This is a genomic window from Geodermatophilus sp. SYSU D01105, assembly GCF_054050095.1.
This window is the reverse complement of sequence record NZ_JBJGYR010000005.1, coordinates 170182-227852: the sequence shown is the minus strand read 5'-3', so window position 1 is coordinate 227852 and position 57671 is coordinate 170182. Positions and strand designations below refer to the sequence as shown.

Sequence of the window (57671 nt, the reverse complement as noted above, 5' to 3'; positions counted from 1 at the left end):
GAGTCGTCGGTGATGAGCAGGTCGTCGGGGTGGAGGGCGCGGTCGGCGCCGTCGAGGGTGGTGAGCCGCTCCCCCTCGCGAGCCCGCCGGACGACGATCGGGCCCTGCACCCGGTCGCGGTCGAAGGCGTGCATCGGCTGGCCGAGCTCGAGCATCACGTAGTTGGTGACGTCGACGGCGAGCGAGATGCTGCGGACGCCGGACTGCGCCAGCCGCCGGCGCAGCCACCAGGGGCTGGGCGCGCTGGGGTCCAGGCCCTCCAGTGCGATCATCGAGAACCGGTCGCAGCGGTCGGCGTCCGCGACGGAGACCTGCCAGGCCGGCTCGCCCGACCAGGCCGGCGCGGTGGCCGCGCCCGGGTCGCGCCAGTCGACCCCCAGACCGGTGCCCATCTCGCGGGCGATGCCGCGCATGGACAGGCAGTAGCCGCGGTCGGGGGTGACGGCCAGCTCGATGACGACGTCGTCGAGGCCGACCACCGGGCCCGCCGGGGTGCCCGGGGCCGGCGCGTCGTCGCCCAGCACCAGGATCCCGGTGTGGTCCTCGCCGACCCCGAGCTCCCGGGCCGAGGAGATCATCCCGTCGGAGATCCGGTCGTAGGTCTTCCGCGAGGCGATCGCGAAGCCGCCGGGCAGCACGGCCCCGGGCAGCGCGACGACCACCGCGTCACCGGCGGCGAAGTTGCGGGCGCCGCAGACGATGCCCCGGGGCTCGGGCTCCCCCACGTCGACCTGGCAGAAGCGGATCGGCTTCTTGAAGCCGGTCAGCTCCTCGATCTCCAGCACCCGGCCGACGACGAGCGGCCCGGTGACCTCCTCCAGGCGGTGGATCTCCTCGACCTCCAGGCCCAGCCGCACGAAGGCGGTGTCGAGGTCCTCGACGGCGATGCCCCCGGGCAGGTCGACGTACTCGGCCAGCCAGCCGATGGGGACCCTCACTGCTGCTCCGTCCTGGGGGTGGTGTCGGTGGTCGCGGGCACGGCGGTCACTGCTCCGCGGCGAACGCCGTGGTGAACCGGACGTCGCCCTCGATCATGTCGCGCATGTCGCCCACGCCCGAGCGGAACTGCAGGGCGCGCTCGATGCCCAGGCCGAAGGCGAAGCCGCTGTACTCCTCGGGGTCGACGCCGCAGGCGACCAGCACCCGGGGGTTGACCATCCCGCAGCCGCCCCACTCGACCCAGCGCGGGCCGTCGCGGTGCTCGGGGAACCAGACGTCGAACTCCGCCGACGGTTCGGTGAAGGGGAAGTACGACGGCCGCCAGCGGGTCACCGCGTCGGCGCCGAACAGCGTGCGGGCGAGCTGGTCGAGCGTGCCGCGCAGGTGGGCCATGGTCAGCCCGCGGTCGACGGCCAGGCCCTCGATCTGGTGGAAGACCGGGGTGTGCGTCGCGTCGAGCTCGTCGGTGCGGTACACGCGACCGGGCGCGACGACGTAGATCGGCGGGGTGCGCGACAGCATCGTGCGGGCCTGCACCGGGCTGGTGTGCGTGCGCAGCACCAGGCCGGAGTCCTCGGGGGCGACGAAGAAGGTGTCCATCATCGTGCGCGCCGGGTGGTCACGGCCGATGTTGAGCGCGTCGAAGTTCAGCCACTCGGCCTCGACCTCCGGGCCGTCGGCGACCTCGTAGCCCATGCCCACGAAGACGTCGGCGATCCGCTCGGTCAGCGTGGTGAGCGGGTGCCGCGCGCCGCGCGGGGTGCGGTCCCAGGGCAGGGTGACGTCGACCCGCTCCTCGGCCAGCACCCGGGCGTCGCGCTCGGCCTCCAGCTGGGCGCGGCGGGCGGCGTAGGCGTCGGTCACGGCGACCCGGGCCGCGTTCACCCTCTTGCCGGCGTCCGACCGCGCCGCCGGCGGCAGCGCGCCCAGCTCGCGGCGGGCCAGCAGCACCGGCGCCCGGTCGCCGAGGTGGGCCGGCCGGACGGCGGCGAGCGCCTCCAGGTCACCGGCCTCCGCGAAGGCCTCCAGGGCCTCGGCGACCGCGGCGTCGAGGGCCTCGGCGGAGAGCGCGGCGACCTGCTTGGGGTCGTAGGGGTCGTTGGCGCCAGACACGGGAGGCCATTCTGCCCGTCGGCCCCGCTGCCCCGCGCACGGGTTTGCCGAGGGGGTGCACCGTGCCCGCCCGACCGCCGAGTCCTGCGAACTCGTGGCCGTCAGCGGCTGATGGCCACGAGTTCGCAGGACCGGGGTGGACGGCGACCGCGCGGCCCCGGCCAACGAGGCGAGGACTCCTGCCGACCTGCCGCGGGAGCGCGGGCCGGCCGCGCGGGGGGTGCTAGAACCGGGGCGGGGTGCGCGCCGGGCGTGCCGGGGCGGAGGTCCGCAGTGGCGGTGCTGCTGGCGCTGGCCAGCGCGGTGGTCTACGGGATGGCCGACTTCTGCGGTGGCCTGGCCTCCCGTCGGGCGACCGCGTTCGCCGTCGTCGCTCTCTCGCAGGCCGCCGGGCTGACCGCGCTGCTGTTCCTGCTGCCCTGGCTCGGCGGCGACCCGACCCCCGCCGACCTGCTGTGGGGCGCCACCGCCGGCGTCGCCGGTGCCGCCGGGCTGGTCCTCTTCTACCGCGCGCTGGCCGGGGGCGTGATGAGCGTCGTGGCCCCGGTGACGGCGGTGTCGGCCGCGGCTCTGCCGGTGGTGGTCGGCCTCGGCTTCGGCGAGCGCCTGGCGTGGTGGGCGGTGGTCGGCATCGGGCTGGCGCTGGTCGCCGTCGTCCTGGTGGCCGCCGAGGAGGGCCTGGGCTCGCTGCGCCGGGCCCGCCCGTCCAGCCTGGTGCCCGCACTGGCCGCCGGCGCCGGCTTCGGCCTGTTCTTCGTGCTGCTCGACGGCACGCGCGAGGCCGCCGAGCTCAGCCCGCTGGTCGCCGCCCGGGTGGTCTCGGTGGCGCTGGTCGTGGTCCTGGCGCTGTCGACGCGCCAGTCGCTGCGGGTGCCCCGGGCCGCCCTGCCGATCGTGCTGGTGGCCGGCCTCGGCGACATGACGGCCAACGCGCTGTTCCTCCTCGCCACCCAGCAGGGGCAGCTGGCCATCACCGGCGTGCTCGCCTCGCTGTACCCGGTGAGCACCGTCGTCCTGGCCCAGGTGGTGCTCCGCGAGCGGCTGGCCGGCACGCAGGTCGCCGGGCTGGCCGCCGCCGGCGCCGCCGTCGTCCTCATCGCGCTGCCCGCCTGACCTCCTCCGATGGGATGAGGGGACGCCGTCCCGGCTCATCGACGGGGCGGCCCTGTCCGATGACGCAGGCGTGGGACCCTCTACGGCCGTGACCCGGACCACGATCGACGACGTGCTCGGGCACGGCGCCGTCCGCAGCGTCTTCCAGCCCATCGTCGACCTCGACTCCGGGTCCGTCGTCGCCTACGAGGCCCTGGCGCGGGGACCGGAGGGCCCGCTGGAGCGGCCCGACGCCCTGTTCGCCGCCGCCCGGGAGGCCGGCCGGCTGGCCGAGCTCGACGCCGCCTGCCGCGCCGCGGCGCTGACCGGCGCGCTCGCGCAGGGGCTGACCGCACCGCTGACCCTGTTCGTCAACGTCGAGCCCGAGGTGCTCGACCGGGCGCCGATGGAGGAGCTGCTCGGCATCGCGTCGGCGGCACCGGGCGGGCTGCGGGTGGTCCTGGAGATCACCGAGCGCGCGCTGGCCGCCCGGCCGGCGGAGCTGCTGCGCACCGTCGAGCGGGTGCGGTCGGTCGGCTGGGGCGTCGCCGTGGACGACGTCGGCGCCGAGCCGCTGTCGCTGGCCTTCATGCCGCTGCTGCGCCCCGACGTGGTCAAGCTCGACCTGCGGCTGGTGCAGGAGCGGCCCAGCCCCCAGATCGCCGAGATCATGAACGCGGTCAACGCGCACGCCGAGCGCACCGGCGCGGTGGTGCTCGCCGAGGGCATCGAGGACGCCGACCAGCTGGCCATGGCCCGCGCGCTGGGAGCCACCCTCGGCCAGGGCTGGCTGTTCGGCCGCCCGGTCCCCGGCGCACCGACGCGCGCGCTGTCCCTGCCCTCGCAGCGGCCGGACTCCGTCACCGAGGACGCCGCCGTCTCCCCCTTCGCCTGCCTGCCCGACGGCGTCCCCCTGCGGCAGGCCCCCAAGGCGCTGCTCATCGAGCTGTCCAAGCAGCTCGAGCGCGAGGCGCTGCGCCTGGGTCCGGCGTCGGTCGTGGCCGCCACCTTCCAGGAGGCCCGCCACTTCACCCCCGCGCCCGGGCTCGGCACCGCGTAGTTGGTGGGCCGCACGGGTTTCGTCGCCGCGGGGGGCGCGCACGGGCGGGGGGCGCCCCCCCCGGGCCGGGGCGCCCCCCCCCTCGACCCGGCCGACCCCGTCCGCGGCGAGTGGGACGTCGCCGTCCTGGGCCCGCACTTCGCCGCGGCGTTGCTCGCCCGCGACCTCGGGGACGACGGCCCCGACGAGGAGCGGCGGTTCGCCTACGCCCTGACCTACGACCGCGACACCGTCACCCGGGCCGGCGCGGCGCTGCTGGCCCGGGTGGCGCCGCGGCCCGGCGCCCCGGCCTGGTCGGCCGCCGCCGTCGCGGTCCCTCCGCCGAGCGCCGTCCCCGCCGGCCTGCCGGCGGCCGACGCCCTGCTCCACCGCGCCCTGGAGGCGCTGCCCAGCGGGATCTCGGTCGTCGACGTCCGGCTCCCCGACCAGCCGCTGGTCTACGTCAACCCGGCCTTCGAGCGGCTCGCCGGTCTCCCGCGCGAGCAGGTGCTCGGCCGCAACTGCCGCTTCCTGCAGGGCACCGACACCGACCCGGCCGCCGTGGCCGAGGTCCGCCGGGCGGTCGCCGCGGGCGAGGAGTGCCGGGTCACCGTGCTCAACCACCGCGGGCCGGACCGGACGCCGTGGTGGAACGAGCTGCACCTGACCCCGGTCCCCGGTCCGGACGGCGAGGTCGCGCAGTACATCGGCGTCCAGGTCGACGTGACCGCGCGGGTGGAGGCCGAGCGCGCGCTGGCCCGGGAACGCGACCGCGCCTCGGGCTACCGGGTCCGCCTGCAGGAGCTGGCCGGCACCGACCCCCTGACCGGGCTGCCCGACCGCCGGCGACTGGCCGAGGAGGTCGAGACGGCGATCTGGAGCGCCCGGGCCGGCGACGACGCGCTCGCCCTGCTCCTCGTGGACGTCGACGGCGTCATCGCGGCGAACGGCATGTGGGGCCACGGCGCCGGTGACGACCTGCTGTGCGCCGTCGCCGAGCGGGTGCGGGCGGTCCTGCGCCGGCGCGACCTGGTGGCCCGGCTCGGCGGCCACGAGCTCGTGGTCGCGCTGCGCGAGCTGGACCCGCGGACCGCCGGGGAGGAGGCGCGCCGGATCGCCGGCGCGCTGCTGGAGGCCGTGCGCGGGCCGGTGCGGGTCGCCGGCGGTGAGCTGCCGGCCGGGGTGCGGGTGGGCGTCAGCGTCTTCCCCGAGGACGGCGCGGACTTCGCCGACCTGCTCCGGACCGCCGCCCTGCGCCGGTACGAGCGACCGGGGACCCCGACCGCCGACCGCTGACACCGCGGCGCCGCTGATCGGCCCCGAGGCAGGGCCCCGCCGCGAGCCTGCGAGGGGCGGGGGGCGGCGGGTCCTCCTACTGGGCCAGCTGGGTCGTGTAGAGGCAGATCGCCGCGGCCGCGGCCAGGTTGAGGCTCTCCGCCCGGCCGCGCATCGGGATGCGCACCCGCGCGTCGGCGAGCGCGGCGAGCTCGGCCGGGACGCCGCGGGCCTCGTTGCCGAACAGCCAGACGACGGGGCCGGCCAGCCGGCCGGCGGCGGCGACCTCGTCCAGGGCGGCCTCACCCCCGCCGTCCGCGGCGAGCACGGTGACGCCGGCGGCCTGCAGCCGGGGCAGCACCTCCGGCAGCGACGCCCGGCGGACGACGTCGACGTGGAAGAGGCTGCCCGCGCTGGAGCGCACCGCCTTCCCGCCGTAGGGGTCGGCCGACCCCGCGCCGAAGAGCACCGCACCGGCGCCGCACGCGTCGGCGGTGCGCAGCACGGTGCCGGCGTTGCCCGGGTCGGCCAGTTCGGCGAGGGCGACGGCCAGGGCCGGCGGAGCGGCCACCACCGCGTCGGCCGGCACGTCCCGGAGCTCGCAGACGGCCACCAGCCCCTGCGGGGTGACCGTCTCCGACAGCGACGCGGCGGCCCTCCCGGTCACCGGCCGCACGGGCACCGGCGTCCCGGCCAGCAGGTCGGCGTGCGCGGCCGCGGCCGCCTCGGTGACGAACACCTCGCGGACACCGGCGGGCGTGGCGAGCGCCTCGGCGACGGCCTGCCGCCCCTCGGCGAGGAACAGCCCAGCCGCGTCCCGCCCGGCGCGGCGGGTGAGCTTGCGCGCGGCCGCGACCCGCGCGGACCGCTCGGTCAGCGGCTCGGTCATCGCCCCTCCTCCAGTGTCGGGCCCGGACACACCGACGCCGCCGGTGCCGGTCGCAGAGGACCGGGCACCGACGGCGTCGGCGAGGTGCGTGCGCGCCTCAGGCGGCCTGGTCGCCGGCCGGGGCGGCGGCGACGGCGGCGCGGGCCGTCTCCACGAGGGCGGCGAAGGCGGCGGGCTCGTTGACGGCGAGCTCGGCGAGCACGCGGCGGTCGAGCTCGATGCCGGCCAGCTTCAGGCCCTGCATGAACCGGTTGTAGGTCATGTCGTTCTGCCGCGCCGCGGCGTTGATGCGGGTGATCCACAGCTTGCGGAAGTCACCCTTGCGCACCTTGCGGTCGCGGTAGTTGTAGGTGGCCGAGTGGAGGATCTGCTCCTTGGCCTTGCGGTACAGGCGGGACCGCTGACCGCGGTAGCCGCTGGCGGCCTCGAGGGTCGTCCGGCGCTTCTTCTGGGCGTTGACCGCCCGCTTCACGCGTGCCACGTGAGTGCTCCTGTCTTCTCGTCAGTACGGGCGCTCAGAGGCCCAGCAGCTTCTTGAGGCTCTTGGTGTCGGCCGGCGAGATGACCTGGTCCTGGTCCAGCCGGCGCTTGCGGCGCGAGGACTTGTGCTCGAACTTGTGCTGGTTGTTCGCCTGCTCGCGCATGAGCTTCCCGCTGCCCGTCACGCGGATGCGCTTCGCGGTGCCCTTGTGGGTCTTCTGCTTCGGCATGTCCTCGGTCCTCGTTCGTGTGTGTCGGCGCCGCGCGGCAGCGTGCAGCTGCGCGACGGCGCCGGCCGTCTCGGTGGTGCGGTGGGCGCCCCCCTGCAGGCCCCGCCGCGCGTGCGCGTGGCGGGGGCAGGTGGGGCCTCCCTCAGCCCTGCGGGCCCTGTCCCTCGGCCGCCTGCTTCTCCGCCTTCGCGTGGCGGCGGGAGGCGTCGGTCGCCGCCTGGTTCCGGTGCGGGGCGATCACCATGACCATGTTGCGGCCGTCCTGCTTCGGGTTGGACTCGACGACGCCGAGCTCGGCGACGTCGGCGGCCAGCCGCTGGAGCAGCCGGTAGCCCATCTCCGGCCGGGACTGCTCGCGGCCGCGGAACATCACGGTGATCTTGACCTTGTCGCCGCTCCGGAGGAAGCGCTCGACGTGGCCCTTCTTGGTCTCGTAGTCGTGCGGGTCGATCTTGAGGCGCAGCCGCATCTCCTTGATGACGGTGAGCGCCTGGTTCCGCCGGGCCTCGCGGGCCTTCTGGGCGGACTCGTACTTGAACTTCCCGTAGTCCATGAGCTTGGCGACCGGCGGCCGGGCCATGGGCGCGACCTCGACGAGGTCGAGCTCGGAGTCCTGGGCCAGGCGCAGCGCCTCGCCGATCGGCACGATGCCGACCTGCTCGCCCTCGGGGCCGACCAGGCGGACCTCGGGGACGCGGATACGGTCGTTGATGCGGGGCTCGGTGATGGCCTCTCCTCTGCTGTTGCCGGGGAGGAGTCGCGCCCGTCCGGATGCCGGAGGAGACGAGGGCCCCGCGAGCGGTGTGCTCACGGGGCCCACTCTCCGGGGTGCGCGAGCGGTGGCTCGCGCGCGCCGCGGCCGACCGGCCGAGGCCGGTCCACCGCGATCCGGGGACCTGGGCGCCTGTGACGGCGCCAGGTGGGAGCGGGCTCCTCTTGGTCAGCGGCCCGGGGCGGGGCCGCTGTGTGGTTCGCGCGCCTCGGTGTAGCGGGGAGGCACGCCCATGCTACAGCGCCGAGGGCGCCCTGGTCATTCCCGGGGTCGCGGGGTCACTCGTCGTACAGCAGCGGCGGGGGCGCCGGTTGCTTGGCCCGGTCGGCGGCGAGCAGCGCGCGCAGGCCCTCGACGGCGGCCGCGGCGCGCTCGCCGTCGGCCGCCTGCAGGGCGAGGACGGCGAACTCGTCGTCGCTGGTCAGCAGCACCGTCGCCCACTTGAAGCGAGCGTCGAACCGGATCGCGCGGACCGCCGTCCACGGCACCGCCCGCTCCCCCACCAGGTTGCGCACGCGGATGCCGGAGGCGTCGGCGTCCACCCGCGGGCGGCCCAGCGCCAGGATGCCGGCGCCGAAGACCAGCCCCAGCCCGACGACCGCGACCTGGTCGGCGGTCGTGTACCGGACCACCCCGGAGTCGTCGGACCCGAGCGTCACGCCGACGTAGGTGAGGACGGCGACCACGACCGCGGCGACGAGCGCGCACAGCAGCCGCCACCGGCGCGGGACGGCGGAGACCGAGGACGGGGGCGGAGGCGGCGGCACGCCCCCATGGTGGCAGGTGCCGGCTGGCAGAGTGCCCGCCGTGGAGGACGCCGCCGCGGTGCTGGCCGGCCGGGTGCGGGCGGCCGTCCCCCGGCTGGGCCGCACCCGCCTGGTGTGCGTGGACGGGCCGGCCGGGTCGGGCAAGACGACGCTGGCCGGCCGGCTGGCCACCCGGCTGGACGCGCCGGTCGTGCACATGGACGACCTCTACGCCGGCTGGACGATGACCGGCGCGTTCGCCCGGCTGGCCGCCGGCGTGCTGCGCCCGCTCGCCGCCGGACGTCCGGGCGCCTACCACCGGTTCGACTGGGCGGCCGGCCGCTTCGAGGTGTCGACCACGCCGGTGCCACCGACCGACGTGCTGGTGGTCGAGGGGTGCGGCAGCTGCCCGCGGGCGGCCGACCCGTGGGCGGTGCTGCGGATCTGGGTGGAGGCCCCGCCGGAGGTGCGCCTGGCGCGCGGGCTGGCGCGTGACGGCGCCGCGCTCGAGCCCGAGTGGCGCCACTGGCAGCGCACGGAGGCGGCCGTGTTCACGGCGGAGGGCACCCGGGAGCGCGCCGACGTCCGGGTGGACGGGACGGCGCCTACCGCAGGAGAGACCCCCGTCCGAGGGGCCGGACGACTAGGCTGACGAGGCGCTGCCGTCCCGTCCAGCACCCGGCGGAGGCGAGCGGCTGAACGGATGGGGTGCGCGTGCAGCAGAGCCGATCGATCGACCTGCCCCTCGCCGACGAGCTGTCGGCCGTCTTCGCCCGCATGTCCGGGCTGCTGCTGTCCGAGGAGACCGTGGCCACCGCCCTCGGCCTGGTCAGCTCGCTGGCCGTGGACACCGTGCCCGGCGCGGTCGGGGCGGGCGTCTCGGTCATCGACGAGCGGGGCCGCCGCAGCTCGGGGGCGACGTCCCCCCGGGTCGAGCAGGCCGACGCCCTCCAGTACCAGTTCGACGAGGGTCCCTGCCTGGCCGCCACCGCGGGCCGGAGCATGGTCCGCGTCGACGACCTGGCGACCGACCCGCGGTGGCCCCGGTGGTCCGGAGCCGTCCTGCCACTGGGCCTGCGGTCGGCGCTCAGCGCCCCGATGGTCGCCGGGGACAGCGCGCTGGGCGCCCTCAAGGTGTACGCCGAGCAGCCCCGGACCTTCGACGCCCACAGCGAGCAGCTCCTGGCGATGTTCGCCGCGCAGGCGGCGATCCTCGTCGCCAACGTGCAGACCCACGAGCGGGCCCGGCGGCTCAGTGACGGGCTGCGCAGCGCGATCGGCACCCGGGACCTGGTGAGCACGGCCAAGGGGGTGCTGATGGCGCGGCACGGTGTCAGCGACGACGTCGCCTTCGGCATGCTCGTCGCCCGCTCCGGCGAGGACGGCGGCACGCTGCCGGAGGTCGCCCGCGCGGTCGTCGACTCCGCCTTCCGTCGGAGACGGTGATGGACGGGCCCGGGCCGGCCGTCTCCGAGGAGGAGCACCGCCGGGCGCTGCGCGCGGCCGTCGAGCTGGCCGACCTCACGCTCGAGCAGCTGTGGACCCGGTACTTCTCCCTCGGCGGCAACGCCGACCTGGTGGAGCTCGAGGCCCACCTCGAGGGTCTGCTGTCGCTGCCGGCGGCCGAGCGCAACGTGCTGGCGCACACGGTCAACGAGCGGCTCGACGAGCTGTTCAGCCAGCGGCGGGTCCCCTACAGCTCCGCCGTCCGCGCGCGCCGCCCCTCCACCGGGCCGCTCGCGGCGCTGCTGTACCTGGTGGAGGCCGCCCGCACGGCGCCGCCGGACCGGCTGGGGGCGCTCGCGGCCGAGGCCGGGCGGGCCATGGGCGTGGGGGTCACCGTCCACGTGGCCGACCACGAGCAGCGGCGGTTGTGGCCGCTGCCCTCGACGGGCACCACCCGCGGCGAGCCCCTCACCGTCGACGGCACCCTGCCGGGACGGGCGTTCCAGGCGGCGCGGGTGCTCCCGTCGGAGGCGAACGGCGCGCTGCGGCTGTGGGTGCCGATCCTGGACGGCGCCGAGCGGGTCGGCGTCCTCGAGGTGCGGGTGGACTCGGAGGTCGAGCTCTACGACCCGGCCGTGCGCGACGAGTGCCGGTGGCTGGCCGGGCTGGTGGGGCACCTGGTCGCCTCGATGGGGCAGTACGGCGACGCCCTGGAGGCGGCGCGGCGGACCCGGGCCCGCACCCCCTCCGCGGAGTTGCTGTGGCAACAGCTGCCGCCGCTCACCGCCGCCAGCGACGCCTTCGTCCTCGCCGGTCTCCTCGAGCCCGCCTACGACGTGGGGGGCGACGCCTTCGACTACGCGCTGTCGGAGGGGACCGTGTCACTGGCGATCGTGGACGCCATGGGCCACGGGCTGCCGGCCGGGCTGCTGGCCGCCGCGGCCCTCTCCGCCTACCGCAGCGCGCGCCGCGACGGCCGCGGCGTCTTCGACCAGGCCCGGGTCATCGACGAGGTGCTCGCCGAGACCTTCCCGGGCAGTGCCTTCGCCACCGGGGTGCTGGCCGAGCTCGACGTCGCCAGCGGGCGGCTGCGCTACGTCAACGGCGGCCACCCGCCCCCGCTGCTGCTGCGGACGGGGAAGGTGGTCAAGCACCTCACCGGTGGGCGGCGGGTGCCGTTCGGGCTGGGCTCGGGTGCGCTCACCGTCGGCGAGGAGGTGCTCCAGCCCGGGGACTGGCTGGCCCTGCACACCGACGGTGTGACCGAGGCCCGCGATGCGACGGGCGCCTGGTTCGGGGAGGACCGGCTGGCGGACTTCCTGACCCGGGAGGTCGCCGCCGGGCAGCCGCCCCCCGAGACCGCGCGGCGACTCATGCGCGCCGTCCTGGACCACCAGGGCGGGCTGCTGCAGGACGACGCCAGCGTGCTGCTGGCCCGGTGGCTGCCCCCGGCCCCGTCCTGACACCCGGACCCACCCGGGCCCGTCACACGCCCGCAACGACGACCCCGCACCATGGGGTGGTGACGGACCGCCTGCCCGCCCCCGCGCCCGCGGACGAGCCCCTGCCGCTGGCCGGCTACACCGTCGCGGTGACCGCGGCCCGCCGCCGGGAGGAGCTCGGCGCCCTGCTGGCCCGGCGCGGCGCGCGGGTCGTCCACGCGCCGGCGATCCGGATCGTGCCGCTCGCCGACGACGCCGAGCTCGTGGCCGCCACGCGGGCGGTGCTGGAGCGGCCGGTGGAGCTGGTGGTGGCGACCACCGGCGTGGGGTTCCGCGGCTGGCTGGAGGCTGCCGAGGCCTGGGACCTGCCGCTGGTGGAGCACCTGCGCTCCAGCCGGGTGCTCGCCCGGGGACCCAAGGCCCGCGGCGCGATCCGCGGCGGCGGGCTGGTCGATGCGTGGTCACCGGCGTCGGAGTCCTCGGCGGAGGTCCTCGAGCACCTGCTGTCCGGCGCCGAGGGTCCGCTGGAGGGCCGCCGCATCGCCGTCCAGCTGCACGGCGACCCGCTCCCGGACTTCGTCGAGGCGCTGCGCGCGACCGGCGCCGAGGTGCTGACCGTGCCGGTCTACCGCTGGGTGCTCCCCGAGGACGTCGCCCCGGTGCGCCGGCTGGTGGGCACGATCGTGGCCCACGGGGTGGACGCGGTGACCTTCACCAGCGCGCCGGCCGCGGCCAGCCTGCTCGCGGTCGCCGACGAGCTGGGCCGGCGGGCGGAGCTGGTGGATGCGCTGTCCTCCGGCGTCCTGCCGGTGGCGGTGGGCCCGGTGACGGCCGGACCGCTGACCGCCGCCGGGATCCGGTCGGTGCAACCGGAGCGCTCCCGCCTGGGGGCGCTGGCCCGCGAGGTGGTGGCCCGGCTGCCCGAGCGCGACCCGGTGCTGCGCGCGGGCGACCACGAGCTCCAGGTGCGGGGGCACGCCGCGGTCGTCGACGGGCGGCTGGTGGAGCTCGCGCCGGGCCCGATGGCGGTGCTGCGGGCGCTGGCCGCCCAGCCCGGGACGGTGCTGTCGCGGGCGGAGCTGGTGCGGGTGCTGCCCGGCGGGGGCGACGAGCACGCGGTGGAGATGGCGGTGACCCGGCTGCGCGCGGCGCTGGGCGCCCCGCTGGTGGAGACCGTCGTCAAGCGCGGCTACCGGCTGGCGGCCTGAGCGGCGGCGGTGAGATCGGCACAGTGGCGGTCTTCGCGCGCGGGACGAGCGCCACTGTGCAGATCTGGCGGGGAGCGGCGCGGCACTACACGCCGCGCATCGTCGCACCGGGGCGCAGGTAGACCACCCAGGTCACCCCGAGGCAGGCCACGTAGAAGCCGATGAACGCCAGGTAGGCGCCGTCCCCGCTGCCGGTGCTGAGGAACGACTGGCGGAAGGCGAGGTTGACCAGCACCCCGCCGAAGGCGCCGACCGCGCCGGCGATGCCGATGAGCGCCCCGGACATCCGCAGGGCGTGCCGGTCGGCGGCCGCGCTGTCCCCGCCGGCGGCCACCCGCTGCTGGGCCTGGGTGCGGAAGATCGCCGGGATCATCTTGTAGGTGGAACCGTTGCCGATGCCGCTGAGCACGAACAGCGCCACGAAGCCGACGACGAACAGCGGCAGCGACCCCAGCCGGCTGGCCGTCCACACGATCGCCGCGCCGACGGCCATCGCGACGAAGGTCACGCAGGTGATGCGCGCGCCGCCGAAGCGGTCGGCCAGCGAGCCGCCCATGGGCCGGATCAGCGAGCCGAGCAGCGGTCCCAGCCAGGTGAGGGACGCCGCGGCCAGCGGGGTGGCGAAGTCGTCGGTGAACTGGTTCTGCAGCACCTGCCCGAACGCGAACCCGAACCCGATGAACGACCCGAACGTGCCGATGTACAGGAACGACATGATCCAGGTGTGCGGCTCGCGGGCGGCCTCCCGCATCGCCCGCGGCTGGTTGCGCGCGGTCGTCAGGTTGTCCATCAGCAGGGCCGCACCGACGGCGGCCACGACGATGAGCGGGATGTAGACCCACAGGATGACCCGCGGGTGCTCGGCCCCGGCGGTCGCCAGCACCAGCAGGCCTACGAGCTGGACGACGGGGACGCCGAGGTTCCCGCCGCCGGCGTTGAGGCCCAGCGCCCAGCCCTTCAGCCGGTCGGGGTAGAAGGCGTTGATGTTCGCCATCGAGCTGGCGAAGTTGCCCCCGCCGACGCCGGCCAGGCAGCTGACGAGCAGCAGCGTCGAGTAGGAGACCCCCGGTTCCAGGACGACCGCCGTGGCGACGGCGGGGACCAGCAGCAGCGAGGCGCTGACGATCGTCCAGTTGCGGCCGCCGAACGTGGCCACGGCGAAGGTGTAGGGCAGCCGGACGAAGGCCCCCAGCGCCGTGGGCAGCGTGGTGAGCAGGAACTTGCCCGCGGGGTCGATGCCGTAGACCGACTCCGGCAGGAACAGCACCAGCACCGACCACAGGCTCCAGATCGAGAAGCCCACGTGCTCGGAGAAGACGGAGAAGAACAGGTTCCGCCGGGCGACCGCCTTGCCGGTGGACGCCCAGAAGGCGGGGTCCTCCGGACGCCAGTCGTCGATCCAGCGCCCGGACCGGGGCGGGGCGGCGACCGGCGCGGTCGTCGGCGGGGAGGTGCGCGGAGGAGCGGCCATGTCCGGGAACGGTGGCGCGCCGGCGTTCCCCGCCGGTTGCTCCCGGGCTGAACTCGTGTTCCGTTGTGCTCACCGTCGCTGCCCCCCTGTGGTGAGGCCGCGGTCGCCGAGGGTGCACGGACCACGGTGGACCGGAGAAGATCACCGGGTGACTGCGACCGAGGACTCCTCCGCGACCGGCCGCGCGCTCCTGGAGGCCGGCGCGTCGGTCGCCGGCTCCATGAGCCGGGCCGCGGCCGCAGTGGTGTTCGCCGGCCCCGCCGAGCCCGCGCCCGCAGTGCGGATCGACGAGCGGCTGGCCGCGTGCCTGCGGACGGCCGCGGACGAGGCCGCCGCGCTCCCCGTCGCGCGGGAGCGTGCCCGCGCCGGCGCCGTCCTCGCCTTCGCCGTCGAGCACAGCGCGACGCTGTCCCGCAGCGGCCGGCGGGTGCGCGACGACGACCTGTTCGCACCCCGCCCCGGCGGCCGGTCGGCGGCCGACGAGGTCACCGAGGCCGTCGTCACGGCGGCCCGGGCCGCGGCCGACGAGCGGCGGGTGCGGCACCTGGGCTACCTGCTGGCCGAGGTCGCCGCCTCCCCCGACCTGGACGGCGCGCTGGTCGAGCGCGCGCTGCGGCTGGCCGCCGGCCTGACCTGGCGGCAGCTGGCCCTGCTGGCCGGTGTCGGACGCCGCGACCGGCTGCCGCTGCCGATGACCCCGCTCGCCGACGACCCGCGGGCCTGGACGGCGTGGGGCGCCCGCGAGGACCTCACCGACCTGCAGCGCGCGGGCCTGGTCGACCCCCCGCCCGCACAGCCGCGTCCCGGAGGGGCCGCCCTCCCCCGGCTGCGGCCGGCCGACCTGCGGCTGACCCGCCGCGGCGTGCTGGTGCACCGGCTGCTGGCGCTGGGGTTCGTGCGCGACGACGAGGTGGCCGCGGCCCTGGCGACGCTCACTCCTCCCGCCTGACCTCCCCGGGGAACCGCTCCCGCAGGGCGCGGTGGACGGCGTCGGGGTACGGGTCGGCCGCGGCGGTCACCTCCCGCACCAGGTCGAGCGCGGCGGCGGCGCCCGCGCCGAGCGCCGTCCCCTCCGGAGCCGTCGCCAGGACGTCGGCGGCGAGCAGCAGCTCGACCGCGAGGACGTCCTCCAGCAGGCCGAGCGCGGTGTCGGCCGTGCGGGCGCTGAGCGGAGCGCCGGTGGCGTGGTCCTCCACGCCGTTGTCCAACGGCGGGACGTCGAGGGTCGCCGGCGCCGCCAGCTGCCGGAGCTCGGCCACCACCGCGGCCGCCGGCGGGCGCAGCGCGAGGCCGTGGGCCGCCGACGGCGGTGGGCCGGCCAGCTGCCGGAAGAACACCTCCCACAGATGGGTCATCCGGCGGTCGCTGAGCTGCCCGACGTGGGCGACGGCGATCCGCAGGGCGTCGCAGGCGATGGCCAGCACCATCGGGTGGAAGTTGCCGTTGCTCACCAGCGCGCGGTCCTCGACCGAGACCAGGGGGTTGTCGGCCGCGGCGGCGAGCTCGGTCGCCACGGCCGCGCGGGTGGCGGTCACGTGCTCGCGCAGGGCTCCGTGGACCTGCGGCACGACCCGGAAGGACAGCGGGTCCTGCACCGAGGCGGCGCCCGCCGGCCCCAGCAGCGCGCTGCCGGCCAGCAGCTCCCGGAGGTGGTCGGCCGCCGCGACCTGCCCGGGGATCCCCTTGGCCCGGCCGACGGCGGGGTGCACGACCGAGGGGTTGGCCCGGATCGCCTCCATCGAGAGCGCGGCGGCGACGTCGGCGGCCGCCGCGGCCCGCGCGGCCCGGGCGACGACCAGCGCCGCCTGGCCCACCGACACCCCGTTGGCCGAGATCAGCGCCAGCCCGTCCTTGCCGCTGAGCTCCAGCGGGCGGATCCCGGCCCGCCGCAGGGCCTCACCCCCGGGCAGGTCCTCCCCGCGGTACCGCGCGCGGCCCACCCCGATGGCGACCTGCGCCATCCCGGCCATCTGCCCGATGTCGGCCGCGCCCACCGACCCGGTCTCGGCCACCACCGGGTGGACGCCGGCGTTGAGCATCGCCACCAGCGTCTCCGCGGCCGCCACCGAGGCGCCCGACCCGCCGCGGGCGATGCCGGCGAGCCGCACGGCCAGCGCCGCGCGGACCACGGGCACCGGCAGCGGCGGGCCGATCCCTCCGGCGTGCGAGAGCACGAGGAACCGCTGCTCGCCGCGGATCTCCTCCTCGGTCAGCCGGGTGTCGCGCAGGTGGCCGACCTGCGTGGTGAGCCCGTAGACCGCGGCGTCCGCGGCGAGGGCGTCGTCGACCACCCCGCGCGCCGCGGCGACGGCATCCCTGGCCCCGGCGTCGAGCTCCACCCGCGCCCCGCCCACCACGGCGAGCAGGTCGTCCACCGACAGCGGCGCGGTGCCGATCGTCACGGTCGTCACGAGGGGCCTCCCGGAGCGGCGGGCGGTGGCCGGCGTGTCCCGACGACGGTAGGCCCGCCGTCCCCCGCCGGGACCCCGATCGCGCGCCGCGACCGGTGACCGGCGCCCCTGGTGGGGACCCGCCCCCGCGCGGACCGTGGCACGCACGGCGTTCGGCACGCGGGAGGGGTCATGGACGGCGAGGCTCTCGACGCACGGGACCGGTGGACCCGGGGAGAGGTCGCCGCCCACCAGCGGCGGGCGCTGCGGGCCCTGCTGGAGCACGCCGTGGCCCGGTCCCCCTACTACCGGGAGGTGCTGGGGCCGGCCGCGGCCGACCGTCCCCTCGCCGACCTCCCGGTGCTCACCAAGGCCACGCTGATGGAGCAGTTCGACCGGATCGTCTGCGATCCGCGGCTGCGCCGGGCCGACCTGGAGGCCCACCTCGCCGGGGACGACCCCGGGCGGTCGTTCCTCGGCGGGTTCCGCGTGGCCACGACGTCGGGGACCACGGGCCGGCGGGCGATCGTCGTCCTCACCGAGCGGGAGGCCGCGACGTGGCGGGCGGTCACCGAGCGGGCGGGGCGCCGGGCCGGGATGCGCCCCGGGCAACGGGTGGCCGCCATCGGCAGCCCGAGCCCCGCGCACCTCACCCGCCAGGTCCTGGCCCCGCCCGGTGGCCCGTCCACGCTGACGGCCGCCACCCCGCTCCCCGAGATGGTCGCCGCGCTGGACGCCGCGCGGCCCGAGGTGCTCATCTGCGCGGCGGGCCTGGGCAGCGTGCTCGCCGACGAGCAGCTGGCCGGGCGCCTGCACATCGCGCCGCGGTCGGTGGCGTTCGGCTCGGAGGCGCTGACCCCCGACCTGCGCCGCCGCGTCCGCGCCGCGTGGGGCGTCGAACCGACCGGCATGTACGCCGCGACGGAGGCGCCGGTGATCGCCTCGAGCACCCCGGAGCACCCCGAGCTCGAGGTCGCCGAGGACGTCGTCGTGCTCGAGGTGGTCGACGAGGACGACCGGCCCGTCCCGGTGGGGGTCCCCGGGGCGAAGGTGCTGGTGACCAACCTCGTGGACCGCGCCCAGCCGCTGGTCCGCTACGAGCTCACCGACGCGGTCACCGAGTCCCCGGGGCCCAACCCGGCCGGCCGTCCCTGGCGCTGCCTGGCCTCGGTGGACGGCCGGACCGCGGACATCCTGCACCTGCCCGGCCCGGGAGGCGCCGTCGTTCCGGTCCACCCGTCGGTGCTCGGCTCGGCGGTGGCCCCCTTCCCGGAGGTCGGCCAGTACGCGTTCGTGTACGACGCGGGTGGCCTGCACACCCGGGTCGTGCTGGGCCCGCGCGCGGCCGCCGACGTGCCAGAACGGCTGCGCGCGGCCCTGGTCGCGGCGGTCACCTCGACCGGCGCCCTGCCGCTCCCGGTCGACGTCGTGCCGGTGGCGTCGCTGGCTCCCGAGGCCGGGGCGAAGTCCCGCCTGGTCCGCACGGCCTGACCTCCGTTGTCCCGGCCGCGCCCCGGTGCCACCATCCCCGTGTGCCCGGCTCCGCCGCCTCCCGGCTGGCCCGGCTGGCCGACGGCTACCTGGTCACCCAGCTGCTGTACGCCTGCGTGGCCCTGGGGGTCCCCGAGGCCCTGGCCGCCGGGCCGCGCAGCGCCGCGGACCTCGCGGCCGAGCTGGGCGCCGTGCCGGGTCCGCTGCACCGCGTGCTGCGGGGACTGGCCGCCGAGGAGGTCCTCGACGAGCTGCCCGACGGCCGGTTCGCCCTCACCCCGGTCGGCGAGTGCCTCCGCGCCGGCGCCCCGGAGTCCCAGCGCGGGGCGGTGACCGCCCGCGCCGAGCTGTACTACCGGGCGGCCGCCGGGCTGCTGGAGGCCGTCCGGGAGGGCGGCACCCCGTTCGACGTCGTCCACGGCCGGCCGTTCTTCGACTTCCTCGCCGCGTCGCCGGAGCGGCTGGCGGCGTTCCGGGCGTCGATGGCCGACCGCTCCGCGCGGGAGGCCGGCGCCGTCGTCGCCGCCTACGACATGACGCCGTTCGCCTCCCTGGTCGACGTGGGCGGCGGCAGCGGCACCCTGCTGCGCGCGATCCGCACCGCCGCCCCGGCCGCGGAGGTCACGCTGTTCGACCAGCCGGGCGTCGTGGCCGGCTCGGACCTGCCCGCGGTCGCCGGCGACTTCTTCGCCGAGGTGCCCGGCGGCGCCGACGCCTACGTGCTGTCCCGGGTCCTGCACGACTGGGACGACGACGCCGCGCGGCGCATCCTGCGCACCTGCCGGACGGCGATGCGGCCGGACTCGGTGCTGCTCGTGGTCGAGGCCGTCCTCCCGGAGCGCGCCGCCGACGACGCGGCCGCGGTGCGGATGGACCTGCACATGCTCGTGCTGCTGCACGGCCGCGAGCGCACCGCCGACGAGTACGCGGCCCTCCTGGAGGCGGCCGACCTGCGCCTCACCCGCGACATCCCCACCGGCGCCGGGGTGCACGTGCTGGAGGCGCGCCCGTCGTGATCCCGCCGTCCGCACTCCCGGCCCCGGCCAGGAGGTCCTCCTAGACCTCCACGACCAGGTCGCCGTCCACCGCGCGCACCGGGTACAGCCGCATCGGCGCCGCACCGGACGTCGCGGCGCCGTCGGACCACCGGTAGGCGTAGAGGTGCAGCGGGCAGACCAGCACGTCGACGTCGGTCTGGCCGTCGGCGAGCGGCCCGCCGGCGTGCGGGCAGGCGGCCTGGGTGGCGTGCACGGACCCGTCGCGCAGCCGGAAGACGGCGACCTGCACGCCCCCGGCGACGAACGCCCGGCCCTCCCCCGGCGGCACCTCCTCGACGCGGCCGACGACGTGCTCGGTGCCGCGCACCGGGGCGGCGGGGCCGGGGACGGCGACGTCGGTGGCCGGCGTCCCCGGGTCGGTGCCCTCGGTCGTCGGGCGGGCCACCTCCAGGTGGGGTGCGCTCATCGGACCGGCACCTCCGGCAGCGGGACCAGCGGGAGGGACGAGCGGAACTGGCCCGGGGTGGCCGGCTCGCGGGCATCCTGGCCCCAGGGGTCGCGGTAGGCGTCGACCGAGCGCTGCATGCCGGCGTCGAGGTCGGCGACGATGCCCTCGCTGTCCTCGAGCAGCACCGCCCTGATCCGCTCGAGCCCGATGCGGGGCACGAAGTCGTAGGTGCGCTCGAGCCAGTTGGCGTTCTCCCGGTAGTACTGCAGGAACCGGCCGGTCAGCTCGATGACGGCCGACGGCGAGTCGACCGTGGCCAGCAGGTCGCCCTTGCGGACCGTGGCCCCGGCGGCACCGCCGACGTAGACCTCCCACCTCCCGTTGCCGACCGCCACCACGCCGACGTCCTTGACGTAGGCCTCGGCGCAGTTGCGGGGGCAGCCGACGACCGCGAGCTTCATCTTCGCCGGGCTCTCGATGCCCTGGAACCGGGTCTCCAGGTCGATGCCCAGCTGCGTGGAGTCGCCCAGGCCGAAGCGGCAGAAGTCGCTGCCCACGCAGGTCTTCACGGTGCGGAAGCTCTTGCCGTAGGCGTACCCGCTGGGCATGCCCAGGTCCGACCAGATCGCCGGCAGGTCCTCCTTGCGGACGCCGAGCAGGTCGATCCGCTGCCCCCCGGTGACCTTGACCATCGGCACCTCGTACGCCTCGGCGACGTCGGCGATGCGGCGCAGCTGGGCCGGCGTGGTCACCCCGCCCTTCATCTGCGGGACGACGGAGAAGGTGCCGTCGCGCTGGATGTTGGCGTGCACCCGGTCGTTGACGAACTCGCCGTCCTTCTCCGGGACGAAGTCCACGCCCCAGACGGTCTTGAGCAGCGAGGTCAGCCCCATCTTCGACCTCGCGTCCTCCTTGCCCCCGGGTGCGAGCGCGGCGAAGACGGCGGAGACGCTGCGCAGATCCTGCTCCCGGACGGCGGCCACGAGGTCGGGCTTGGCCAGGGGGATGCCGGGGACGTACCAGGAGGCCGACGGGTCCTCGGCGAGGTCGCCCTCGGCGGCCCACTCGACGACCTGCCTGACCAGCGACTTGCAGGAGCCGCAGCCCTTGCCGGCGCGGGTGCGGTCCATGACGCCGGACAGCGAGCTGCAGCCGTCGGCGACCACGTCGCAGATGGCCTGCTTGGAGACGCCGTTGCAGTTGCACACCTGGGAGTCGCCGGGCATCTCGGCGACGCCCACCTCCTCGGCGCCGTCGGAGAGGTCCACCAGCAGCCGGATCCGCTCCTGCGGCAGCGGCGCACCCCGGTCGAAGGCCTGGGTCAGGTAGGCGACCTTGCGGGTGTCGCCGAGCAGCGTGGCGCCGATCAGCCGGTCGTCCCGGATGACCACCGACAGGTGCACGCCGCGCCTGGGCTCGGAGATCACGAGGAACTCGTCCTCCTCGCGCTGCGGGGTGTTGACACCCATCGTGGCGACGTCGACGCCGGCCACCTTGAGCTTGGTCGCCGTCCGGCTGCCGTGGTACTCCGCGTCCGGGTCGGTGCCGGTGAGGACGTCGGCGAGCACCGTGGCGTGCTCCCAGGCGGGGGCGACCAGGCCGTACACGGTGCCGCGGTGCTGCGCGCACTCGCCGATCGCGTACACGTCGGGCTCGTCGGTGCGCAGCTGGTCGTCGACGACGATGCCGCGCTCGACCTCCAGGCCCGAGCGGAGGGCGACGTCGGCGTGCGGCCGGACGCCGGTGGCCACGACGAGCAGGTCGCAGTCGATCCGCCGGCCGTCCCCGAGGACGACGCCCTCGACGTGCCCGTCGCCGAGGACCTCGGTGGCCAGCACGTCGAGGTGCACCGCGATGCCGAGGGACTCGACGCTGCGCTTGAGGATCGCGCCGGCCTCGGCGTCCAGCTGGGCGTTCATCAGCCACGGCGCGGCGTGCACCAGGTCGACCTGCAGGCCGTGGCCCTGCAGCGCGCGGGCGGCCTCCAGGCCGAGCAACCCGCCACCCATGACCACCGCCCGCCGGCAGCGGCCGGTCGCCTCCAGCATGGCGCGGGTCTCGTCGATGGTGCGGAAGCCGTACACGCCGGGCAGCAGGCGGCCGTCGTCACGGCGCACCCCGGTCATCGGCGGGATGAACGAGTAGCTGCCGGTGGCCAGCACCAGGTGGTCGTAGGGGGTCACCGAGCCGTCGGAGGCGTGCACCGCCTTGGCCGCGGTGTCAATCCGCTCGGCCCGGACGCCGGCCCGCAGGGTCACCCCGTTGTCGGCGTACCAGTCGTGGCTGTTGAGGACGATGTCGTCCTCGTGCGACTCCCCGGCCAGGACCGGGGAGAGCATGATCCGGTTGTAGTTGCCGTGCGGCTCGTCGCCGAGGACGGTGATCCGGAACTGCTCGCCGCCGCCGCGGTCGAGCACCTCCTCGACGAACCGGGCGCCGGCCATGCCGTTGCCGACGACGACCAGCGAGGCCCGCTCGTCGAGGTCGTCCCGGTCCAGGGAGAACGAGGTCAGGCCCTCCGGGCGTCCTCCGAGGATGGCGGTCATCAGACCTCCACCAGCCCGAGGTCGACGACCAGCTCGCCGGTGACGCCGATCGGCGCGGCCGCGTACAGCTCGACCAGCGTGCCGCCGGGCAGGTCCTCGACCACCCGCAGCGGCACGTGCACGTCGCCCTTCGCGCCGATCGGGAACCAGCGCATCGGGACCCCGTCGCGCATGAGCAGCACGTACACCAGGTGCTCGGTGGAGTTGCCGCCGCGGAAGTACAGCGCCTGCGCGCTGCACCCACCGGGCACGGTGTGGCGCAGCGCGGGGTCGATCGGGCCGGGCTTGTCCAGGCCCTCCCCGGTGATCGGGTAGACGCCTTGCAGGAAGCGTGGGGTGCTCTTCACGCGGGAGGTCCTCCTCCGGGACGGGGGGCGGGGCTCGGCAGGGACGGGCTGCTCGTGGGGGCGGGTCCGGGGCTGGCCGGCGGGGTCGGGCGCGGGCAGCCGCTCGACGGGGCCCGCGACGCGGGTGACGGCGACCGCGCAGACCTTGAAGGCCGGCATCCCGGACGTCGGGTCGAGGGCGCCGGCGTCGGTGAGCGCGTTGGCCGACGAGGCGCCACCCCAGTGGAAGGGCGCGAAGACCACGTCGGGGCGGATGTCGTCGGTCAGGTGCGCCGAGAAACGGGCGCGGCCGCGGCGGGTGGCCAGCTCGACGACGTCGTCCGGGCCGATGCCGTGCCGGCGGGCCAGGTCGGGGTGCAGCTCGGCGCGCGGCAGCGGGGCGAGCAGCGCGAGGCTGCGGGAGCGGCGGGTCTGGGTGCCCGACTGGTACTGGGCGAGCACCCGGCCGGTGGTGAGCACGTACGGGTACTCGCGGTCGGGCCGCTCGTGGGCCTCGACGTGCTCCACCCGCAGGAACCGGGCCCGCCCGTCGGGGGTCGCGAACCGCTCGGTGAACAGCCGCGGCGTGCCCGGGTGGTCCGGCGCGGGACAGGGCCAGAAGACGCCCTGCTCCTCGTCGATCCGCCGGTAGGTGATGCCGGAGTAGTCGGCCGCTCCCCCGGCACTGGCCCGGCCCAGCTCGGCGAAGACCGTCTCGGGGTCGCCGCTGAACCGGTCCTCCACGCCGAGCCGCGCGGCCAGCTCGGCGAGCAGCGCGAGGTCGTCGCGGACGCCGTCGGGCGGGTCCAGGGCGCGGCGGCGGCGGATCACCCGCCCCTCGAGGTTGGTCATCGTCCCGTCCTCCTCGGCCCACATCGCGCTGGGCAGGACGACGTCGGCGAGCTCGGCGGTCTCGGAGAGGAAGAAGTCGCTGACCGCGAGGAAGTCCAGGTCGCGCAGCCGGCTGACGACCCGCCGGGCGTCGGGCGCGGAGACCGCGACGTTGGAGGCGAGCACCAGCAGGGTGCGCACCCCGCCCTCGGTGCCCAGGGCGTCGAGCAGCTCGAAGGCCGACGGACCCGGCTGCGGCAGGTCGTCGGGGTCGACGCCCCACACGGCGGCGACGTGCGCACGGGCGGCCGGGTCGGCGAGCCTGCGGTACCCGGGCAGCTGGTCGGCCTTCTGGCCGTGCTCGCGGCCGCCCTGCCCGTTGCCCTGGCCGGTGACCGTCGCCCAGCCGCTCCCCTCGCGCCCGGGCAGGCCGAGGGCCAGGGCCAGGTTGATCCAGGCCTGCGCGGTGTCGGTGCCACTGCGGTGCTGCTCGGCCCCGCGGGCGGTGAGGACGATCGCCCGCTGCGCCCGGGCCAGGGCGACGACGGTGCGCCGCTGGTCGGCGACGGGGACCCCGGTCAGCCGCTCCACCCGGTCGGGCCAGTAGGCGGCCACCCCCGCGCGGACGTCGTCGAAGCCGGTGGTCCGCGCGGCGACGTACTGCTCGTCGACCAGTCCCTCGACGATCGCGATGTGCAGCAGCCCGTTGGCCAGCGCCAGGTCGGTCGCGGGCAGCGGTTGCAGGTGCAGGGCGGCGGAGCGGGCGGTCGCCGTCCGGCGGGGGTCGACGACGACGTGCCGGGCGCCGCGGGCCCGGCCCTCGTCGAGGTACTGCATGGCCGGCGGCATGGTGTCGGCCGGGTTGGACCCGACGAGGACGACGACGTCGGCGGCAGCGAGGTCGCTGAGCGGGAACGGCATGCCGCGGTCGAGTCCGAAGGCCCGGTTGGCCGCGCCCGCCGCCGAGGACATGCAGAACCGGCCGTTGTAGTCGATGGCCGACGTCCGCAGCGCGACCCGGGCGAACTTGCCGAACTGGTAGGCCTGCTCGTTGGTCAGCCCGCCCCCACCGAAGCAGCCGACGGCGTCCCGGCCGAACCGGGCCTGGGTGCGCCCGATCGCGGCGACGACGCGCTCCAGCGCCTCGTCCCAGGTCGACTCCACCAGCGGGCTGCTCCGGCCGCCGGGGACCGCGCGGACCAGCGGGCGGGTGAGCCGCTCCGGGTGGTCGAGCAGCTCCGGGGCCGACCAGCCCTTGCGGCACAGGCCACCCCGGTTGGTCGGGAAGTCGGCCGGCTGCAGGGTCGCCGGGCGGTCGCCGGCGGTCATGGTGACCCCGCACTGCAGGGAGCAGTACGGGCAGTGGGTCCGGGTGGTGCGGGTCCGCGGGCCCGCTCCCGCCAGGGCGCCGGGGAGGGCGGTCGCGGTCACGGCACCGAGGGTGCGGGGTGCCGGTTTCCCGGCCGCGGCACCGGCGTCAAGCCCTGGTTCCGGATGTCTCACACGCCCCGATGACCGGATGTGCGGTCTGGCCACCGTGTTGTGACGTGCGTTACAAAGCCTGGTGCCGTAGCCAGTCGGGCTGCGGCGCCCGACATCGCAGTCAGGAGAGGCCATGCCGTTGGACCCGCAAGCCCAAGCCCTGCTCGCCGCCATGGAGGCGCAGGGCGCCCCCGACATCTCGCAGCTGTCGGTGTCTCAGGCGCGCGACATGGCCAACTCCTTCCGCGAGATGCAGGGCGACCTCGTACAGGTGGCCTCGGTTGGTGACCGCACCGTCCCCGGGCCGGACGGGTCGCTGCCCGTCCGCATCTACACGCCGAACGGCTCCCCACGCGGCGCGATCGTCTACTTCCACGGCGGCGGCTGGGTGATCGGCAACATCGAGGTGGTCGACGCCCCCTGCCGGGCGCTGGCCGACGCCACCGGCTGCGTGGTCGTCTCCGCCCAGTACCGGCTGGCCCCGGAGTCGGCGTACCCGGCGGCCGCCGAGGACTGCTACGCGGTGACCTCGTGGGTCGCCGAGCACCTGGCGGAGCTGGGCACCGAGCCGGCCGGGCTGGTGGTCGCCGGGGACAGCGCGGGTGGCAACCTGGCCGCCGCCGTCGCCTTGATGGCGCGGGACCGCGGGGGCCCCACGATCGCCTTCCAGGCGCTCGTCTACCCCGTCACCGATCTCGCGGACATGTCGACCGACTCCTACCGCGAGAACGCAGAGGGGTACCTGCTCACGGCCGCCTCGATGCGCTGGTTCCGCGACCACTACGTCCCCGACGAGGACCGGCGCCGCGAGCCCTACGCCTCGCCGGTGTACGCAGAGGACCTCTCCGGGCTGCCACCGGCCTTCATCGCCACCATGGAGTACGACCCGCTGCGGGACGACGGCGAGAAGTACGGCGAACTGCTCCGGCAGGCCGGCGTCCCCGTGACCGTCCAGCGGTACGACGGGCAGGTGCACGGCCTGTTCTGGCTCGGCGGCATGTGTGACCGCTACAGCGCGCTGATGGACGACCTCACCCGCGAGGTGAAGGCCGCGCTCGGCTGAGCCGCCCCGGGAGGCCGACGCGCACCGCGTCGGCCTCCCGACCCGGCCGGGTGGTGGGATGGGCGGGTGAGCGACCCCTCGACCACCGTCCGCCTCGGCACCCCGTCGGTGCGGCCGGCCGAGCAGCGCGACGTCCCCCGGATCGCCGCGACCCTGACCGTCGCCCTCGCCGACTCCCGCTGGACCCGGTGGGCGCTGCCGGAGGACGGCCGCATGCAGCGGCTGACCCGGCTGCACGAGCTCGACGCCGGCCACCGGTCGGTCGCCACCGGCACCGGGTGGGTCACCGAGGACGTCACCGCGGTCGCCACCTGGGAGGCACCGCCGGGTGCGCCGGGCACCTCCCCGCTGCCCGACGACGTCGCGGCGGCGCTGGCCCGGGAGCTGCCGTACCTCGCCGGCTCGCACGCCGACCGGGTGGCCCGCACGCGGGAGCTGGTCGACGCCGCCCGCCCGGCCGGGCCGCACTGGTGGCTCACGCACCTGGGCACGCGGCCGAGCAGCCGCCGGCGGGGCATGGGCAGCGCGCTGCTGCGGCCGGTGCTCGACCGCTGCGACGCCGAGGGCCTCCCGGCCGCGACCGCCGTCTACACGTGGGCGGCCGCCCGCTTCCTCCGCCGCTCCGGGTTCGAGGTGGCGCAGGCTCTGCACACCGCGGACGAGGAGCTGCCGCTGTGGCTGCTGGTGCGGGAGCCGGCGCCGCCTGCCGGCTGAGTGTCGATCCCGGGCCGGCCCGTTCGTACAGGGGGTGAGCAGCCGGCACGGGCCGGCCGCGACCCGAGGAGGACGACGATGGCGCAGTACCTGCTGACGATCTACCAGCCCGACGGCGGCGAACCCCCGGCCGAGGTGCTGGAGTCGATCATGCGCGACCTGGACGAGGTCAACCGCGAGATGCGCGAGGCCGGCGCCTGGGTGTTCGCCGGGGGCCTGCACCCGCCGGAGACCGCCACGGTCGCGCGCCTGTCGGGGGACGAGGTCCTGCTGACCGACGGGCCCTACCTCGAGGGCAAGGAGCACGTGGGCGGCTTCACCGTCGTCGAGGCCCCGGACCTCGATGCCGCGCTCGAGTGGGGCCGCAAGCTGGCACGCGCCATCACGCTGCCGATCGAGGTGCGGCCGCTCCAGGGCGGGCCGAGCTGCTGACCGCCGCGTCCACCGCGCAGGTCGAGCGCGTCTTCCGCGAGTCCTACGGCCGCGCGGTCGCCGTCCTGACCCGTCTCCTCGGTGACATCGACGCCGCCGAGGAGGCGGTCCAGGACGCGTTCACCACGGCAGTCGCGCGCTGGCCCGCCGAGGGCGTGCCGCCCAGCCCGGCCGGGTGGATCGTCACCACCGCCCGCAACAAGGCGATCGACCGGCTGCGCCGGGAGTCCACCCGGGACGCCCGGCACCGCGCCGCGGCCCTCCTGCACGACCCGGACCCGCCGCCCGAGGAGGGCGCCGTGCGCGACGACCGGCTGCGTCTGCTGTTCACGTGCTGCCACCCGGCCCTGGCCCCGGCGACCCGGGTCGCGCTGACCCTGCGCCTGGTCGGCGGCCTGACCACCGCCGAGATCGCGCACGCCTTCCTCGTGCCGGAGGCCACGATGGCCCAGCGGCTGGTGCGCGCGAAGGCCAAGATCCGGGCGGCCCGCATCCCCTACCGCGTCCCGGCCGAGGCCGACCTGCCCGATCGGCTCCGCGGCGTCCTCGCCGTCGTCTACCTCATCGCCACCGAGGGCCACACGGCCACGGCCGGGGAGCGGCTGGACCGCCCCGACCTCACCGCGGAGGCGATCCGGCTGGCGCGGGAGCTGGCCGAGCTGATGCCCGACGAGCCGGAGGTCCTCGGGCTGCTGGCGCTGGTGCTGCTGGTCGCGTCCCGCCGGCCGGCCCGGGTCGGACCCGACGGCGAGCTCGTGCCGCTGCCCGAGCAGGACCGCCGGCTGTGGGACGCCGACCTGGTGGCGGAGGGACAGGCGCTCGTCCGGCGCTGCCTGCGCCGCGGCGCACCCGGTCCCTACCAGGTGCAGGCGGCCATCCAGGCGGTCCACAGCGACGCCCGCACCGCCGCCGACACCGACTGGCGGCAGGTCGTGGCGCTCTACGACCAGCTCCTGGCCCTGACCCCGAGCCCGGTGGTGGCACTGAACCGGGCGGTCGCGGTGGCCGAGGTCGAGGGGCCGGCCGCCGCGCTGGCCCTCGTCGAGGAGCTCTCCGTGACGGGGCACCACCTGCTGCCCGCCGTCCGGGCCGACCTGCTGCGCCGCCTGGGACGCGCCGACGAGGCGGCGGCGGCCTACACCGAGGCGATCGCCCTGGCCGGCAACGCCGCCGAGCGGGCGTTCCTGGAGCAGCGGCGGGAGTCGGTGAGCGGGGGGTCTAGTCCCACCGCCGCCGGGAGCGCTTGAGCTCGCCGCGCTGCTTCTTGGCCTGGATGCGCCGCTCCTGGGAGCCCCTCGTCGGCTTCGTGCGCCGGCGGGCCGGCGGCGGCGGGGCCAGGGCCGCCCGCAGGACGGCGGCCAGCCGCTCCCGGGCGGCCTGCCGGTTGCGCAGCTGCTGGCGGTGCTCGCTGGCGACCACGGTCAGCACGCCGTCCACCAGCCGGTCCTGCAGCCGGGCGGCCAGCCGCTGCCGCTGCGCGTCGCCCAGCCCGGGCAGCTCCAGCGGGGACACCGAGAGCTCCACCCGCGAGTCGGCGGTGTTCACCCCCTGGCCGCCGGGGCCCGAGGACCGGGAGAACCGCCAGCGCAGCGCCGCTGCGGGCACCACCAGGGAACCGGTGACGGGCAGGTCACCGGCGACGTCGTCGGCGTCGGGCACCGGTGCAGTCTGGTCGACCGCCCGGGGCGAGGGGTGGGGACATCCCCGGCGTGGTCTGGGAGCCTGCCGCGCATGACCGCGGCCGATCCGCTCCCGGGTGCCCGCTCGCCGGCCCTCCTGACCGGTGTGGCCGCTGGGCTGACGCTGGCGGCCTGCGCGGTCGGGCCCTGGGCTGGCCGCTGCCGGACCGGACGGCGTCGGGCTGGCAGGTGACCCACGTGCCGCCGACGCTGCTCGCCCTGGTGACCGGCACCGCGGTGGCCTGCCTCGCCGTCGGGGCGGGCCTGCTGCGCCCCGTGCCGCGCGGCGCGCCGCTGGTGGCGGCGACGTGGGTCGGGCTGGTCGTGGTCACGGCCGCCGCGCTGGTCTGGCACGACCTGTTCCTCGCCGCCCTGGTCGACACCGGGGGCCCGGTCATCCCGGTGTTCGACGGACTGCTGACCTTCGTGCCGGCGTTCGTCGTGGGGCTGGTCACCCGTCGCCACGGGCGGGAGGTCCAGGGGCGCGCGATCCGGGCCACAGCCGTCGTGACCCTGCCGCTGGTGGGGCTGGGCTGGTCGCTCACCGACGGGACGACGGGGCTGCTGCCCGCGCTGGGCGGCGGGGTGTACGCCACCGTGGTCTTCGGGCTGCTGCCGCTCCTCGTCGCCGGAGCGGTGACCCGCGCCCCCGGACCGGACCCCGACGACGAGGACTGACCGTCAGCCGCCGGCCGGGACCGGGTCGCGGCCGCCGGTCGCGCCCGGGCGGCAGCGCATCAGCCGGCGGAGGGTCAGCCAGGTGCCGCGCCCGGCGCCGTGCCGCTCGAGCGCCTCGACGGCGTAGGACGAGCAGGTCGGCTCGAACCGGCACACCGGCGGGCGGCGCGGGCTGATCTCGCGCTGGTAGACGCGGACGGCGGCGACCAGCCGGTCGCGCACCCGGGTCCCGCGGCGCCCGGTGTCGGCCGCGTGCACGTGCCGCACCGTCGTCGGCACGAGGAACAGGCCGTCGACCCCGCAGCCGATGGCGTTGGCCAGGCAACACCCGGTGTTGAGGAACAGCAGGTCGCGCAGGCACGAGTCGCTGCCGCCCCCGTACCCCCGCCGGTAGCCGTAGCCGGGCGGTGGGGGCCCGTAGGCGCCGTAGCCCCGCCCGTAGCCGCGGCCGTGGCCCGCGCCGCGGAACCGCCGGGGGGGCCGCCGCCGGGGCCCCCAGTTGCTGCTCCAGATGAACACCATGGGTCGCCCTGTACCGCGGGAGGATCGAGGGCATGCCTGCCCTCCTCGCCGACGCCCTCCGCTCCGGGCCGGTCGTCCTCGACGGCGGGCTGGCCACCCAGCTGGAGGCGCAGGGGCACGACCTGTCGTCGGCGCTGTGGTCGGCCCGGCTGCTGCGAGACGACCCGGACGCGGTCGTGGCCGCTCACGCCGCGTTCGCCGCGGCCGGCGCGCAGGTCGCGACGAGCGCCAGCTACCAGGCCTCGGTCGAGGGGTTCGCCGCGGCCGGGGTGGACGCCGCCCGGGCCCGCCGGCTCATCGCCTCCTCGGTCGAGCTGGCACGCCGCGGGGCGCCGGGGTGCTGGGTGGCCGGGTCGGTCGGGCCGTACGGGGCCGTGCTCGCCGACGGCTCCGAGTACACCGGCGCCTACTGCGCGCAGCTGTCGGTCGGCGAGCTGCGCGCCTTCCACCGGCCCCGGATGGAGCTGCTGGCCGAGGCGGGCGCCGACGTCCTCGCCTGCGAGACGGTGCCGGCGGCGGCCGAGGCGGAGGCACTGGTCGCGGAGGCCGACGGGTTGGGCGTCCCGGTGTGGCTGTCGCTCACCACGGTGGTGGACGGCGACGGCGTCGCCCGCACCCGGCGCGGCGAGCGGGCCGCCGACGTGTTCGCCCTCGCCCGCGGCGTGGACGCCGTCGTCGCGGTGGGCGTCAACTGCACCGCGCCCTCCGCCGTCGGCCCCTCGCTGGCCGCCGCGGCGTCGGCCGGCACGCCCCTGGTGGCCTACCCCAACAGCGGCGAGGGCTGGGACGCCCACGCCCGCCGCTGGACGGGGACGCCGGGGGTCGACCCCGCCGAGGTGGGCGCCTGGGTGGCTGCCGGCGCGCGGCTGGTCGGCGGCTGCTGCCGGGTGCGCCCCGAGGACGTCGCCCGCCTCGCCGCCGCGCTCGACCGCCCCGGCTGACCCCGGCGAGGAGCCCCGAGATGTTTTGCCAGTCGTTTACCTGCGGCTGGGTATCCCCTTGCCGGGGCCTCCATAGCGTGTGGATCGAGCCGGACAACGGACCACCGACGGGACGGTTGCCATGGACGTGCGCATGGCGGTGTGTGAGCTGATCGTCCGCGACCCCGTACTCCGGGCGCTGTTGCTCAACGCGCCGGGCCGGGGTGGACCCGAGCGGTGCTGCGACCGGGAGGGCGCCGCGGGCTGCTGCCTGGTCCTGGGGTGGGCCGGTGAGGACCCCGGGCACTTCCCCACCGCCGTCCAGTGGCTGACGGCACGGGTGGAACTGCCCCGCTCCCCGTCGCGCGACCGGTTCTTCCTCGACCTGGTGCTGCAGCGGTTGCGCACGGTGGTGTCCACCCCCTGCGCCCCGTTCAGCACCCGCTGCCTGGGGATCTCGCCCGCGCTCCTGGAGGGTCCGGAGGGCGCCGTCACCAAGGTGGGCACCTACGAGTTCACCGCCGTGCCGCGCGGTCGCGACGCGGGAGCCGAGCTCGTCACGGGTGGGCGCGGGTGGTCCGCCCCGGCGGTGACGTTGCCCGCCCCGGGTTGTGCGTCACCGAGCCTGAACTGACCCCGCCGGCCCCGGCGCGGGGAGTGCCACGGGACGGGGGTCCGCGCCGTGGCACTCCGCCGAGCGGTCAGAGGATGGGCTTGCCGCCGGTCACCGCGACGCGGGCGCCGGACACGTAGGACGCCTCGTCGCTGGCCAGCATCACGTACACCGGCGCGAGCTCGGCGGGCTGGCCCGGGCGGCCGATCGGCACCTGCTGGCCGAAGCTCTCCACCTTCTCCTCGGGCATGGTCGCCGGGATGAGCGGCGTCCAGACCGGCCCCGGGGCGACGCTGTTGGCGCGGATCCCCTTCTCGGCGTACATCTGCGCCAGCGACGCGGTGAAGTTCGCGATGCCGGCCTTGGTCATGGCGTAGGCGATCAGGTGCGGGCTGGGGTTGTCGGAGTTCACCGACGACGAGTTGATGATCGACGCACCGGGCTGCATGTGCGGGATCGCGTCCTTGCACAGGGTGAACATGGCCGACAGGTTCACCGCGACGGTGTGGTCCCACTCGTCGTCGGAGATCTCCTCGAGCGACGGGTGGCTCATCTGGAAGGCCGCGTTGTTGACGAGGACGTCGATCCTGCCGAACGCCTCGACGGCCTTGGGGACGATCGTCTTGGCGTGCGCCCGGTCGGCGAGGTCACCGGGGACGAGGACGCACGTGCGCCCCGCCTCCTCGACGTACTTCTTGGTGTCCTCGGCGTCCTCGTGCTCGTTGAGGTAGGAGATCAGGACGTCGGCGCCCTCACGTGCGAAGGCGATCGCGACCGCGCGGCCGATGCCGCTGTCGCCGCCGGTGATGACCGCCGCCTTGCCGGTCAGCCTGCCCGAGCCGCGGTAGCTCTCCTCCCCGTGGTCGGGCTTGGGGTCCATCTCCCCCAGCGTGCCGGGGACGTCCTGCTGCTGGGCGGGCTGGGTTTCCGGGCGGGGCTCGGACACGGGTCCTCCATCGGGGTTCCTGAGCGGTACGGCCCCCGCCTACCCCCGACGCGGAGCTCGGAACCAGACCGTCGGCTACTCGTCGTCCTCGTCATCGGCGGGCTCGTACAGCCGGGGTGGGTCGTCGAGGTCTGCGGGTTCCTCGATGACGGCCTCGGACGGTTGCACGCCGTGTCGAGCGGCCTCGTCCCTCTCCCAGCGGCGCCGCTCGTTCGCCTCGTCCTCCTTGTCCTGCCGACGAGCACGGTCCCTCGGGATGGAGAGGAGGTCGCTGACCGCCTTCTCGCCGTCTCGGACGGCCTCGTCCTCCTCGGAGGTGGCCTCGCCGAACAGCTCACCCAACAGCGATCCAGGGCGGCCGGGAAGTTGCTCGGCTCCTCCGTCGCTGCCGTCCTCGGCGTCCTCGCGCTCCCCATCGACGCTCGTGCCGGCCTGCCCGTCCTGCACGGGGGAGGTGAAGGTCAGTCGATGCCCCGCAACGGTGGACGTGGCCTCGCCGGGCCCGATGGATGCCTTCTGGACGTGCGGGGCCGGCGGTGCCTCCCGCGGAGCGTCCGGACACGGCGTGGCGGGCAGGGCCCCGATGCTCGCCAGACCGGCGGTGGCGAGGCCGATCCCCGCCCTGACGCGGTCACGACGGGAACGCGAGGAACCGCTCGAACCGTCCGGGAGTCCCCCGTGCCGATCCGCGCCCACCGGCTGGTCCCCCGACTCCGGGTGCCGCTCCGCCCCCACCGACTCATCCGTGGCCGACGCGGCTGCGTCCCCATCCCCACGGGCAACGGGCGAGAACTGTGCGGCCACAGCTCCTCCGGGTGCCGCGTCGTCGGGCTGAGTCACCGGGTCGGGCACGGGTTCGTCGGTCACCGGGTCAGGCAGCCGTTCCTCGGTCACCGGATCGGGCAGCCGTTCCTCGGTCACTGGATCGGGCACCTCAGGGCCATCACCGCTGAGCACGGTGAGGTGTCGAGGGTCGGCCAGGTTGGCCTCCCACTCGGCGTGACGCTCGTCGAGGAAGGCCTGGAACTCCGCCGACGGGAGCCGCTCCAGGCTGGGCAGCGCCTCCCCGGGGAACCACTCGGGGGTGGCCGCGTCGCGCACGGGCGCCGTTGGCTCGTCCGACGAGTCGACCGGGTCCGCGCGCTCGTCCACCGGCTCGACGGCGAGCTCCACCGGCTCCGCCGAGTCCTCCACGGGCTCCGCCGGATCGCCCACGGCCTCCGCCGAGTCGTCGACGGGCTCGACCGGACCGGCCGAGAGATCGACCGGCTCGTCCGACTCGTCCACCGGTTCCACCGGTTCCACCGGCTCGTCGACGTCCGGGGCCGGCTCCGTGGCCTCGTCCGACTCCCCCACCGGCTCGACGGACTCGGCCGTCGCCTCAGGCCGCGGCTCCGGGTCCTCAACGGTGTCCTCGACGGTCTCGTCGACCGGCTCGTCCTCCGGGACCTCTCCCGGGCCCCCCGCACCGGTGGAGTGCTGGTCCGTGACCGGGTCACCGGCGTCCGGGACCTCGTCGGTGGCGTCGTAGGCCGGGACGTCCGAACGGTCCTGAGCGCCCGCGCCGATCGACTCGTCCGCCGGGAGGTCCGACCGGTCCTCAGCACCCGGGCCGATCGGCTCGGTCGGCGTGGGCACCGCATCGGCCTGCCGGTCCTCGACCGGAACCGGCACGTCGCTGCCGTGCTCCGCGTCCGGGCCCACCGGCTCGGCCGACAGGTCCGCCTGGTCGCCGGTCCCCTCGGCCGGTCGGCCGCCGGTCCCCTCGGCCGGTCGGCCGCCGGTCCCCTCGGCCGGCTCGCGGACCTCGTTCCCGCCGCGGGTGCGCTCCCGGTCCTCGTCGAACTCGCCGGCCATCAGGACCCCGAGGCCGAGGCGGCGGCGCGGTACCGGCCGACGATCCAGGCGACGCTCTTGCCCGGGAACGCCGTGAACGCCGCGTGCATGAAGCTGCAGGCCGCGAGGTCCTCCTGCTGCTCAGCGGAGAACTCCGGGTAGTCCGCGGCGAGCTGTCGCTGGTGGCGCACCAGGTCCACCCACACGCGGGTCCGCTCCTCGGGCGAGGAGGGGTAGGTCTTCTTGTTGAGGGCGGTCCGCACCCGGGCGGACGCCGGCCCCGCGGTCACCTCGCCGATGCCGCGGAACTGGCACCGGTGGGCGCAGCCCGCGCACTCCGGGTACGGCGCGAGGTCCTCCCAGACCGCGCGGTGCTCGGCGAGGAACCCCTCGAAGCGCTCGCGGACCACCTCGGGCCCGGGCAGCGGCGACTCCGTCAGCCCGGCCGCCCGGGCGGCGTCCCCGCGGACGTCGACGACGGTGACCAGACCGGAGCGCCCGCTCATCCCACGGTGCGTCACGTACGCGGTCATCGGGTCCAGTGCCCGGGCGTAGGTCTCCTGGTCCTCGGTCAGGTTCATCGTCGCCGCGACCGCCTCCCGGTCGTCCGGGGCGGGCAGGTGGTGCATGAGCTTGGTGGTCGTGTTCTTGAGCGCGTCCTCGATGAGCTTCGAGGGCACCTGCTCGACGATGACCAGGCCCTCGCCGTACTTGCGGTTCTCGGCGAGGGTGTTGGCGAACTGCTCGGCGGCCCGGGCGGCCTGCTCGCCGCCCTCGCCGGCAGCCGGCCGGGGACGGCGGAGCAGCCGGTGCGCCTCCTCGATCACGGTGACGTGCTGCAGGGCGCTGCTCGTGCGGCTGGCCTTGTACTGCGCGGTCAGGGCGTTGAGCAGCAGCGCGATGAGCAGCGCCTGCTCACGGTCGTCATCCCCCACCGAGGCGAGCTCGAGCACCACGGGCCGGCGGAGCAGCTCCTCGAGCGGGTAGGAGGACGGCGCGTCGAGGGTGCGCCCGCACGAGCCGGTGAGCAGGGACTCGGTGCGCAGCCGCGACGCGGCGCTGATGTTGGACTTGACCTCGCCGGCGTACCGGTCGACGTCGGGGAGCTCGGCGAACACGTCGGCGAGGTCGCGCAGCCGCGGCCAGCGCCCCCGGTGCCGAGCGGTGGAGACCTCGTCCGGGGAGATGCCCGCCCGGGTGTACATCGTCTTCAGCGCCTTGCGGTACAGGAACGGCAGCGGCCCGGTGAGGCCGAAGGCCGCGTCGAAGCACGCCACCAGGCTGGCCAGGTGGGTGCCCACGCGGACACCGGCGGGCACCTCGAACGGGTTGAGCCGCAGCGGTGCGAGGCTCTCGTCCCCGACGGTCAGCACCAGCATGCCCTCGAACCCGGGCCGCTCCAGCAGCCACCGGTAGTCGTCCCGGTCGGAGTTCACCGGCTCGATCACCAGGAACGGGATCCGGTGCCGGCCCCAGAGCTGGTCGAGCAGGTTGAGCACGCTGCTGGTCTTGCCCGACCCGGTGCTGCCCACGACCAGGGTGTGCGAGGTGAGCGCGTCCAGGGGGACGCTGATCGGCCGCGGTGTGCCGTCCACCCGCTGGTGCCCCAACACCAGCCCGTCGGCGTCCGGCCGGTCGACCCGCTGCTCCGAGCTGGACCGCACCACGCGGAACCCGTCGAGGCGCCCCTCGGCCGCGACCGGGAAGCGGAACACCGCGGTGGCCTCGCGCACGTCGACCAGGGCACCCAGCGGCTGCAGGTCGGCCGCCACCCGCGCGGCCTCCGGCGGCAGGAGCGGCTGCCCCCACGGCACGTGGGCCAGCGAGGTGAGCGCCTGGTGGGCCCGCTCCGCCTCGTCGGCGCCGACGGGGTCCACCACCTCCAGCGCGGTCCCGGCCAGCTCGGCGGTCCGGAAGCCCCGCTCGTCGCCGCTCTCCGCCGGGCTCATCACCTCGCGCACCTGGGCGAGCAGGGCGCGGGGCACCGGGCCGTCGGCGGCCACGCTGATCCGCAGCCGGAACGCCCGGTCCCGGTACCGCTGGACGGCGTCCTCGAAGAGCTTCCCGGCCGCGACCGAGCCCGGGTCGGCGCTCAGCGACGTGGGGTCGCGGAACAGCCCCACCCCGCCGTCCTGTCCCGCCTCGGACAGCCGGCGGTGGTGGGCGGCGTGTTCGGAGAGCCGGGCCCGCAGTTCCGGGGACACCGCCTCGGGCTGGAGCCCGACGCTCAGGACCACCGGCGTCGGAGACGCCGCCAGCGTCCCCATGAGCGCGCTCCAGTCGGCCGCGGGGACCTCGCGCAGCCACGGGCTCGAGACGAGGTAGGGCCACGGGGCGTCTGCGCGCTGGGCCTTCTCCACGACCCAGGGTTTGCGCAGCTCGGCCACGCCCAGCCCGCTGCTCGTGGCCGGCCGCAGGAGCCGGGCGACCTCGTCGGGGTCGGTGAGCGGCTCGGCCGTGACGTGCCGGGGGACGGCGAGCATCCGGGCCCTGGCCTCGGCGGCCTCGGCGAGGACGGCGTCCCGGCTGTCGGCCCCGGCGTAGCCCAGGACGTCGAGCCGGACCGCCGCCTCGCCGGGCAGGGAGGTCCAGCGCAGCTCGACCGGGGTCTGCCCACCCAGCTGCGCGGCCAGGTACTGGCGGTCGGCCTCCGCGGCGGCCCGCAGCCGGGCGGCGCGGTCCAGCTGCCGGTACCCGGCCACCTGGCTCAGGTCGGTCGCGGCGGTGACCCGCACGCCGAACCAGGCCCACCAGGAGCCACCCGACTCGGCGAGCAGGACCCCCGCCGGGTCCGGCCGGCCCGCGGTCACGGCCGGCCGCCCGGCGCCGGCGGCATCGGCGGGAGCGGCGGCAGGGGCGGCATCAGGGGCAGCGGGGCCCCGATCGAGCTCGACGGGGTGGTGGCCGACGCCGTGGTCACCGGCGGGACGCGGCCGCCGAAGGCCGTCTCGAGGGAGACCTGCTGACCGGCGATCGCGGTCTCGACGCCGTCCCGGACGGCGTTGTGCACCGTCTCCCGCAGGGCGCGCGCGTCCTCGGCGCGGAGCATGTGGTGCAGCAGCGTGCCCGTGCCGGCGCGCCGGTTGCGGACCTGCCGGAACCACTCCCCGTACAGCCGGCCCACGCTCTGCTCGCGCCACATCGTCCAGGAGAGGTACAGCCCGGTGCCGAACGGGACGACGCTGACGTAGACGACGTACGGGTCGTCCCGGACCACGAGGTGGTTGCCGGTCGTCCGGCTGGGCGTGTCCTTGACGATCTGCTGGGCGTACACGAGGGCGGGCACCTGCCGCCGCTGCAGGGCGCCGGCGATGGCGGCGTAGGCGGCGTCCCCGCTGACCGAGCGCTCGTCGAGCAGCAGCTCCCACTCGGACATGGGTTCCTGCACCTGCCCGGTGAAGGCCGTGACGAGCAGGCCGACGGAGAGGAACAGGAAGATCATCCGCAGGAAGAAGGCCAGGCCGCCGCCGTCCTCCCCGACGGCGGCCGACGCCGCCTCCTGGACCTGAAGCGGCACGGTGACGATCGCGGCGAGGACCCAGACGACGGCCTGGGTGACCAGCACCCGCTTGAGGTGACCCCAGACCATCCGGCCGGTGACGACGTTGAGGAAGCTGCTCTCGACGCTGCCGCCGCGGGTGTACATCAGGCGGTTGCCGACGTAGGTCTGGTTCTGCCGCACCTGGCCCTGCGCGGCGAAGCTCCCCGGCCCGGCCGCGCGGCCGGCTCCGGCGTCGGCCGGCGCGGCACCCAGCGGCTGCCGGGAGCCGCAGCGGGGGCAGAACTGCGCACCCGGGCGGCAGGCGTGGCCGCAGTCCAGGCACAGCGGCGGGGACATGGTGCTCGTCATGGGGCCTCCAGGGGGCGGTGCCGGGGCAGCGGAGCGGGATCAGGGGTTGGCGATGAGGACGTCGCTGATCGCGGTGCGGTCGAAGCCCGCGGCACCGGGTGCGGTCGTCCGCTCGATCTGCAGGCGGACGACGTCGGTGGTGACCGCCGGGAAGTCGACGGTCTGCACGTCCCGGACGCCGTCCCGCAGCTGCTGCACGACCGCCTGGTCACCGATGAACCAGGTCACGCGGGTGATCCGGCGGCCCTGGGCGTACCGGTTCTCGCCGGTGGCCGGGTCGACCTTCGCGTAGCCGTTGACCAGGCCGACGGTGGAGACCGGCACCGCCCGGTCGAAACGGAAGGTGATCAGGCGACCGGAGCCGTCGCCGTCCATGCGCCACGTCGTCGCCGGCTTCCCGTCGAGCATGTTGCCGGCGCGGTAGGACGTCGGCCGTCCCGCGCTGTCCACGTTGTCCGGCGAGGTGGCCGGGGCGGTGGCCGTGGCGTACCGCGTCCAGTTCCCGGTCGGCTCGGTCGCGGAGCTGTCCTGCGCGGTCGGCGAGTAGGGCGCCGCCTCAGGGACCTCGCCGGGGACCGTCGGAGCAGACGGCGCGGGTGCCGCCGCGGCCGACGGGTCCGACCGCGGCCAGACGATGCCGACGACCACGGCGGCGCCCACGAGGAGCACCAGCACCGGCGCGACCAGCGTCCACGGCACGCCCCCGGTCCGCGGCCCCCGGTCGCCCGGCAGCCGCCGCGGGGAGAGGTGCGCCGGCAGCTCGGTTGCCAGCGACGGTCCGGGCGGGAGCTCCAGCGTCAGCTGGGTGTGCGCGGGGACGACCGCCGGGGCGGCCGGTGGCGCGGCCGCCGGGGGGACGAGCGGCTGCGGGGCGGCCGCCGGCGCGGCGACCGGCGGGAGCGGCGGCTCGGGCACGGCCGGGCCCAGGGGCGGCCCGGCCACCACGACCGGCGTTCCGCAGGCCTCGCAGAAGCGGTCGCCCGGCTCCAGCGCGTGCGCGCACCCCGCGCACGCCAGCACCGCGTCGTCCATGGGGGGTCCTCTCCTCGTGCGGCGGCGGCCGTCGCGCAGGCCGCCGGTCGATCAGCGCTGCGGGGCCTCAGGCGGCCGCGCCGGTCATGGCCGCACCCGGTCCGCGGACGCAGGCGTCGACGGTCTCGAGCGACCGGCCCGTCCCCCGCACCTGCGGAGACGCCGCCACGGTAGAGCGGCGGGGAGCGGCGCCGGGCTGCTCCTGTGGTCGGCGAGACTGCTGGGTCCACCGGGCCCGATGAGCCGGGAGCGTCGCCCGTCCGAGGCCCTCCGGACCGACCGCAGGACGACGCGCGGCACCGGCCTGACGGGAAGGGAACGCGGGTCGGGCACGCTGTCTCCCACGATGAGCATGCCGACCGCCTCGAGGACCGCCCCTCCCCTCCTCGACGACACCAGCGACCTCTCCGCCCTCCGGGCGCGCGGCGCGGACCCCGACGAGCTGTTCACCTCCTTCGCCGCCTGGGCGGAGGACAACGGCACGGTGCTGTACCCGCACCAGGAGGAGGCGCTGATCGAGCTGGTCAGCGGCGCCAACGTCGTCCTGGCGACGCCGACCGGCTCGGGCAAGTCGCTGGTGGCCACCGGCGCGCAGTACGCCGCGCTGGCCGCGGGCCGGCGCAGCTGGTACACCGCGCCGATCAAGGCGCTGGTCAGCGAGAAGTTCTTCGCGCTCTGCGGGGTGTTCGGCGCCGAGAACGTCGGCATGCTCACCGGCGACGCCGCCGTGAACCGGGACGCCCCGATCATCGCCTGCACCGCCGAGGTGCTGGCCAACATCGCGCTGCGCGAGGGCGCGGACGCCGACGTCGGCCTCGTGGTGATGGACGAGTTCCACTTCTACGGCGACCCCGACCGCGGCTGGGCCTGGCAGGTCCCGCTGCTGGAGCTGCCGCGGGCGCAGTTCCTGCTGATGAGCGCGACCCTCGGTGACACGACCTGGCTGCGCGAGGACCTCACCCGCCGCACCGGCCGGCCCACCGCGCTGGTCGCCGGCGCCGAGCGCCCGGTGCCGCTGCACCACCACTACGCGACGACGCCGATGCACGAGACGATCCAGGAGCTCCTCGACACCCGGCAGGCGCCGGTCTACGTCGTCCACTTCACCCAGGCCTCGGCGCTGGAGCGGGCGCAGGCGCTGATGAGCGTCAACGTGTGCAGCAAGGAGGAGAAGGCCGCGATCGCCGAGATGATCGGCGGCTTCCGGTTCTCCTCGGCCTTCGGGACGACGCTGTCGCGGCTGGTGCGGCACGGCATCGGCGTCCACCACGCCGGGATGCTGCCCAAGTACCGCCGGCTCGTGGAGCAGCTCGCGCAGGCCGGCCTGCTCAAGGTCATCTGCGGCACCGACACCCTCGGCGTCGGCATCAACGTGCCCATCCGCACCGTCGTGTTCTCCGCGCTGTCCAAGTACGACGGCAGCCGCACCCGGCTGCTCAACGCCCGCGAGTTCCACCAGATCGCCGGGCGGGCCGGTCGCGCCGGCTACGACACCGCGGGCACCGTCGTCGTCCAGGCCCCCGAGCACGAGGTGGAGAACCTCAAGCAGTTCGCCAAGGTCGCCGACGACCCGAAGAAGCGCCGCAAGCTGGTGCGCCGCAAGGTCCCCGAGGGCATGGTGCCGTGGAGCGAGGCGACCATGCGCCGGCTCATCGATGCCGACCCCGAGCCGCTGACCAGCAACATGCGGGTGACGACGGCGATGGTCCTCGACGTGGTCGACCGGCCTGGCGACCCGTTCGTCGCCATGCGGCGGCTGCTCACCGAGAACCACGAGCCGCGCAAGCGGCAGCTGCGGCACGTCCGCGAGGCGATCGGGATCGCCCGGTCCCTGCTGCAGGCCGGCATCGTGGAGCGGCTGCCCGAGCCCGACGCCGACGGCCGCCGCTACCGGCTGACGGTCGACCTGCCGCAGGACTTCGCGCTGTACCAGCCGCTGTCGACCTTCGCGCTGGCCGCGATCGAGCTGCTCGACCCCGCGTCGGAGACCTACGCCCTCGACGTCGTCAGCGTCATCGAGGCCACCCTCGACGACCCCCGCCAGATCCTGGCCGCGCAGCTGAACAAGGCCCGCGGCGAGGCCGTGGCGCAGATGAAGGCCGAGGGCATCGAGTACGACGAGCGCATGGAGCTGCTCGAGGAGGTCTCCTACCCCAAGCCGCTGGAGGAGCTGCTCGAGCACGCGCTGGAGGTCTACACCCGGTCCAACCCGTGGGCCGCCGACGCGCAGCTGTCGCCGAAGTCGGTGGTCCGGGAGATGTGGGAGCGGGCCGCCACCTTCCGGGAGCTGGTGAACACCTACGGGCTGACCCGCGCTGAGGGCGCGGTGCTGCGCTACCTCTCCGACGCGTTCAAGGCGCTGCGCTCCGGCGTCCCCGCCGGCGCACGCACCGAGGAGGTCACCGACCTCGTCGAGTGGCTCGGCGAGCTGGTGCGGCAGGTCGACTCCAGCCTGCTCGACGAGTGGGAGCAGCTGACCAGCCCGGACCAGCCGCTGGACGAGCCCGTCGCCGTCCCGGCCCGGCCGCGGCCGCTCACCGGCAACGAGCGGGCGTTCACCGCGATGGTGCGCAACGCGCTGTTCCGGCGGGTCGAGCTGTGGGCGCGCCGGCGCTGGTACGACCTGGGCGAGCTGGACGCGGGCTCCGGCTGGGACGCCGACCGCTGGGGCGAGGTCGTGCAGGGCTACTTCGCCGAGCACGACGAGGTGGGCACCGGCGCCGACGCCCGCGGGCCGGCGCTGCTGATCTGGGACAAGACCCAGCCCGGCGTCTGGCGGGTGCGGCAGATCGTCGACGACCCCGACGGCAACCACGACTGGGGCATCGACGTCGAGGTGGACCTCGCCGCCTCCGACGAGGAGGGCGCCGTGGTCCTGCGCCTGGTCGACGCCGGCCGCAGGGACTGACCGCCCGGTCCGGGCGCCCTCCTCGCCCGCAGGGGTGATCCCCCGCCCTGGGGGACAGACACCGACAACTGCACAGAGCTACGTTCCGCCCACTGTGTGTGAGGCCGGGCGCTCCCGGTCGCACCGGCCGGCACGGAGCCGGCCCGCCGCGGACCTCCGGTCCGCACACCACGGATGGGACGGGGATGACGACTTCGGCTGGGGCCGGCGCGGGCGGCTCGCGCGGGTGGCTCGGGACACGCACCGGCAGGGCGGTGGCCGTGGTCGCCACGGCCACCCTCGGTTTCGGCGGCGCCGCGGTCATCGACACGGTGGCGCTGGCCGCCCCGCTGGAGATCGCCGACGCCGCCGACTACGGCCCGGCCGGTGACGGCCTCACCCGCCTGGTGGTGACCGTCCCGGGCGGGGTCACCGACGAGCAGCTCGCCGCGCTGGCTCAGCCCGCCCCCGTCGACAGCGCCCAGCGCCTCTTCGACGGGAGCGCGCTGGTCGCCGGCGACGGCCTCACCCCGGACGACGTGCGCGCGGTCCTGCCCGGGGCCGCCGTCGAGCCGTCGGTCCCCGGCCGGGTCGCCGCGGAGTCGGTCAGCGACCCGTACTGGCCGTACTACGGCTGGAACCTGGCGAACACCGGCTCGAACGCCTACGGCCAGCAGGCGGTCGCCGGCGCCGACGTCGACGCCCCCGCCGGGTGGCAGGCCGGCACCGGGCGCGGGGTCACCGTGGCCGTCGTCGACACCGGCGTCGTGACCAGCCACCCGGACCTGGCCGGCGGGATGTGGCGCAACCCCGACGAGATCTGCGGCTCCCCGGTCGACAACGACGGCAACGGGTACGCCGGCGACTGCGCCGGCTGGAACTTCTACCGGGACAGCCCGGACGTCGTCGGCACCGGCAACGCGCACGGCACCGGGGTGGCCGGGATCGCCGGTGCGCGGGCCGGCAACGGCGAGGGCTCGGCCGGCGTCGCGCCCGGTGTCACGCTCATGCCGCTGGTCGTGGGCGAGGGCAGCGGCGTCGACCTGTGGGCCGGCGCGCAGGCGATCCGCTATGCCGCCGACAACGGCGCCGACGTCATCAACGCCTCCTGGGGCGGTCCCGGTGGCGCGGCGATCCTGCAGGCGGCCATCGACTACGCCAACAGCAAGGGCGTCGTCGTGGTGGCCGCGGCGGGCAACGACGCGCTCGACCGCGACACGTCGCCGTTCTACCCGGCCAGCCTCTCCGCGCCGAACCTGGTCACCGTCGGCAACAGCACCGCCGCCGACACGGTGAGCAGCAGCTCGGCCTACGGCCGGCGGTCGGTCCACCTCTTCGCCCCCGGGGAGCTGGTGTTCGCCCCCAGGAACGACGGCGGGTACTGGCTCATGACCGGCACCTCGATGGCCGCTCCGCAGGTCGCCGCCGCGGTCGCGCTGTACCGGGCGCAGGACCCGGACGCGCCCGCGACAGAGCTCCGGACCCGGCTGCTCGAGGACGTCGACCCGGTGGCCGCGTTCGCCGGGAGGTCGGTCACCGGAGGGCGGCTGTCGCTGTCGGCCCTCGGCGCCGCCGTCGCGCCGGTCGCGTACACCTTCTCCGGCATGACCGCCGACGCCGGCACGGTGACGCCGACCGTGGTCGCCACCGGCTCGGCCCCGGCCGGCGCCTTCTCCGTCCGGTTCGCGCTCGGCATGGAGCACGAGGGCCGGCTGCTCGCGCTCACCCGGCACCCGGTCACGTTCGGCGGCGCCACGGTCGCGACCGACGACGCCGGGGAGGCCGCCTTCTCCCTGGGCCATCGGTCGGACCTCGGCTCGGCGGTCCTCTCCCCCAGCGCCGACCTCGCCGAGGGGCGCTACGTCCTCAGCGCCCAGGTGTTCCGCGACGGCGCGCCGCTGGGGCCCGCCTACGCCGCGCCCCTGCTGGTCGGGGCGGCGTACACGACCCCGGACGACGGCGCGGACTCCCCGTCCCCCTCGCCGGTGCCGGGCAGCGACACCCCGGCCCCCGGTGGCTCGACCCCGGCGCCCGGCAGCTCGAGCCCTGTTCCCGGCGGCTCGACGCCGGTTCCCGGCGGCTCGGGACCCGCCCCGACGAGCCCCGCCCCAGGCGCGGCGACCCCGGCTCCGGGGACCGGCACGCCCCCGACCCCGGGCACCCGGCCGGGCGGCAGCAGCCCCTCGGCACCGTCGACCCCGCCGACCTCCGGTGGCGTCGCGCCCGGTGCGCCGACCCCGGACACCGACCACGGCTCGGGTGGCCAGCGGGACGGCTCGGGCAGCCCGGCGCCCGGTGGGAGCACCCCTCCCAGCGGTGGGTCCTCCCCCGCGCCCGGGACCTCCCCCGCGCCGGGGAGCACGACTCCGGCGCCGGGGAGCACGACTCCGGCGCCGGGCGGACAGCAGCCCGGCAGCACCCCGGACCTCGGCGGGCAGCGGACCTACCCCGAGGTGGGGCCGTTCCGGCTGACCTCGATCGCGCCGAGCCGGGTCAGCGTGACCGGCGGTGCGCGCGTCACCATCACCGGCGGGGCCATCCCCGGCGGCGTGCGGGTGCGCGTGGGCGACAGCGCCGCGGCGACGGTGGTGGGCGCCTCGACCACGAGCGTGACGTTCACCGCCCCGGCCCGGGCCGCCGGCTCCTACGACGTGCACGTGTTCGCCCCCGACGGCACCTCGTCGGTGTTGACCGCGGGCCTCACCTACGTCGCCGCGTCCGGCGGCAGCGGCCCGGCGGTGCCGGCTCCCCCGACGGCCCCGTCCGCCCCGTCGTCCCCCGGGACCGGTGGGCAGCCGCCCGGCGGCGGGGACCGCGCGGCGGACGGGTCGGTCCCCGGCCCGGACGGCCAGCGGCTGCTGTACTCGGCACGGTTCGCCGCGCTGGGCAGCGCGGTCTGGGCGCTGGACTGCCGGCGCTCCTGCAGCGGGCTGGCCGTCTGATCCGGTGCTCCGGCCCCCTCCGTGTGCTCGCGAGCCGACGGACGGGGCCGGAGCGCTCCCGCACCCGGCGTCGGCCGGTCAGGACCGGGTGAGCCTCATCGGCTGCCCGGGCGCGACGCGCCGGAGCCCATCGCACCCGTCCCGGCGTCCTCGGCCTCGGGCAGCAGGAGGGTGAACACCGGGGGTGAGGGCTGGGTGAGGTGCAGCCGGCCACCCTCGGCCTCGGCGAGGCGGCGGGCCAGCGCCAGGCCGACGCCGTGCCCGTCGCGCCGGTCTGCTCCCTGGGCGAACAGCAGCCCGGAGCCTCGAGCGACGCCGGGCCCCTCGTCACAGACGTCCACCGCCACCGCTCCGCTGGCCCGGCGCACCGCGACGGTCACGGGACCGACCCCGTGCACCGTCGCGTTGTCGACCAGCACGCCGAGGACCTGCCGGACCGCGGCGGCCGACGCCCGCGCCTCCGGGACGTCCGGGTCCGCTCTGACCACCAGATCGCGGCCGTGCAACGCCAGTCGCGCACCCCACTCCGGGGACAGCTCCCCGATCAGCGCGCCGAGGTCGAGCGGCTCGGTTCCCGCGCGCTGCCCGGCACGGGCCAGGAGCAGCAGCTCCTCGATGGTGGCCTCCAGGCGGTCGGCATCGGCCAGGCTCGCGAGGATCGCCGGCCAGGGGTCGTGGTCGCGCTGCTCCAGCGCCGCCTCCAGCCGCAGCCGCAGGCCCGCCAGCGGCGTCCGCAACTGGTGGGAGGCGTCGGCGGAGAACGCGCGTTCGCGGGCGAGCAGGTCGTCGAGTCGCTCGGCGGTCGTGTCGAGCGCCGCACCGACGGAGTCGATCTCGGGGATGCCGCCCGGACGGCTGCGGACGCTGAAGTCCCCGTCGCCGAGCCGGCGGGCGCTCTCCTCCAGGTCCTCCAGCGGGCCGGCCAGCCGCCGGGCCTGCCATCGCCCGACCAGCCAGGCCACGGTCACCGCCGCGGCGGCCAACCCGGCCATGGCAGCCCAGATCAGGGCGACCTCGCCGAACACGTCCCCGCGGTCCTCGGAGACCAGCACCGCGCCGATGACGTCCTCGCCGTGCGTGACCGGAGCGGCCGCGACCAGCACGTCACCGTCGACGTCGGCTCTGATCTCGCCGTCGAGCGCCGACGCCAGGACCGCGACGTCGCCATCGGGTGTCGCACCGGCCAACAGGTCCCCGTCCTGGTCGAACACAGCGGCTGTGAGGTCCTCGCCGTCGTCGCCGACGTCGTCGACGTCGTCGGGGTCGATCGGAGTGCCGCCCTCCACGCTGTCGGCGACGTCGATCGCCACGTCGCTGGCGACCCGCACGAGGTGGCCGCGCTCCTGCCCCATGAGGTGTCTCAACACCGCGAGAGCCAGCGGGACGCCGAAGAGGAAGGTCGCGACGGCGGAGGCCAGCACGGCCACGCCGATGATGCGAGTGCGCACGAGCATCGCCTCCGTTCCGCCACCGGACGGTGCCGGCCACCCGGCAGCTCCCACGATGCAGGGCTCCCGCAGTTGTGTCACCGCATCGCTCAGCGGCGTTCGACCAGCCGGAGGCGGCCGCCCCCCGGGAGTGGGGCCGCCAGGCGCCTGTGCGATCGGCAAGGGGTTGGCAAAGGGTCCCTCATGAGTTGGCAAAGGGTCCTCGACGGGCGTCACGCCCCCGTTCGCACCGCTTACCGTGCCCCGCCATGAGCTCCGCCCCCGGCCCCGCGTGCACGACCGGACCGCCGACGACCCCGGCTCCCGCCACGAGACGGTCCGGCCGGGTCGTCGGTCTCGACGTGGCTCGCGCGCTCGCGGTGTTCGGGATGCTCGGCGCCCACGTCGGAGCCGTGCCGGGCGACGTGCAGCCGACGCCCGCGGGGTGGCTGGGCGTGGTCAACGGGCGGTCGTCGATCCTGTTCGCCGTCCTCGCCGGGATCTCGGTGGCGCTGCTGTCCGGGCGCACCGAACCGGTCACCGGCGACGAGCTGGTCCGCGCGCGGATGCGGATCCTGGTCCGGGCCGCGTGGCTGTTCGTCATCGGCGGCGCGCTCGAGGCGCTGGGCACCGACATCGACGTGATCCTCGGCGTGTACGCGCTGCTGTTCGTCCTCGCCCTGCCGTTCCTGCGATGGTCGCCCCCGCGGTTGCTCGTCGCGGCCGCTGTGCTGGCCGTGCTGACCCCGCCCGCCGACCTGCTGCTGGCACACTTCGCCGACGGCAACGACGCCTTCGACACCCCGTTCGTCTCGCTGGCCGTGACCGGCGCCTACCCCGCGCTGATCTGGTGGACGTTCATCCTCGTCGGGCTCGCCGTCGGGCGCTGCGACCTCACCTCGGCACGGGTGCGGCTGCGGCTCCTGGGCGCCGGCGGAGCCCTCGCCGTCCTCGGCTACGGCGGCGGCTGGCTGACCACACAGGCGTGGGCCGGCGGGCAACCGGTGCGGAGCCCGGACGGCTTCTCCGAGCGTCCTGACATGTGGGACCCGACCTGGTTGGTCGGTGCCTCGCCGCACAGCGGCACGACCTTCGAGATCGCCGGGTCGGTCGGCGTCGCGCTCACCGTCATCGCCGTGTGCCTGGTGCTCGCCGACCGGCTGCCGAGGGTCCTCTCCCCGGTGGCGGCCGTCGGGTCGATGGCCCTCAGCGCGTACGTCGGCGGTGTCGTCGCCGTGTGGCTCACCGGCACCCTCGACCACGACACCAACGGCCCCTGGCTGGTCTCCGTCCTGATCACCACCGCCGCCGCCACGATCTGGCGGCTGTTCCTCGGCCGGGGGCCACTGGAGCGCCTGCTCACCTGGAGTTCCGTGCGCACGGCCGGGTGAGGACTCCCTGCGGAGACGACGCGGACCGGAGGCGGCGCGGCGTCGCTCCGGGCCGGCGCCCCGGCCGCTGAACTGCGGCGAGCACCGCAACGCCGCTGGCACCGCGGGCGGAGTCGTGACCGTCCTGCGCGCGATCTGGTGGCTGGAGGCGCGGGAGCAGGCGGCTCGACCGACTCCCCTCTCCCCCGCCACTGGGCGGGCGTGGCAACCTCACCGGTGATGACCACATGAGCGGATGGGAGATGCTGGCCGTCGCCGCGGCGGGGCTGGCGGCCGGGAGCATCAACGCCGTCGTCGGCTCCGGCACGCTGGTCACCTTCCCGGTGCTGCTCGCCGTCGGTCTGCCACCGGTCACCGCGACGGTCAGCAACTCCCTCGGGCTGGTGGCCGGCAACCTGACCGGCGCGGTCGGGTACCGGCGGGAGCTCGCCGGCCAGCGCTGGCTGTTGCTGCGGCTGCTCCCGGCGTCGGTCCTGGGCGCGCTCACCGGCGCCTTCCTGCTGCTGCACCTGCCGGCGGAGGCCTTCGAGTCGGTCGTGCCGGTCCTCGTCGCGCTCGCGGTGGTGCTGGTCGCCGTCCAGCCGCTGCTGCAGCGGACGCTGGCCCGCCGGAGACGTGCCGAGGAGGACCCGCCGCCGCCGGAGCGGATCGGGCGCGGCCGGCTGGCCGCCCTGTTCGCCGGCGCCTACGCCACCGGCAGCTACGGCGGCTACTTCGCGGCCAGCCAGGGCGTGCTGCAGATCGGCATCTTCGGGCTGCTGCTCCACGAGTCGCTGCAACGGCTCAACGCGCTGAAGAACGTGCTGACCCTCGCGGTGAACGCGGTGGCCGCGGGCGCCTACGTCGTCGTCGCCACCGACCGCCTGGACTGGCGGGCCGCCGGGCTGGTGGCCGCGGGGTCGCTGCTGGGCGGGCACACCGGCGCGCGGTTCGGCCGGCGGCTGCCCGCGGCGGTCCTCCGGACCGCGATCGTGCTGCTCGGCTGCGTCGCAATCGGGGTGCTGCTGTCCCGCTGACGGCCCGGCACCGGTGTGAACCGGGCCACCCGGCAAGCTGGAGGCCATGACGGGTCCGGTGGCCGAGCGCTTCGACGACGCCCTGCGCCACGCCCCGCCGACAGCCGCCGGTCCCGAACTGCTGCCCTCCCGCCTGGCGCGCGCCACCGCCGGCGTCCTGGGCGTCGACGGAGCGGGGCTGAGCCTGCACGCCGGCACCCTGCGGACCCCCATCGGAGCCAGCGACGAGTCGACCGCGCACGCCGAGCGGCAGCAGTTCACCCTCGGCGACGGGCCGTGCCTGCGCGCCCACGACGACGGCACGGTCATCGCCTTCGCGCCGATCGACATCGAGCGCAACTGGCCGGAGCTGTTCGCGTCCCTCATGGCCGAGACGGCGCACCGGGCCGTGCTCTCGGTGCCCCTCCCCCCGCCGCTGGGCCCGCTGGTGGTCCTCGACCTCTACGTCCACGACCCCGCGGCACTACCCCGGCTGGACCGCCGCGACGTCGCCGTGGTCGCCGGGCGGGTCGCGCAGGAGCTGCTGCTCTCCGTCCGCGGGCCGGAGTTCCCCGACGACGGCAGCGACTGGCTGGCGGGGCCGGACGCACAGCGGCGGACCCGGGTCTGGCAGGCCATGGGGCTGATCGGCGTCACCCTGGACCTGCCTCCCGCCGACGCGCTGGCGACCATGCAGGCGGCCGCGATCGCCGCGGGGCGGGTCGTCGACGACGTCGCCGCCGACCTCGTCGCCGGCCGGCTGCGGCCGCGCGAGCTGCGGGCAGCCCCCGTCCGTGGGGGCGACGCCGGGTGAGTCCCGTCGAGTTCGGCTTCCTCGTCCTCGCCGGCATCGGCGCCGGCCTGACAGGCAGCATCGCCGGTCTGGCCTCGCTGATCAGCTATCCCGCGCTGCTCGCGACCGGCCTCCCCCCGGTGACTGCCAACGTGACCAACACCGTCTCCCTGGTGCTCAACAGCGTCGGGGCGGTCAGCGCCTCCCGGCCCGAGCTGCGGGGGCAGGGCCGCCGGCTGCTCCGCCTGTCGGTGGGCGCGCTGCTCGGCGGCGCCGCTGGAGCGGCACTGCTGCTGCTCACCCCGTCGGAGGCCTTCGAGCGGATCGTGCCGTGGCTGATCGCCGGCGCCTCCATCGCGCTGCTGGTCCAGCGCCCGCCCGGTGAGCTGGCCGTCGAGGGCAGACTGCACCACCCCACCCACCGGGACCCGTGGTGGCTGCCGTTGGGCACCTTCACCATCGCGATCTACGGCGGCTACTTCGGCGCCGCGGCCGGCGTGATGATGCTGGCGATGTTCCTGCTGTCCACCGGCGAGGGGCTGCCGCGCGGCAACGCCCTCAAGAACGTGGTGCTGGGCATGGCCAACGCCGTCGCGGCCACCGGGTTCGTGCTCTCGACCCCGGTGGCGTGGTCGGCGGCCATCCCGCTGGCCATCGGCCTGTTCGTCGGCGGCCGGATCGGGCCGGGCGTGGTCCGCCGGGCCCCGCAGACGGCACTGCGGCGGCTGATCGCCGTCGCCGGGATCGGACTGGCGATCACCCTGGCCGTCCAGGCCTACGGGTGACCGTCCGCCGCGGCCCGGCGACGGGGCGGGCGGTCAGGTGACGTAGGCGGCCAGGAAGAGCACGAAGGCGCTGGCCAGCAGGAGCAGCCGGGCCGGCGTGAGGCCGTTGATCAGGTTCGCCGTCGCCTCGACCCACGCCGGCCGGATGCCCGCCTCCCGGGCGCCGCGGCGCACCAGGCGCACCTCGTCGGCCAGCAGCGCCCCTGCGGCCCCGAGCATGCCGAGGCCGACGACGAGGAAGACCAGCGCCAACCGCTCGTTGAAGGCGTCGGCCGCTCCGGACAGGAACAGCACGGCGAGCAGCCCGGCCAGCAGGCCGACCAGCGCCCCGGCGGCCGGCGCCCACGGGCCCATGCGGGTCAGCGGGCTCGCGCGCCGCGGCCCCACCCGCGGCCGGCCGGGGACCGGCCCCGTCGGCTGGTGCCCCTCGGGGGGCGCCATCGGGGCCTGGGCGGTCCGCCCGCTCCCGGCCGCCGACGACGCAGCCGGTGCTCCCGACGGGGTGGACCCGCCCTGCGGCGCCGGCGGGGCAGACGGGGCGCCGCCGGGGATCGGCCCGGTGGCCAGCGGCACGGACGGCGCGGGACCGGCGGGGGGCGCCGGCGGTGCACCGGCGGGCGCGCTCGCTCCGGCAGGAGGCGCAGGGGTGCCCGTGGGCGGCGCAGGGGCACCGACGGGCGCCGGGGTGGCGCCGGCGGGCGGCACGCTCGGGAACTGGGCGGTCGTCGGGTTCGGGGTGCGCGGGGCCTCGGTCATCGCCGTCCACGCTAGGCGGCGGCACCGACGGGGTCCGGGAGGCCGCGCGGGTGTCGGCAGCCCGCCATCCGCCCTGGTCCGGGACGTCGGGACCGGGCCGGAGGTCCCGTGCCCCCGGTACTAGTCCCAAGGTCGTATGGCTACCTGTCCTGCCCGTATTGGATCCTCGTGCCCGCGTCGGCGTCCCGACGACGGGGAGGGCAACGGGGCCGCTCCCCCGGGTGTGCACGGAGACCGTGACGATCCACGGCTCCGGGCCCCCGTCTTGAGGCGAGGAGTTCGTGGTGACCATCATCTCCAGCCCGCAGGCGTTCAACGAGGACGACCTCTACGTCGACCTGGAGCCGATCTTCGACCAGCCCCTGTTCCTCAAGTGCGAGGGCTTCAACTTCGCCGGGTCGGTCAAGGTCAAGGCGGCCACCGAGATGGTGGAGAGCGCCGAGCGGGACGGCGTCCTGACCCGCGACTCGATCATCGTGGAATCCTCGTCGGGCAACCTCGGCGTCGCCCTGAGCATGATCGCGGCCAGCAAGGGCTACCGGTTCCTCTGCGTGACCGACTCGCGGTGCAACCTGCAGACCCGGCTGCTCATGGAGGCGCTCGGCGCCGAGGTGTACGTGGTCTCCGAGCCGGACCCGGCCGGCGGGTTGCTCGGCGCCCGGCTGAACCACGTGCAGGCGCTGTGCGCCGCCGACCCGCGGTACGTGTGGCTCAACCAGTACACGAACCAGGCCAACTGGCGCGCCCACCACCGGACCACCGCGCCGGCCATCGTCCGGTCGTTCCCGCGGCTGGACGTCCTGTTCGTCGGCGCCGGCACCACCGGCACCCTCATGGGTTGCGCCCGGTTCTTCCGCGAGTGGCACCGGCCGGTCCGCGTGGTGGCCGTGGACGCCGTCGGCTCGGTCATCTTCGGCGGCGCCCCCGGTCGCCGGATGATCCCCGGACTGGGCATGAGCATGCGGCCGCCGCTGCTCGACGAGAGCTACGTCGACGAGGTGGTGATGGTCGAGGAGGCCGACGCCATCCGCGCCTGCCACCGCCTGGCCCGGCGCGGTTTCCTCTTCGGCGGCTCGACCGGGACCGTCGTCAGCGGCGCCGCCCGCTGGCTGGCCGAGCACGACGCCGCCCACCTCACCGCCGTCGCCATCGCCCCCGACCTGGGTGAGCGCTACCTGGAGACCGTCTACCAGTCCAACTGGCTGCACGCGCTGTACGGCGAGGACGTGCTCTCCGACAGCCAGGTCGCCGCGGGCCTGCAGTCCGCCTGATCCCTCCGTCGGCGCGGGGCACGACCGCCCCGCGCCGGCCCCTGCCCGCTGAGCCGAGGCCGAGGAGCCCACGTGCTGAAGGAACCCGCCGACGTCCTGACCGCCGACCCCGCCGTCCCGGCCGTCCCCGCCCCGTCGCCGGGCAGGGACGGCCACCCGGCGACGGCGACCCCCGCGGAGCGTGCCCTGGCCGACGTGCTGGCCGACGTCGTCGGCAAGCCCGTCGACCCTGAGAGCCACTTCTTCGACGACCTGGGCGCCGACTCGATGGTCATGGCCCAGTTCTGCGCCCGCGTCCGCAAGCGCACCGACCTCCCCTCGGTGTCGATCAAGGACGTCTACCGGCACCCCACCATCCGCGACCTGGCCACCGCCCTCGCGCCGGCGCCGACGCCGGCGCCGGCTCCCGACCCGGTCGAGGACGCCCTCGTGAGCGTGCTCGCCGACGTCGTGGGCAAGCCGGTGACACCGACCAGCCACGTCTTCGACGACCTGGGCGCCGACTCGATGGTCATGGCCCAGTTCTGCGCCCGCGTCCGCAAGCGCACCGACCTCCCCTCGGTGTCGATCAAGGACGTCTACGCGCACCCCACGATCCGCGAGCTGGCGTCGGCACTGGCCGCACCCCCGCCCGGCGCCGGCACCGTCCCGGCCCCCACGGTCCCGGCGCCGGCGCCCGTGCCGACCGCGGCGCAGGCGCCGGCGACCGGAGGGCCGCCGGCCAGCACCCTCCGCTACGCCCTCGTGGGGACGCTGCAGGTCCTGGCCTTCCTGGCGTACGCCTACCTCGTCGCGGTCGTGGCCACCACCGGCTTCGACTGGATCTCCGACGGCCGCACGCTCGTCGACGAGTACCTGCGGGCGGTCGTCTTCGGCGCCGCGACCCTGCTGGGCGTCATCGTCACGCCGGTCGTCGCGAAGTGGGTGCTGATCGGCCGGTTCACCCCGCAGGAGTTCCCCGTCTGGAGCCTGGCGTACGTGCGGTTCTGGGTGGTCAAGACACTGATCCGCGCCAACCCCCTCGTGCTGTTCTTCGGCGGCTCCCCGATCTACCTGCTCTACCTGAGGGCCCTGGGCGCCCGGATCGGCCGCGGCGTCACGATCCTGGCCACCAAGCAGGTGCCGGTCGCCATCGACCTGCTCACGGTCGGCGACCACACGGTCATCCGTCGGGAGTCGGTGTTCGCCTGCTACCGGGCGCACGCGGGTTCCATCCAGACCGGCCCGGTCACCATCGGCCGGGACGTCCTGGTCGGCGAGGCGACCGTCCTGGACATCGACACCTCGATCGGTGACGGCGCCCAGCTGGGCCTGCGCTCCACCCTGCAGCGCGGCCAGGCCGTGCCCGCCGGCGAGCACTGGCACGGCAACCCCGCGCAGCGGACCGACGTCGACTACCGGGTGGTCCCCCCGGCCCCGTGCGGCACGCGGCGGCGGATCGCCTACTCCCTCTGGCAGTTCCTGACCGTGGTCCTGTTGAGCCTGCCCCTCAGCATCGGTGGCATCGCCATGCTGCTGGTCCTGTGGCCGGAGATCGGCGCGCTGCTCGACCCCGGGCCGCTGGCGTTCGCGAACCTGACGTTCTACGTCCACGCCGCGGAGGTCTCCGCCGTCCTGTTCTTCGGTTCGGTGCTCCTGGCCCTGCTGGTCGCGACGACCGTCCCCCGCGTCCTGAACCTGTTCATCACCCCGGACCGGGTCTATCCGCTGTACGGGTTCCACTACGCGGTGCAGCGCGGGATCACCCGGCTGACCAACCGCAAGTTCCTCACCGGCCTGTTCGGCGACAGCTCCTACATCGTCTCCTACCTGCGGTGGATCGGGTACGACCTGTCCGAGGTCGTGCAGACGGGGTCGAACTTCGGCACCAACGTCACCCACGACACCCCGTACCACGTCACCGTCGGGACCGGGACGATGGTCGCCGACGGGCTGACCGTCGTGAACACCGACTACTCGGCCACCTCGTTCCGCGTCTCGCGCGCGACGATCGGCCCGCACAGCTTCCTCGGCAACGGGATCATCTACCCGCCGCAGTCGAAGATGGGCGAGAACTGCCTGCTCGCGACCAAGGTCCAGCTGCCGATCGAGGGACCGGTCCGCGACGACGTGGGGCTGCTCGGCTCACCGGCGTTCGAGATCCCGCGGTCGGTGGAGCGCGACGGCACGTTCGACCACTACAAGAGCGCCGAGGAGCTGCCCGTCCGGCTGGCCGCCAAGAACCACTACAACCTGCGGACGATGGCGTGGTTCCTCGTGCTCCGGTGGGTCAACTACCTGGGCCTCACGCTGCTCGCGCTCGCGGCCGCGGACCTGCACCACAGCCTCGGTGCGCTGTCGATCTTCGCCGCGGAGCTCGGGATCGTCCTGTTCACCATCGCCTTCGGCGTCCTGGTCGAGCGGGCCAACCTGCGCTTCGGCCGGCTCGAGCCGCAGTTCTGCTCGATCTACGACCCGTACTTCTGGTGGCACGAGCGCTACTGGAAGCTGCTGTGGAACCCCGCCCTGTTCAACGGCACGCCGATGAAGGGCCTGATGTGGCGGCTGGTCGGCGTGCGCGTCGGCCGTCGGCTGTTCGATGACGGGGCCGACATCCCCGAGCGGACGCTGGTCACCATCGGCGACGACTGCACCCTCAACGCCCAGACCTGGCTGCAGGCGCACTCGCAGGAGGACGGCGCCTTCAAGTCCGACACCATCACCCTCGGCAACGGGGTCACCCTGGGCATGGTCGCCTGGACCCACTACGGCGTGACGCTCGGCGACGGCGCCGTCCTCGCGGCCGACTCGTTCCTGATGAAGGGCGAGGAGATCCCGCCGGGCGAGCACTGGGGCGGCAACCCCGCGGAGGAGCTGCCCGAGGTCCCGCCCGCCCTGCCCGCACCCAGCCTGCGCCGGCTCCCGGCTGCCGCCGTCGTGCCGCCGCGGATCGACCCCGTCCCCGTGTCCTCGTCCGGAGGGCGGCACCGTGCCGGCCCACGGCACCTGACCCCGACCGCCCGCTGAGAAGGGAACGCTCCCCATGACCGTCACGGCTGCCGACACCGGCCAGGACTTCTGGCGCGGGGTGCTCCGCGCGGGCGGGTCGACCGCGGTCCCGCGGTGGACCCTCGACCCCCGCCCCGGCACCGCCCGGCACGAGGCGCTGCTGCCGGGCAGCCTCACCGCGGCCCTGCGCCGGCTGGCCGCCGAGCTCGAGGTGCCGCTCCGGTCGGTGCTGCTGGCCGCGCACGCCCGGGTCCTCGCGGCCCTCTCCGGGGAGACCGACGTCGTCACCGGCTACCTCGCCGGGGGCGGCAGCGGCCCGCTGCCCTGCCGGCTGTCCACGGACACCGGGTCGTGGCGCGAGCTGGTGCGGTCGGCCGCCGCGGTCGAGGCCGGGCTGCGCGCCCACCGGGACGTCGCGCTCGACGACCTGCGCCGCGACCTGGACCTGACCGGCCCGACGTCCGAGGTGGTCTTCGACCCGAGCGGCGACGGGGAGCTCCCCGACGGCGCGGTCCTCCGGGTCGGCGTCCCCGGGGACGGCGCCCGCCTGGCGCTGCGGTACCGCAAGGACGCCCTGGACGCCGGCGCCGCCGCCCGCATCTCCGGCTACCACCGCACCGCCCTCACCCTGATCGCCGCCGACCCCGACGCCGACCCGGCGCGGCAGAGCCTGCTGGCCCCCGACGAGCTGCGCCGCCAGCTCGACGGGATGGCCGGCCGTGCCCGGGAGCTGCCCGACCGCCGGGCGCACGAGCTGTTCGAGGAGCAGGCCGGCCTCCGCCCGGACGACGTCGCCGCGGTCCACGGGGACCGGCAGCTGACCTACGGCGAGCTCAACGCCCGCGCCAACCGGCTGGCCCGGGCCCTGCGCGCCCGCGGGCTGCAGTCCGAGGACGTCGTCGCCGTGGTCACCGAGCGGGACCTGGACTGGCTGACCGCGGTCCTCGCGGTCTTCAAGGCCGGCGGCGCCTACCTGCCCGTCGAGCCGCACTTCCCGGCCGACCGCATCGCGACCACGCTGGGCCGTGCCGGGTGCCGGCTGGTGCTCACCGAGCCGGGCAGCACCACCTCGCTGGACGCGGCCCTGACCCGGCTGCCCGGCGTGGCGGCCCTGGAGGTCGGTGCCGCCGTCGCCGAGGGGCACTCCGACGAGGACCTCGGCATCGCCGTCTCCCCGGACCAGCTCGCCTACATCTACTTCACCTCCGGCTCCACCGGGGAGCCCAAGGGGGCGATGTGCGAGCACGCGGGCATGCTCAACCACCTCTTCGCCAAGATCGACGACCTCGGCATCGGCGAGGGGCAGACCGTCGCCCAGGTCGCCCCGCAGTGCTTCGACATCTCGCTGTGGCAGCTGGTCTCCGCGCTGCTGGTGGGCGGGCGCACCCTGCTCGTCCCGCAGGACGTCGTCCTCGACGCCGAGCGCTTCGTCGACCTGCTCGCCGCGGGGCGGGTCTCCGTCGTCCAGGTCGTGCCGTCCTACCTCGAGGTCGTCCTCTCCTACCTCGAGGTGCACCCGCGGGACCTGCCCGACCTGCGCTGCGTGTCGGTCACCGGCGAGGCGCTGAAGAAGGAGCTCACCCAGCGCTGGTTCGCCGCGAAGCCGGCGATCGCGCTGGTGAACGCCTACGGGCTCACCGAGACCTCCGACGACACCAACCACGAGGTCATGCACGGCGTCCCGGACGGCGACCGGGTGCCGCTCGGCGGCCCGGTGGCCAACGTCGAGGTCCGCGTCGTCGACGAGCAGCTGGCCCCCGTCCCGCTCGGCGCCCCCGGGGAGATCGTCTTCTCCGGCGTCTGCGTCGGCCGTGGGTACGTCAACGACCCCGAGCGCACCCGGCTGGCCTTCGTGCCCGACCCGTACCGTCCCGGCCGGCGGCTGTACCGCAGCGGCGACCACGGCCGCTGGCGGCCCGACGGCAAGCTGGAGTTCCTCGGCCGCCGGGACAGCCAGGTGAAGATCTCCGGCTTCCGCATCGAGATCGGCGAGATCGAGAACACCCTGCTGCGCACGCCGGGGGTCCGGGACGCCGCCGTGGTGGTCGCCGAGGGCGCCGACCGGAGCCGCCACCTGGTGGCCTTCTACTCGGGGGCGGAGGCGGTGGACGCCGACGTGCTGCGCGCCCGGCTGGCCGCGTCGCTGCCGGTCTACATGGTCCCGAAGGCCTTCCACTGGCGGGAGCGCCTGCCGCTCACCACCAACAGCAAGATCGACAAGAAGGCGCTGACCGCGCTGGCCGCGGACCTCGCCGCCGTCGAGGAGGAGCACAGCAGCCCGCGGACGCCCACCGAGCGGCGCCTGGCGGCCGCGTGGGCGCGGGTGCTCGGCATCCCGGAGGACCAGGTGAGCCGCACCGACTCCTTCTTCGACCGCGGCGGCACGTCGCTGTCGGCGGTGAAGCTGGCCATCGCCCTCGACCGCGCGGTGTCCCTGCCGGAGCTCATGGCCCACCCCGTGCTCGCCGACCTGGCCGTCCTGGTCGACGAGAAGACC

General features: G+C 75.8%; 47 protein-coding genes (2 of these 47 only partly in view). 26 read left to right on the top strand and 21 right to left on the bottom strand.

From position 1 onward, the window contains the following. Nucleotides 1-938: the beginning of a phenylalanine--tRNA ligase subunit beta gene (gene pheT, locus ACI79I_RS06780; protein WP_456991536.1), read on the bottom strand. Its footprint begins 1525 nt before the window's first position; the window shows 938 of its 2463 coding nt (coding positions 1-938); the start codon lies at nt 936-938; the stop codon falls past the left edge of the window. Between the two features lie 46 nt (nt 939-984). Continuing rightward, entirely contained in the window at nt 985-2052 is a 1068-nt protein-coding gene (gene pheS, locus ACI79I_RS06775; protein ID WP_456991535.1) for a phenylalanine--tRNA ligase subunit alpha, read from the bottom strand. 273 nt (nt 2053-2325) lie between these two features. On the opposite strand from pheS, the gene ACI79I_RS06770 reads away from it, so the two are divergent. From ACI79I_RS06770 to ACI79I_RS06760, 3 genes are all read left to right on the top strand, one after another. Then, nucleotides 2326-3165, top strand: coding sequence for an EamA family transporter (locus ACI79I_RS06770; RefSeq protein ID WP_456991534.1), 840 nt, complete (start codon nt 2326-2328; stop codon nt 3163-3165). 88 nt (nt 3166-3253) lie between these two features. Continuing rightward, the gene (locus ACI79I_RS06765; RefSeq protein ID WP_456991533.1) at nt 3254-4204 is read left to right on the top strand and encodes an EAL domain-containing protein; all 951 of its coding nucleotides are present in this window, start codon (nt 3254-3256) and stop codon (nt 4202-4204) included. A gap of 3 nt (nt 4205-4207) precedes the next feature. Beyond that, a complete protein-coding gene (locus tag ACI79I_RS06760) occupies nt 4208-5479 on the top strand; it encodes a diguanylate cyclase domain-containing protein (protein WP_456991532.1) in 1272 nt (423 codons plus the stop codon). 76 nt (nt 5480-5555) lie between these two features. Here the strand turns inward: ACI79I_RS06760 and ACI79I_RS06755 are convergent, their stop codons facing one another. From ACI79I_RS06755 to ACI79I_RS06735, 5 genes are all read right to left on the bottom strand, one after another. Next, complete coding sequence (locus ACI79I_RS06755; RefSeq protein ID WP_456991531.1) at nt 5556-6347, bottom strand: TrmH family RNA methyltransferase; 792 nt, start codon at nt 6345-6347, stop codon at nt 5556-5558. Between the two features lie 97 nt (nt 6348-6444). Then, entirely contained in the window at nt 6445-6828 is a 384-nt protein-coding gene (gene rplT, locus ACI79I_RS06750; protein ID WP_456991530.1) for a 50S ribosomal protein L20, read from the bottom strand. Between the two features lie 34 nt (nt 6829-6862). After that, a complete protein-coding gene (gene rpmI / locus ACI79I_RS06745) occupies nt 6863-7057 on the bottom strand; it encodes a 50S ribosomal protein L35 (protein WP_456947060.1) in 195 nt (64 codons plus the stop codon). 142 nt (nt 7058-7199) lie between these two features. Then, nucleotides 7200-7868 (bottom strand): translation initiation factor IF-3, encoded by a 669-nt coding sequence (gene infC / locus ACI79I_RS06740; protein WP_456991529.1) that lies wholly within the window; start codon nt 7866-7868, stop codon nt 7200-7202. A gap of 239 nt (nt 7869-8107) precedes the next feature. Further along, nucleotides 8108-8596, bottom strand: a complete 489-nt coding sequence (locus ACI79I_RS06735; RefSeq protein WP_456991528.1) for a PH domain-containing protein — start codon at nt 8594-8596, stop codon at nt 8108-8110. Between the two features lie 40 nt (nt 8597-8636). Here ACI79I_RS06735 and ACI79I_RS06730 point away from each other — a divergent pair, with 40 nt between their 5' ends. The 4 genes from ACI79I_RS06730 (at nt 8637) to ACI79I_RS06715 (ending at nt 12671) form a co-directional block, all read left to right on the top strand. After that, nucleotides 8637-9227 carry a uridine kinase family protein gene (locus ACI79I_RS06730; protein WP_456991527.1) on the top strand — a complete coding sequence of 197 codons (591 nt, stop codon included), beginning with the start codon at nt 8637-8639 and terminating at the stop codon, nt 9225-9227. Between the two features lie 62 nt (nt 9228-9289). After that, nucleotides 9290-10021 carry a GAF domain-containing protein gene (locus ACI79I_RS06725; protein ID WP_456991526.1) on the top strand — a complete coding sequence of 244 codons (732 nt, stop codon included), beginning with the start codon at nt 9290-9292 and terminating at the stop codon, nt 10019-10021. Next, complete coding sequence (locus tag ACI79I_RS06720) at nt 10021-11484, top strand: PP2C family protein-serine/threonine phosphatase (RefSeq protein WP_456991525.1); 1464 nt, start codon at nt 10021-10023, stop codon at nt 11482-11484. The genes ACI79I_RS06725 and ACI79I_RS06720 overlap by 1 nt, the downstream gene beginning before the upstream one ends. Nucleotides 11485-11543: 59 nt before the next feature. Further along, complete coding sequence (locus ACI79I_RS06715) at nt 11544-12671, top strand: uroporphyrinogen-III synthase (RefSeq protein WP_456991524.1); 1128 nt, start codon at nt 11544-11546, stop codon at nt 12669-12671. 85 nt (nt 12672-12756) lie between these two features. On the opposite strand, the gene ACI79I_RS06710 is transcribed toward ACI79I_RS06715, so the two are convergent. Next, the gene (locus tag ACI79I_RS06710) at nt 12757-14142 is read right to left on the bottom strand and encodes a nitrate/nitrite transporter (RefSeq protein ID WP_456991523.1); all 1386 of its coding nucleotides are present in this window, start codon (nt 14140-14142) and stop codon (nt 12757-12759) included. A gap of 148 nt (nt 14143-14290) precedes the next feature. On the opposite strand from ACI79I_RS06710, the gene ACI79I_RS06705 reads away from it, so the two are divergent. Next, nucleotides 14291-15091, top strand: a complete 801-nt coding sequence (locus ACI79I_RS06705; RefSeq protein ID WP_456991522.1) for a hypothetical protein — start codon at nt 14291-14293, stop codon at nt 15089-15091. Here the strand turns inward: ACI79I_RS06705 and ACI79I_RS06700 are convergent. After that, complete coding sequence (locus ACI79I_RS06700; protein ID WP_456991521.1) at nt 15075-16553, bottom strand: aromatic amino acid lyase; 1479 nt, start codon at nt 16551-16553, stop codon at nt 15075-15077. The two genes, ACI79I_RS06705 and ACI79I_RS06700, sit on opposite strands and share 17 nt — an antisense overlap. A 171-nt stretch (nt 16554-16724) precedes the next feature. On the opposite strand from ACI79I_RS06700, the gene ACI79I_RS06695 reads away from it, so the two are divergent. Both ACI79I_RS06695 and ACI79I_RS06690 read left to right on the top strand, forming a co-directional pair. Beyond that, complete coding sequence (locus ACI79I_RS06695) at nt 16725-18023, top strand: phenylacetate--CoA ligase family protein (protein WP_456991519.1); 1299 nt, start codon at nt 16725-16727, stop codon at nt 18021-18023. Nucleotides 18024-18064: 41 nt separating this feature from the next. After that, a complete protein-coding gene (locus ACI79I_RS06690; protein ID WP_456991518.1) occupies nt 18065-19039 on the top strand; it encodes a methyltransferase in 975 nt (324 codons plus the stop codon). Nucleotides 19040-19079: 40 nt separating this feature from the next. Here the strand turns inward: ACI79I_RS06690 and ACI79I_RS06685 are convergent, their stop codons facing one another. The 3 genes from ACI79I_RS06685 to ACI79I_RS06675 are packed head-to-tail and all read right to left on the bottom strand — an operon-like array spanning nt 19080 to nt 24603. Beyond that, nucleotides 19080-19487, bottom strand: coding sequence for a Rieske (2Fe-2S) protein (locus tag ACI79I_RS06685; protein WP_456991517.1), 408 nt, complete (start codon nt 19485-19487; stop codon nt 19080-19082). Next, nucleotides 19484-22015 carry a nitrite reductase large subunit NirB gene (gene nirB / locus ACI79I_RS06680; RefSeq protein WP_456991516.1) on the bottom strand — a complete coding sequence of 844 codons (2532 nt, stop codon included), beginning with the start codon at nt 22013-22015 and terminating at the stop codon, nt 19484-19486. Before nirB ends, ACI79I_RS06685 begins: the two co-directional genes overlap by 4 nt. Next, nucleotides 22015-24603: a molybdopterin oxidoreductase family protein gene (locus tag ACI79I_RS06675; protein ID WP_456991515.1), complete on the bottom strand. Its 2589-nt coding sequence runs from the start codon at nt 24601-24603 to the stop codon at nt 22015-22017. The genes nirB and ACI79I_RS06675 overlap by 1 nt, the downstream gene beginning before the upstream one ends. 184 nt (nt 24604-24787) lie before the next feature. Here ACI79I_RS06675 and ACI79I_RS06670 point away from each other — a divergent pair, with 184 nt between their 5' ends. From ACI79I_RS06670 to ACI79I_RS06655, 4 genes are all read left to right on the top strand, one after another. Further along, a complete protein-coding gene (locus ACI79I_RS06670; RefSeq protein WP_456991514.1) occupies nt 24788-25717 on the top strand; it encodes an alpha/beta hydrolase in 930 nt (309 codons plus the stop codon). A 66-nt stretch (nt 25718-25783) separates the two neighbouring features. Next, entirely contained in the window at nt 25784-26431 is a 648-nt protein-coding gene (locus tag ACI79I_RS06665; RefSeq protein ID WP_456991513.1) for a GNAT family N-acetyltransferase, read from the top strand. Between the two features lie 78 nt (nt 26432-26509). After that, nucleotides 26510-26863 carry a YciI family protein gene (locus tag ACI79I_RS06660; protein ID WP_456991512.1) on the top strand — a complete coding sequence of 118 codons (354 nt, stop codon included), beginning with the start codon at nt 26510-26512 and terminating at the stop codon, nt 26861-26863. Next, nucleotides 26788-28110 (top strand): RNA polymerase sigma factor, encoded by a 1323-nt coding sequence (locus ACI79I_RS06655; protein WP_456991511.1) that lies wholly within the window; start codon nt 26788-26790, stop codon nt 28108-28110. Before ACI79I_RS06660 ends, ACI79I_RS06655 begins: the two co-directional genes overlap by 76 nt. Here ACI79I_RS06655 and arfB read toward each other — a convergent pair. Further along, complete coding sequence (gene arfB, locus ACI79I_RS06650) at nt 28082-28522, bottom strand: alternative ribosome rescue aminoacyl-tRNA hydrolase ArfB (RefSeq protein ID WP_456991510.1); 441 nt, start codon at nt 28520-28522, stop codon at nt 28082-28084. The genes ACI79I_RS06655 and arfB overlap by 29 nt on opposite strands. 218 nt (nt 28523-28740) lie before the next feature. On the opposite strand from arfB, the gene ACI79I_RS06645 reads away from it, so the two are divergent. Further along, complete coding sequence (locus ACI79I_RS06645; protein WP_456991509.1) at nt 28741-29220, top strand: hypothetical protein; 480 nt, start codon at nt 28741-28743, stop codon at nt 29218-29220. A gap of 3 nt (nt 29221-29223) precedes the next feature. Here the strand turns inward: ACI79I_RS06645 and yidD are convergent, their stop codons facing one another. Next, nucleotides 29224-29742, bottom strand: a complete 519-nt coding sequence (gene yidD / locus ACI79I_RS06640; RefSeq protein ID WP_456991508.1) for a membrane protein insertion efficiency factor YidD — start codon at nt 29740-29742, stop codon at nt 29224-29226. A gap of 32 nt (nt 29743-29774) precedes the next feature. On the opposite strand from yidD, the gene mmuM reads away from it, so the two are divergent. Both mmuM and ACI79I_RS06630 read left to right on the top strand, forming a co-directional pair. Beyond that, complete coding sequence (mmuM, locus tag ACI79I_RS06635) at nt 29775-30683, top strand: homocysteine S-methyltransferase (protein ID WP_456991507.1); 909 nt, start codon at nt 29775-29777, stop codon at nt 30681-30683. Between the two features lie 121 nt (nt 30684-30804). After that, nucleotides 30805-31296, top strand: coding sequence for a hypothetical protein (locus tag ACI79I_RS06630; RefSeq protein ID WP_456991506.1), 492 nt, complete (start codon nt 30805-30807; stop codon nt 31294-31296). A 67-nt stretch (nt 31297-31363) separates the two neighbouring features. Here the strand turns inward: ACI79I_RS06630 and ACI79I_RS06625 are convergent, their stop codons facing one another. The 5 genes from ACI79I_RS06625 to ACI79I_RS06605 form a co-directional block, all read right to left on the bottom strand. Further along, nucleotides 31364-32221 carry an SDR family oxidoreductase gene (locus tag ACI79I_RS06625; RefSeq protein ID WP_456991505.1) on the bottom strand — a complete coding sequence of 286 codons (858 nt, stop codon included), beginning with the start codon at nt 32219-32221 and terminating at the stop codon, nt 31364-31366. A gap of 75 nt (nt 32222-32296) precedes the next feature. After that, a complete protein-coding gene (locus tag ACI79I_RS06620; RefSeq protein ID WP_456991504.1) occupies nt 32297-34078 on the bottom strand; it encodes a hypothetical protein in 1782 nt (593 codons plus the stop codon). Continuing rightward, nucleotides 34078-36867, bottom strand: coding sequence for an ATP-binding protein (locus ACI79I_RS06615; protein WP_456991503.1), 2790 nt, complete (start codon nt 36865-36867; stop codon nt 34078-34080). Before ACI79I_RS06615 ends, ACI79I_RS06620 begins: the two co-directional genes overlap by 1 nt. Next, nucleotides 36864-37907: a hypothetical protein gene (locus ACI79I_RS06610; RefSeq protein ID WP_456991502.1), complete on the bottom strand. Its 1044-nt coding sequence runs from the start codon at nt 37905-37907 to the stop codon at nt 36864-36866. The genes ACI79I_RS06615 and ACI79I_RS06610 overlap by 4 nt, the downstream gene beginning before the upstream one ends. Nucleotides 37908-37946: 39 nt before the next feature. Further along, complete coding sequence (locus tag ACI79I_RS06605) at nt 37947-38939, bottom strand: NADase-type glycan-binding domain-containing protein (protein WP_456991501.1); 993 nt, start codon at nt 38937-38939, stop codon at nt 37947-37949. A gap of 346 nt (nt 38940-39285) precedes the next feature. On the opposite strand from ACI79I_RS06605, the gene ACI79I_RS06600 reads away from it, so the two are divergent. After that, the gene (locus tag ACI79I_RS06600) at nt 39286-41847 is read left to right on the top strand and encodes a DEAD/DEAH box helicase (protein ID WP_456991500.1); all 2562 of its coding nucleotides are present in this window, start codon (nt 39286-39288) and stop codon (nt 41845-41847) included. A 254-nt stretch (nt 41848-42101) separates the two neighbouring features. Beyond that, nucleotides 42102-44768: a S8 family serine peptidase gene (locus ACI79I_RS06595; RefSeq protein ID WP_456991499.1), complete on the top strand. Its 2667-nt coding sequence runs from the start codon at nt 42102-42104 to the stop codon at nt 44766-44768. 95 nt (nt 44769-44863) lie between these two features. On the opposite strand, the gene ACI79I_RS06590 is transcribed toward ACI79I_RS06595, so the two are convergent. Further along, nucleotides 44864-46216 (bottom strand): sensor histidine kinase, encoded by a 1353-nt coding sequence (locus ACI79I_RS06590; protein ID WP_456991498.1) that lies wholly within the window; start codon nt 46214-46216, stop codon nt 44864-44866. A 248-nt stretch (nt 46217-46464) separates the two neighbouring features. Here ACI79I_RS06590 and ACI79I_RS06585 point away from each other — a divergent pair, with 248 nt between their 5' ends. The 4 genes from ACI79I_RS06585 to ACI79I_RS06570 all read left to right on the top strand — a co-directional run bounded on the left by ACI79I_RS06585 (nt 46465) and on the right by ACI79I_RS06570 (nt 50159). Next, entirely contained in the window at nt 46465-47586 is a 1122-nt protein-coding gene (locus ACI79I_RS06585) for a heparan-alpha-glucosaminide N-acetyltransferase domain-containing protein (RefSeq protein WP_456991497.1), read from the top strand. A 227-nt stretch (nt 47587-47813) separates the two neighbouring features. Beyond that, nucleotides 47814-48602 carry a sulfite exporter TauE/SafE family protein gene (locus ACI79I_RS06580; protein WP_456991496.1) on the top strand — a complete coding sequence of 263 codons (789 nt, stop codon included), beginning with the start codon at nt 47814-47816 and terminating at the stop codon, nt 48600-48602. Between the two features lie 46 nt (nt 48603-48648). After that, nucleotides 48649-49395, top strand: coding sequence for a hypothetical protein (locus tag ACI79I_RS06575; protein ID WP_456991494.1), 747 nt, complete (start codon nt 48649-48651; stop codon nt 49393-49395). Next, nucleotides 49392-50159: a sulfite exporter TauE/SafE family protein gene (locus ACI79I_RS06570; RefSeq protein ID WP_456991492.1), complete on the top strand. Its 768-nt coding sequence runs from the start codon at nt 49392-49394 to the stop codon at nt 50157-50159. Before ACI79I_RS06575 ends, ACI79I_RS06570 begins: the two co-directional genes overlap by 4 nt. Nucleotides 50160-50192: 33 nt before the next feature. Here ACI79I_RS06570 and ACI79I_RS06565 read toward each other — a convergent pair whose 3' ends face one another. Continuing rightward, nucleotides 50193-50600 (bottom strand): hypothetical protein, encoded by a 408-nt coding sequence (locus ACI79I_RS06565; RefSeq protein ID WP_456991491.1) that lies wholly within the window; start codon nt 50598-50600, stop codon nt 50193-50195. Between the two features lie 599 nt (nt 50601-51199). On the opposite strand from ACI79I_RS06565, the gene sbnA reads away from it, so the two are divergent. From sbnA to ACI79I_RS06550, 3 genes are all read left to right on the top strand, one after another. Next, the gene (gene sbnA / locus ACI79I_RS06560; protein ID WP_456991490.1) at nt 51200-52186 is read left to right on the top strand and encodes a 2,3-diaminopropionate biosynthesis protein SbnA; all 987 of its coding nucleotides are present in this window, start codon (nt 51200-51202) and stop codon (nt 52184-52186) included. A 72-nt stretch (nt 52187-52258) separates the two neighbouring features. Continuing rightward, entirely contained in the window at nt 52259-55192 is a 2934-nt protein-coding gene (locus ACI79I_RS06555) for a Pls/PosA family non-ribosomal peptide synthetase (RefSeq protein ID WP_456991489.1), read from the top strand. Nucleotides 55193-55208: 16 nt separating this feature from the next. Then, nucleotides 55209-57671 carry the 5' portion of a non-ribosomal peptide synthetase gene (locus ACI79I_RS06550; protein ID WP_456991488.1) on the top strand. The gene runs 15 nt beyond the window's last position, so 2463 of the gene's 2478 nt are visible here — the first part of the coding sequence; the start codon lies at nt 55209-55211; its stop codon lies beyond the right edge, outside the window.

Coding starts and splice junctions, on each gene's coding strand:
- ACI79I_RS06685 (WP_456991517.1), bottom strand. CDS start 19,487: ATGAGCGCACCCCACCTGGAGGTGGCCCGCCCGACGACCGAGGGCACC.
- ACI79I_RS06575 (WP_456991494.1), top strand. CDS start 48,649: ATGACGGGTCCGGTGGCCGAGCGCTTCGACGACGCCCTGCGCCACGCC.
- ACI79I_RS06695 (WP_456991519.1), top strand. CDS start 16,725: ATGGACGGCGAGGCTCTCGACGCACGGGACCGGTGGACCCGGGGAGAG.
- ACI79I_RS06565 (WP_456991491.1), bottom strand. CDS start 50,600: ATGGCGCCCCCCGAGGGGCACCAGCCGACGGGGCCGGTCCCCGGCCGG.
- ACI79I_RS06580 (WP_456991496.1), top strand. CDS start 47,814: ATGAGCGGATGGGAGATGCTGGCCGTCGCCGCGGCGGGGCTGGCGGCC.
- ACI79I_RS06710 (WP_456991523.1), bottom strand. CDS start 14,142: ATGGCCGCTCCTCCGCGCACCTCCCCGCCGACGACCGCGCCGGTCGCC.
- rpmI (WP_456947060.1), bottom strand. CDS start 7,057: ATGCCGAAGCAGAAGACCCACAAGGGCACCGCGAAGCGCATCCGCGTG.
- ACI79I_RS06660 (WP_456991512.1), top strand. CDS start 26,510: ATGGCGCAGTACCTGCTGACGATCTACCAGCCCGACGGCGGCGAACCC.
- ACI79I_RS06610 (WP_456991502.1), bottom strand. CDS start 37,907: ATGACGAGCACCATGTCCCCGCCGCTGTGCCTGGACTGCGGCCACGCC.
- ACI79I_RS06720 (WP_456991525.1), top strand. CDS start 10,021: ATGGACGGGCCCGGGCCGGCCGTCTCCGAGGAGGAGCACCGCCGGGCG.
- mmuM (WP_456991507.1), top strand. CDS start 29,775: ATGCCTGCCCTCCTCGCCGACGCCCTCCGCTCCGGGCCGGTCGTCCTC.
- ACI79I_RS06670 (WP_456991514.1), top strand. CDS start 24,788: ATGCCGTTGGACCCGCAAGCCCAAGCCCTGCTCGCCGCCATGGAGGCG.
- yidD (WP_456991508.1), bottom strand. CDS start 29,742: ATGGTGTTCATCTGGAGCAGCAACTGGGGGCCCCGGCGGCGGCCCCCC.
- ACI79I_RS06755 (WP_456991531.1), bottom strand. CDS start 6,347: ATGACCGAGCCGCTGACCGAGCGGTCCGCGCGGGTCGCGGCCGCGCGC.
- ACI79I_RS06620 (WP_456991504.1), bottom strand. CDS start 34,078: ATGGCCGGCGAGTTCGACGAGGACCGGGAGCGCACCCGCGGCGGGAAC.
- ACI79I_RS06605 (WP_456991501.1), bottom strand. CDS start 38,939: ATGGACGACGCGGTGCTGGCGTGCGCGGGGTGCGCGCACGCGCTGGAG.
- ACI79I_RS06600 (WP_456991500.1), top strand. CDS start 39,286: ATGAGCATGCCGACCGCCTCGAGGACCGCCCCTCCCCTCCTCGACGAC.
- ACI79I_RS06630 (WP_456991506.1), top strand. CDS start 30,805: ATGGACGTGCGCATGGCGGTGTGTGAGCTGATCGTCCGCGACCCCGTA.
- ACI79I_RS06585 (WP_456991497.1), top strand. CDS start 46,465: ATGAGCTCCGCCCCCGGCCCCGCGTGCACGACCGGACCGCCGACGACC.
- nirB (WP_456991516.1), bottom strand. CDS start 22,015: ATGACCGCCATCCTCGGAGGACGCCCGGAGGGCCTGACCTCGTTCTCC.